52 protein-coding genes, 1 rRNA gene and 2 pseudogenes are annotated in these 56,767 nt (G+C 69.3%); 8 read left to right on the forward strand and 47 right to left on the reverse strand.

Going from position 1 to position 56,767, the window contains the following annotated elements:
- The 21 genes and pseudogenes from AC1DP3_RS08090 to infC form a co-directional block, all read right to left on the reverse strand.
- A 16S ribosomal RNA gene (locus tag AC1DP3_RS08090) occupies positions 1 to 59 on the reverse strand; the annotation flags it as partial.
- Positions 60 to 545: 486 nt separating this feature from the next.
- The gene (locus tag AC1DP3_RS08095; RefSeq protein WP_477292647.1) at positions 546 to 1,394 is read right to left on the reverse strand and encodes a hypothetical protein; all 849 of its coding nucleotides are present in this window, start codon (positions 1,392 to 1,394) and stop codon (positions 546 to 548) included.
- Positions 1,391 to 2,038: a SatD family protein gene (locus AC1DP3_RS08100; protein WP_477292648.1), complete on the reverse strand. Its 648-nt coding sequence runs from the start codon at positions 2,036 to 2,038 to the stop codon at positions 1,391 to 1,393. Before AC1DP3_RS08100 ends, AC1DP3_RS08095 begins: the two co-directional genes overlap by 4 nt.
- A 73-nt stretch (positions 2,039 to 2,111) precedes the next feature.
- Entirely contained in the window at positions 2,112 to 3,542 is a 1,431-nt protein-coding gene (gene argH / locus AC1DP3_RS08105) for an argininosuccinate lyase (RefSeq protein WP_477292649.1), read from the reverse strand.
- Entirely contained in the window at positions 3,539 to 4,711 is a 1,173-nt protein-coding gene (locus tag AC1DP3_RS08110; RefSeq protein WP_477292650.1) for a heparan-alpha-glucosaminide N-acetyltransferase domain-containing protein, read from the reverse strand. Before AC1DP3_RS08110 ends, argH begins: the two co-directional genes overlap by 4 nt.
- 13 nt (positions 4,712 to 4,724) lie before the next feature.
- A complete protein-coding gene (gene argF / locus AC1DP3_RS08115; RefSeq protein ID WP_477292651.1) occupies positions 4,725 to 5,648 on the reverse strand; it encodes an ornithine carbamoyltransferase in 924 nt (307 codons plus the stop codon).
- Positions 5,645 to 6,877 carry an acetylornithine transaminase gene (locus AC1DP3_RS08120; RefSeq protein ID WP_477292652.1) on the reverse strand — a complete coding sequence of 411 codons (1,233 nt, stop codon included), beginning with the start codon at positions 6,875 to 6,877 and terminating at the stop codon, positions 5,645 to 5,647. The genes argF and AC1DP3_RS08120 overlap by 4 nt, the downstream gene beginning before the upstream one ends.
- Positions 6,874 to 7,779 (reverse strand): acetylglutamate kinase, encoded by a 906-nt coding sequence (argB, locus tag AC1DP3_RS08125; protein WP_477292653.1) that lies wholly within the window; start codon positions 7,777 to 7,779, stop codon positions 6,874 to 6,876. The genes AC1DP3_RS08120 and argB overlap by 4 nt, the downstream gene beginning before the upstream one ends.
- Positions 7,776 to 8,933, reverse strand: coding sequence for a bifunctional glutamate N-acetyltransferase/amino-acid acetyltransferase ArgJ (gene argJ / locus AC1DP3_RS08130; RefSeq protein WP_477292654.1), 1,158 nt, complete (start codon positions 8,931 to 8,933; stop codon positions 7,776 to 7,778). The genes argB and argJ overlap by 4 nt, the downstream gene beginning before the upstream one ends.
- Positions 8,930 to 10,066: an N-acetyl-gamma-glutamyl-phosphate reductase gene (locus AC1DP3_RS08135; protein WP_477292655.1), complete on the reverse strand. Its 1,137-nt coding sequence runs from the start codon at positions 10,064 to 10,066 to the stop codon at positions 8,930 to 8,932. The genes argJ and AC1DP3_RS08135 overlap by 4 nt, the downstream gene beginning before the upstream one ends.
- Positions 10,067 to 10,321: 255 nt before the next feature.
- Positions 10,322 to 11,071: a dienelactone hydrolase family protein gene (locus tag AC1DP3_RS08140; protein ID WP_477292656.1), complete on the reverse strand. Its 750-nt coding sequence runs from the start codon at positions 11,069 to 11,071 to the stop codon at positions 10,322 to 10,324.
- A 39-nt stretch (positions 11,072 to 11,110) separates the two neighbouring features.
- On the reverse strand, positions 11,111 to 13,642 hold the full coding sequence (gene pheT, locus AC1DP3_RS08145) for a phenylalanine--tRNA ligase subunit beta (RefSeq protein WP_477292657.1): 2,532 nt from the start codon (positions 13,640 to 13,642) through the stop codon (positions 11,111 to 11,113).
- Positions 13,642 to 14,682, reverse strand: coding sequence for a phenylalanine--tRNA ligase subunit alpha (gene pheS / locus AC1DP3_RS08150; protein ID WP_477292658.1), 1,041 nt, complete (start codon positions 14,680 to 14,682; stop codon positions 13,642 to 13,644). The genes pheT and pheS overlap by 1 nt, the downstream gene beginning before the upstream one ends.
- A gap of 85 nt (positions 14,683 to 14,767) precedes the next feature.
- A complete protein-coding gene (locus tag AC1DP3_RS08155) occupies positions 14,768 to 15,697 on the reverse strand; it encodes an amino acid ABC transporter permease (protein WP_477292659.1) in 930 nt (309 codons plus the stop codon).
- On the reverse strand, positions 15,694 to 16,341 hold the full coding sequence (locus AC1DP3_RS08160; RefSeq protein ID WP_477292660.1) for an amino acid ABC transporter permease: 648 nt from the start codon (positions 16,339 to 16,341) through the stop codon (positions 15,694 to 15,696). Before AC1DP3_RS08160 ends, AC1DP3_RS08155 begins: the two co-directional genes overlap by 4 nt.
- 60 nt (positions 16,342 to 16,401) lie before the next feature.
- Positions 16,402 to 17,310: a glutamate ABC transporter substrate-binding protein gene (locus AC1DP3_RS08165; protein WP_477292661.1), complete on the reverse strand. Its 909-nt coding sequence runs from the start codon at positions 17,308 to 17,310 to the stop codon at positions 16,402 to 16,404.
- 113 nt (positions 17,311 to 17,423) lie between these two features.
- A complete protein-coding gene (locus tag AC1DP3_RS08170) occupies positions 17,424 to 18,215 on the reverse strand; it encodes an amino acid ABC transporter ATP-binding protein (RefSeq protein ID WP_477292662.1) in 792 nt (263 codons plus the stop codon).
- Between the two features lie 80 nt (positions 18,216 to 18,295).
- Positions 18,296 to 19,102 (reverse strand): TrmH family RNA methyltransferase, encoded by an 807-nt coding sequence (locus tag AC1DP3_RS08175; protein ID WP_477292663.1) that lies wholly within the window; start codon positions 19,100 to 19,102, stop codon positions 18,296 to 18,298.
- A 101-nt stretch (positions 19,103 to 19,203) separates the two neighbouring features.
- Entirely contained in the window at positions 19,204 to 19,584 is a 381-nt protein-coding gene (rplT, locus tag AC1DP3_RS08180) for a 50S ribosomal protein L20 (RefSeq protein WP_477292664.1), read from the reverse strand.
- Positions 19,585 to 19,616: 32 nt separating this feature from the next.
- Positions 19,617 to 19,811, reverse strand: coding sequence for a 50S ribosomal protein L35 (rpmI, locus tag AC1DP3_RS08185; RefSeq protein ID WP_477292665.1), 195 nt, complete (start codon positions 19,809 to 19,811; stop codon positions 19,617 to 19,619).
- Positions 19,812 to 20,240: 429 nt separating this feature from the next.
- Positions 20,241 to 20,906 (reverse strand): annotated as a pseudogene (gene infC, locus AC1DP3_RS08190) (translation initiation factor IF-3); the annotation flags it as partial.
- Positions 20,907 to 21,138: 232 nt separating this feature from the next.
- Between infC and AC1DP3_RS08195 the strand changes: the two are divergent.
- On the forward strand, positions 21,139 to 21,558 hold the full coding sequence (locus AC1DP3_RS08195) for a DUF1844 domain-containing protein (RefSeq protein ID WP_477292666.1): 420 nt from the start codon (positions 21,139 to 21,141) through the stop codon (positions 21,556 to 21,558).
- Here the strand turns inward: AC1DP3_RS08195 and AC1DP3_RS08200 are convergent.
- The 7 genes from AC1DP3_RS08200 to AC1DP3_RS08230 form a co-directional block, all read right to left on the reverse strand.
- On the reverse strand, positions 21,551 to 22,966 hold the full coding sequence (locus AC1DP3_RS08200) for a pyridoxal phosphate-dependent decarboxylase family protein (protein WP_477292667.1): 1,416 nt from the start codon (positions 22,964 to 22,966) through the stop codon (positions 21,551 to 21,553). The genes AC1DP3_RS08195 and AC1DP3_RS08200 overlap by 8 nt on opposite strands.
- A gap of 161 nt (positions 22,967 to 23,127) precedes the next feature.
- On the reverse strand, positions 23,128 to 24,033 hold the full coding sequence (locus AC1DP3_RS08205) for an SseB family protein (RefSeq protein WP_477292668.1): 906 nt from the start codon (positions 24,031 to 24,033) through the stop codon (positions 23,128 to 23,130).
- Entirely contained in the window at positions 24,017 to 24,763 is a 747-nt protein-coding gene (gene priA / locus AC1DP3_RS08210; RefSeq protein WP_477292669.1) for a bifunctional 1-(5-phosphoribosyl)-5-((5-phosphoribosylamino)methylideneamino)imidazole-4-carboxamide isomerase/phosphoribosylanthranilate isomerase PriA, read from the reverse strand. The genes AC1DP3_RS08205 and priA overlap by 17 nt, the downstream gene beginning before the upstream one ends.
- 54 nt (positions 24,764 to 24,817) lie before the next feature.
- Complete coding sequence (gene hisH / locus AC1DP3_RS08215; RefSeq protein WP_477292670.1) at positions 24,818 to 25,468, reverse strand: imidazole glycerol phosphate synthase subunit HisH; 651 nt, start codon at positions 25,466 to 25,468, stop codon at positions 24,818 to 24,820.
- On the reverse strand, positions 25,465 to 26,067 hold the full coding sequence (gene hisB, locus AC1DP3_RS08220) for an imidazoleglycerol-phosphate dehydratase HisB (RefSeq protein ID WP_477292671.1): 603 nt from the start codon (positions 26,065 to 26,067) through the stop codon (positions 25,465 to 25,467). Before hisB ends, hisH begins: the two co-directional genes overlap by 4 nt.
- The gene (locus AC1DP3_RS08225; protein ID WP_477292672.1) at positions 26,064 to 27,158 is read right to left on the reverse strand and encodes a histidinol-phosphate transaminase; all 1,095 of its coding nucleotides are present in this window, start codon (positions 27,156 to 27,158) and stop codon (positions 26,064 to 26,066) included. The genes hisB and AC1DP3_RS08225 overlap by 4 nt, the downstream gene beginning before the upstream one ends.
- A 32-nt stretch (positions 27,159 to 27,190) precedes the next feature.
- A complete protein-coding gene (locus AC1DP3_RS08230; protein WP_477292673.1) occupies positions 27,191 to 27,568 on the reverse strand; it encodes a LysM peptidoglycan-binding domain-containing protein in 378 nt (125 codons plus the stop codon).
- A 257-nt stretch (positions 27,569 to 27,825) separates the two neighbouring features.
- On the opposite strand from AC1DP3_RS08230, the gene lexA reads away from it, so the two are divergent.
- Together lexA and AC1DP3_RS08240 are read left to right on the forward strand one after the other, a co-directional pair.
- Positions 27,826 to 28,506 carry a transcriptional repressor LexA gene (gene lexA / locus AC1DP3_RS08235; RefSeq protein ID WP_477292674.1) on the forward strand — a complete coding sequence of 227 codons (681 nt, stop codon included), beginning with the start codon at positions 27,826 to 27,828 and terminating at the stop codon, positions 28,504 to 28,506.
- 112 nt (positions 28,507 to 28,618) lie between these two features.
- Positions 28,619 to 30,271, forward strand: coding sequence for a hypothetical protein (locus tag AC1DP3_RS08240; RefSeq protein ID WP_477292675.1), 1,653 nt, complete (start codon positions 28,619 to 28,621; stop codon positions 30,269 to 30,271).
- On the opposite strand, the gene metE is transcribed toward AC1DP3_RS08240, so the two are convergent.
- Together metE and AC1DP3_RS08250 are read right to left on the reverse strand one after the other, a co-directional pair.
- Positions 30,268 to 32,628 carry a 5-methyltetrahydropteroyltriglutamate--homocysteine S-methyltransferase gene (gene metE / locus AC1DP3_RS08245; RefSeq protein WP_477292676.1) on the reverse strand — a complete coding sequence of 787 codons (2,361 nt, stop codon included), beginning with the start codon at positions 32,626 to 32,628 and terminating at the stop codon, positions 30,268 to 30,270. The two genes, AC1DP3_RS08240 and metE, sit on opposite strands and share 4 nt — an antisense overlap.
- The gene (locus AC1DP3_RS08250; RefSeq protein ID WP_477292677.1) at positions 32,625 to 33,581 is read right to left on the reverse strand and encodes a methylenetetrahydrofolate reductase; all 957 of its coding nucleotides are present in this window, start codon (positions 33,579 to 33,581) and stop codon (positions 32,625 to 32,627) included. The genes metE and AC1DP3_RS08250 overlap by 4 nt, the downstream gene beginning before the upstream one ends.
- A gap of 246 nt (positions 33,582 to 33,827) precedes the next feature.
- Here AC1DP3_RS08250 and AC1DP3_RS08255 point away from each other — a divergent pair, with 246 nt between their 5' ends.
- Positions 33,828 to 35,738 (forward strand): prolyl oligopeptidase family serine peptidase, encoded by a 1,911-nt coding sequence (locus AC1DP3_RS08255; RefSeq protein WP_477292678.1) that lies wholly within the window; start codon positions 33,828 to 33,830, stop codon positions 35,736 to 35,738.
- 34 nt (positions 35,739 to 35,772) lie between these two features.
- On the opposite strand, the gene hflX is transcribed toward AC1DP3_RS08255, so the two are convergent.
- Positions 35,773 to 37,302, reverse strand: a complete 1,530-nt coding sequence (hflX, locus tag AC1DP3_RS08260; RefSeq protein WP_477292679.1) for a GTPase HflX — start codon at positions 37,300 to 37,302, stop codon at positions 35,773 to 35,775.
- Positions 37,303 to 37,517: 215 nt separating this feature from the next.
- Between hflX and AC1DP3_RS08265 the strand changes: the two genes are divergently transcribed.
- The gene (locus AC1DP3_RS08265; protein WP_477292680.1) at positions 37,518 to 38,159 is read left to right on the forward strand and encodes a class I SAM-dependent methyltransferase; all 642 of its coding nucleotides are present in this window, start codon (positions 37,518 to 37,520) and stop codon (positions 38,157 to 38,159) included.
- Between the two features lie 73 nt (positions 38,160 to 38,232).
- On the opposite strand, the gene dapF is transcribed toward AC1DP3_RS08265, so the two are convergent.
- The 14 genes from dapF to dapA all read right to left on the reverse strand — a co-directional run bounded on the left by dapF (position 38,233) and on the right by dapA (position 52,414).
- Positions 38,233 to 39,093: a diaminopimelate epimerase gene (dapF, locus tag AC1DP3_RS08270; RefSeq protein WP_477292681.1), complete on the reverse strand. Its 861-nt coding sequence runs from the start codon at positions 39,091 to 39,093 to the stop codon at positions 38,233 to 38,235.
- A gap of 56 nt (positions 39,094 to 39,149) precedes the next feature.
- Positions 39,150 to 39,593, reverse strand: a complete 444-nt coding sequence (locus AC1DP3_RS08275) for a GNAT family acetyltransferase (protein ID WP_477292682.1) — start codon at positions 39,591 to 39,593, stop codon at positions 39,150 to 39,152.
- Positions 39,590 to 40,504 (reverse strand): tRNA (adenosine(37)-N6)-dimethylallyltransferase MiaA, encoded by a 915-nt coding sequence (miaA, locus tag AC1DP3_RS08280; RefSeq protein WP_477292683.1) that lies wholly within the window; start codon positions 40,502 to 40,504, stop codon positions 39,590 to 39,592. Before miaA ends, AC1DP3_RS08275 begins: the two co-directional genes overlap by 4 nt.
- A gap of 15 nt (positions 40,505 to 40,519) precedes the next feature.
- A complete protein-coding gene (gene miaB, locus AC1DP3_RS08285; protein WP_477292684.1) occupies positions 40,520 to 42,070 on the reverse strand; it encodes a tRNA (N6-isopentenyl adenosine(37)-C2)-methylthiotransferase MiaB in 1,551 nt (516 codons plus the stop codon).
- 153 nt (positions 42,071 to 42,223) lie between these two features.
- A complete protein-coding gene (locus AC1DP3_RS08290) occupies positions 42,224 to 43,024 on the reverse strand; it encodes a regulatory protein RecX (protein WP_477292685.1) in 801 nt (266 codons plus the stop codon).
- An 81-nt stretch (positions 43,025 to 43,105) separates the two neighbouring features.
- On the reverse strand, positions 43,106 to 44,158 hold the full coding sequence (recA, locus tag AC1DP3_RS08295) for a recombinase RecA (protein WP_477292686.1): 1,053 nt from the start codon (positions 44,156 to 44,158) through the stop codon (positions 43,106 to 43,108).
- 327 nt (positions 44,159 to 44,485) lie between these two features.
- Positions 44,486 to 44,710 (reverse strand): DUF3046 domain-containing protein, encoded by a 225-nt coding sequence (locus AC1DP3_RS08300; protein ID WP_477292687.1) that lies wholly within the window; start codon positions 44,708 to 44,710, stop codon positions 44,486 to 44,488.
- Positions 44,711 to 44,749: 39 nt separating this feature from the next.
- Positions 44,750 to 45,070 carry a helix-turn-helix domain-containing protein gene (locus AC1DP3_RS08305; protein WP_477292688.1) on the reverse strand — a complete coding sequence of 107 codons (321 nt, stop codon included), beginning with the start codon at positions 45,068 to 45,070 and terminating at the stop codon, positions 44,750 to 44,752.
- A 163-nt stretch (positions 45,071 to 45,233) separates the two neighbouring features.
- Positions 45,234 to 45,779 carry a CinA family protein gene (locus AC1DP3_RS08310; RefSeq protein WP_477292689.1) on the reverse strand — a complete coding sequence of 182 codons (546 nt, stop codon included), beginning with the start codon at positions 45,777 to 45,779 and terminating at the stop codon, positions 45,234 to 45,236.
- On the reverse strand, positions 45,776 to 46,354 hold the full coding sequence (gene pgsA / locus AC1DP3_RS08315) for a CDP-diacylglycerol--glycerol-3-phosphate 3-phosphatidyltransferase (RefSeq protein WP_477292690.1): 579 nt from the start codon (positions 46,352 to 46,354) through the stop codon (positions 45,776 to 45,778). Before pgsA ends, AC1DP3_RS08310 begins: the two co-directional genes overlap by 4 nt.
- A gap of 1 nt (position 46,355) precedes the next feature.
- Positions 46,356 to 49,025 carry an FtsK/SpoIIIE family DNA translocase gene (locus tag AC1DP3_RS08320; RefSeq protein ID WP_477292691.1) on the reverse strand — a complete coding sequence of 890 codons (2,670 nt, stop codon included), beginning with the start codon at positions 49,023 to 49,025 and terminating at the stop codon, positions 46,356 to 46,358.
- A gap of 112 nt (positions 49,026 to 49,137) precedes the next feature.
- Positions 49,138 to 49,632, reverse strand: coding sequence for an N-acetyltransferase family protein (locus AC1DP3_RS08325; RefSeq protein ID WP_477292692.1), 495 nt, complete (start codon positions 49,630 to 49,632; stop codon positions 49,138 to 49,140).
- A gap of 46 nt (positions 49,633 to 49,678) precedes the next feature.
- Positions 49,679 to 51,355 carry a ribonuclease J gene (locus AC1DP3_RS08330; RefSeq protein ID WP_477292693.1) on the reverse strand — a complete coding sequence of 559 codons (1,677 nt, stop codon included), beginning with the start codon at positions 51,353 to 51,355 and terminating at the stop codon, positions 49,679 to 49,681.
- Between the two features lie 81 nt (positions 51,356 to 51,436).
- Positions 51,437 to 52,414, reverse strand: coding sequence for a 4-hydroxy-tetrahydrodipicolinate synthase (gene dapA, locus AC1DP3_RS08335; RefSeq protein WP_477292694.1), 978 nt, complete (start codon positions 52,412 to 52,414; stop codon positions 51,437 to 51,439).
- A gap of 105 nt (positions 52,415 to 52,519) precedes the next feature.
- Between dapA and AC1DP3_RS08340 the strand changes: the two genes are divergently transcribed.
- Positions 52,520 to 54,097: a Na+/H+ antiporter gene (locus AC1DP3_RS08340; protein ID WP_477292695.1), complete on the forward strand. Its 1,578-nt coding sequence runs from the start codon at positions 52,520 to 52,522 to the stop codon at positions 54,095 to 54,097.
- Between the two features lie 23 nt (positions 54,098 to 54,120).
- Here the strand turns inward: AC1DP3_RS08340 and AC1DP3_RS08345 are convergent.
- A pseudogene (locus AC1DP3_RS08345) lies at positions 54,121 to 54,887 on the reverse strand (SDR family NAD(P)-dependent oxidoreductase).
- A gap of 2 nt (positions 54,888 to 54,889) precedes the next feature.
- Positions 54,890 to 55,633, reverse strand: coding sequence for an FAD-dependent thymidylate synthase (thyX, locus tag AC1DP3_RS08350; RefSeq protein WP_477292696.1), 744 nt, complete (start codon positions 55,631 to 55,633; stop codon positions 54,890 to 54,892).
- Between the two features lie 94 nt (positions 55,634 to 55,727).
- Here thyX and AC1DP3_RS08355 point away from each other — a divergent pair, with 94 nt between their 5' ends.
- Both AC1DP3_RS08355 and AC1DP3_RS08360 read left to right on the forward strand, forming a co-directional pair.
- Positions 55,728 to 56,165 (forward strand): TlpA family protein disulfide reductase, encoded by a 438-nt coding sequence (locus tag AC1DP3_RS08355; RefSeq protein ID WP_477292697.1) that lies wholly within the window; start codon positions 55,728 to 55,730, stop codon positions 56,163 to 56,165.
- Positions 56,158 to 56,697, forward strand: a complete 540-nt coding sequence (locus tag AC1DP3_RS08360; RefSeq protein WP_477292698.1) for a DUF4395 domain-containing protein — start codon at positions 56,158 to 56,160, stop codon at positions 56,695 to 56,697. Before AC1DP3_RS08355 ends, AC1DP3_RS08360 begins: the two co-directional genes overlap by 8 nt.
- Positions 56,698 to 56,767 lie beyond the last annotated feature (70 nt).

Raw genomic sequence — 56,767 nt, forward strand, 5'->3', positions numbered from 1 at the left:
TGCATGTGTTAAGCACGCCGCCAGCGTTCATCCTGAGCCAGGATCAAACTCTCCGTAAAAGAAAAATACCCAACAATCCGGAATAGGACTGCCGAGCGAGTTTGAACTGACGATCGGATGTCATTACTGACATATATCCGTTTAATCTCAAAAGAATCTCAACGGCCAGCAAGCTGACCGCGAGGTAAATTTGGCATTTGACAAGTGCACGCTGTTGAGTTCTCAAGGATCGGATGCTCCCACGCTCAGGCCTCTCGACCTCACCCGCAGGGCAACTTCTCTATCTTATCCGATTCGTTCCGTCTGTCAAATCGGCGAGCCGGGATCGTGAGATCCGCGACTGCAGTCGATGACCGCGGTCCACGAAGTGGAATCCTCCACCGCGCAGCGCACGAGGCGACTGCGTGAAGTGGGGGGTGRTTCTCCGCTTGAGGGGGGTGAGTCTCTCGGCCCTTCCGCTTCCCTGTGGGGCGAACAGGTAATAACTTACGTCGCATCCGGGGAGGGGGCAAATCGCGCCTGCATCCCGGGCGTGTCTCGCGGAATCACGGCACCGGAGAGGCCAACGCCCACCACACGAGGAACGCCCCGGCGAGTGCGAGCACCCAGCTCACGAGGCTGCCGATCAAGAAGTACTCCGCGCTGTTGCCGGCGGCGCTGTCGCGCGAGATCTCGGGGAAGCGCACGATGCCCTTCGCCGCGAGGATCGCTGCAACCAGGGGATACATCCCGGCAAGTGTCAGCGAKAGCACGAGCAGCCGCTCGAGCGGGCCGATCAGCCGGCCGCCCTTCAGCGCGGTCCCCGGAGACAACGGCACTTCGGCGGCATCGAGGGCGGGGTGCGGTTCGGCGGGGCCACTGGCAGTGACCGGCTGCTCAGGCTCGCTCGCAGCGGGGATGGCGGCATCCGTCGACTCGTGCGTGACCGGCATCGCGTCGGACGTCGCCTTGGACACCACCACACTGCCCTGGGCGAGCGCGGTGCGCACCACCACGTTGGCCGACTCGAGCAGGAAGACGACGGTGCCGGCGACCAGCACGGCTTGATCGAACGACAGGGGTCCGGCGGGGGTCTGCAGATTCCACACCTCGCCGATCAGCCCCGCCTCGGGACGAGCCGGGAACGCGGCGACGAGGATGCCGGCCACCGCGCCGACGAGGACGACGGGCCAGAAGCCGGCTCGGGATCGCGCTCCGATCGGGGTCAGCCAGACCCACCCTGCGGCGACGACGATCGTGAGGAGCGCAGCCGGGAGTGCTGCCGAAAGCGCACCCACTGCGACAAGGACCACGGCCCCGGMCAGCAGTGCCACCCACCGACGTGCCGACGGCAGGAACTCGCGGACGAGGTCGCCCACGCCGATGGCGAAGAGGACGAAGCCGGCCGCGATCATGATGCCCCGCTCTCACGGAGGAGTGCGAAGCCTTCGATGACAGCCGACGCTCCGGCATTCGCGAGGGACTGCGAGACGGCGGGCTGCGTGACCCCTTCGGCCTTCGCAAGGTCGCGCTGTGTGACCCCGAGACAGCGCCCGATGGTGAAACGCCGGGTGCGCCCGTTCATCGCGCCGACGATCTGATCGCGCGCGAGGAGGTAGGCGTTCGCATGCCGGACCGCTGTGTGCACTCCAGCATCTTCGTCCGGGGATGCGACAACCCAGGTGCGCGCGCTCGGCGCGGCGCGCTGCTGCTTGGCGTGAACGGTCTCGATCGCCTCGCGGGCGGCCCACCATCCCGGGCCGTCCTGAAGCTCGCCGCCCGCCGAGGCGAACGTGCCCACCGGCCCTACTCCCAGGCCGAACCGGCATTCGATGCCGTCCGGGAGTGCGAGCTGGACGAGCAGCAGTGCGGCGAGTGCATCGTCCAGCGTCTCGTACACGCCCTGCTGCTCGTCACCCACTGTGGGACGCAGGGGCTCGTGCGGAACGATCAGCTGCTCGTCGATTCGCGCGATCGTCTCATCCAGCAGGCGCTGGGCCTCGGCACGGTCGGAAAGCCGGCGCGAGCCGACGATGTCCGCGATGACGGCGATGGGCATGAGATAAGCGTAACACTTATCACGTCAATGAATAAGTCAAAGGCTTATCTTCTGGATCGATAAGCGGGTTCTCTCAGAGACCGAGAGCGTGAGCCGCTGCCTGGGTGCGGGTGATGAGCTCGCCACGCTGCTCCTCAACACGCACAGGAGCCGTTCCTCCCGCGCCGGTGCGCGAGCGGACCGATCCCTCGATCGTCAGCACATCGCGCACTTCGGGCGTCAGCTGCGCCGAGACCGACGCGAGCATCTCGTCCGTCGCCTCATCCAGGCCGATGCCCTCGMGCTCGCACACCTGCACCAGCGCGCCGGAGATCTCGTGCGCGTCGCGGAAGGGCACTCCCCTGCGCACGAGCCAATCGGCGACATCCGTCGCCAGCGAGAACCCCTGGGGCGCGAGCTCGGCCATGCGGCCGGTGTCGAAGCGCAGCGTTGCCACCATGCCCGCGAAGGCGGGAAGCACGAGCTCCAGCGTGGTCACCGAGTCGAAGACCGGCTCCTTGTCTTCCTGAAGATCGCGGTTGTACGCGATCGGCAGACCCTTGAGCGTCGTGAGCAGCCCCGCGAGGTTGCCGACGAGCCGACCGGCCTTGCCGCGGGCGAGCTCGGCGATATCCGGATTCTTCTTCTGCGGCATGATGCTCGAGCCCGTCGAGTACCCGTCGTCGAGGGTCACGAATCCGAACTCGCGCGTATTCCACAGGATGACGTCCTCCGCGAACCGGGACAGATCGATCCCGATCTGGGCGGCGATGTACGCGAACTCCGCGACGACGTCACGCGCCGACGTGCCGTCCAGCGAGTTCTCGGACGGGCGGGAGAGGCCGAGCTCCCGCGCCACCAGCTCGGGATCGAGCCCGAGGCTCGAGCCGGCCAATGCTCCGCCGCCGTACGGGGACACCGCCGCGCGGGCCGACCAGTCGCGAATGCGCTCGAGGTCGCGGACGAGCGGCCAGGCGTGGGCCTGCAGGTGATGAGCGAGGAGAATCGGCTGCGCGTGCTGCAGGTGCGTGCGGCCGGGCATGATCGCCTCGGGATGCGCCTCGGCCTGGGCGACGATCGCATCGACGAGCCGCAGGATGTCGCGTGCGATGGTGCGTGAATGATCGAGCAGGTACATCCGCACGAGCGTGGCGATCTGATCGTTGCGGCTTCGTCCGGCGCGCAGCTTGCCGCCGAGCTCGGGCCCGACGGCACGCAGAAGCGCCGCCTCGAGGGCGCCGTGGACATCCTCATCGCCCTCGCTCGGACGCAGCGTGGCGTCCTGGATGCCGCGGGTCAGAGTGTCGAGGCCCTCGTGCATCGCCCGCTCTTCGTCGGCGGTCAGGTAGCCGGCCGCGGCGAGCGCCTTCGCGTGCGCGTGGGAGCCGGCGATGTCGTAGAGCGCGAGGCTCCAGTCGAAGTGGGTCGAGCGACTCAGGGCTGCGAGCTCGGGAGACGGCCCTGAGGCGAATCGCGCGCCCCACAGTGCGCCCTCGTTGGTGCCTTCGGGCTTCGCATCGCTCATCGTTCCAGCCTATCCGCGCGCCCGTCGCCGCCGAACTCTCCCGCAGGCACCATGAAGCGCGTGATCACGTCCGTGAGCCACTCGAGGGGACCGCGTCCCACGAGGAGTGCCCACACGGTGCAGGCGGCGATCGTCCCGAGGGCGAACGCAGGGAAGGGATTCAGGTCCCGGAAGGCGAACAGCGTGTCCGGCGCGCCGAGCACCGCCGTTGCCACCGCGCCCCACACGAGGATCTGGCCGGCGTAGGCGGTCAGCGGCATCGAGCCGACGGCCCGAAGGGGTAGCACGATCCAGACGGCGAAGGTGCGGCAGAGAAGAAGGCAGATGCCGAGCGTCGCGAGGGCGAAGCCCCCTGAGCCGACCACTTCGAGGATGCCGCCGGAGTGGGCTCCGCCGGTCCACACGGCATCCCACACGGTCGAGGGCTCGGCATCCGGCTTGGTTCCCGTGAGGGTGTCGAGCGCCGCCGCGGCGAGGGCGAGTGCCGCACCGCCCACCGCGAGGCCGATCTGGACGCCCGTGCGCCGCAGCCCCGCGCGTGCGACGGCCAGACCTGCCACGACGAAGGTGATCCAGGACACGAACGGGTAGCGCCAGCCGACGAGAAGGCTGAGGAGCGTGCCCCCGTCGCCGTCCCACAGGGGAAGAGTGTCGATGAGGGCCGCGAGGAACGGCGTCACGAGAGCCAGGCCGCCGGCGATGAGGAGCAATGTGCGAGCGCCGAAGCCGGTGAGGGGTATAGCCAGGAGGAACAGGATCGCGTACGCCGGCAGGATCACGACGACCGGAACTCCCGTCGCGATGAGCAGCACGCCCAGCATCCAGAGGATGAAGGCGCGCGTGACGAGCCGCAGGCGCGCCGTCGACATCCTCTCGCCCGTCCATGGAGTGCGGCCACCCGTCACGATCCCGATCGACACGCCGGCGAGGGTGGCGAAGAGGATCGATGAACGTCCCTGGACGATGCCCGGCCAGGTCTCAGGATCGGTCCACACGAGCGGGTCGATCGTGATGAGATGCGCCGCCAGCATGCCGATCACGGCGAGGCCGCGCGCAAGGTCGACGCCGGGAAGGCGGGCGGGTCCGTTGAGTCTGTCCCAGCGGGACCGGAGCCACTCCGTCGCGCCGGGACCTTCCCGCCTCTCCGCGAGCGGCTGCTCCGCGTTCACGGCGCGCCGTTCGTCAGGACTGCTGCAGCAGCCAGACCAGGAGCGCCTTCTGCGCGTGGAGCCTGTTCTCGGCCTCGTCCCAGACGACGCTCTGCGGGCCGTCGATGACCTCGGCATCCACTTCGTAGCCGCGGTCCGCCGGGAGGCAGTGGATGAAGATCGCCTCGGGCTTGGCGAGCGCCATCAGGTCTCGCGTCACCTTGTAGGCGCCGAGGTCGCGGAGGCGTGCGAGCTTCTCCTCCTCCTTGCCCATCGAGACCCACGTGTCGGTGACGATGACGTCGGCACCCGCAGCCGCCTCGTTCGCGTCGGTGTACAGCGTCACCGAGCCGCCCGTCTCGCTTGCCCTGCGGTCGGCATCGGCCACGACGTCGTCGCGCGGAGCGTAGTCCTCCGGCGATGCGACGCGCACATGCATCCCGGCCGTCACGCCCGCCAGGATGTACGAGTGCGCCATGTTGGATCGGCCGTCGCCGAAGAAGGCGAGGGTGAGGCCCTCGAGGTGGCCGAGGTGCTCCCGGATCGTCAGCAGATCCGCGAGGAGCTGACACGGATGGAAGTCGTCGCTCAGCGCATTGACGACCGGCACCCGCGTTCCCGCCGCCATCTCTTCGAGCCCTGCCTGCGCGTAGGTGCGCCACACGATGGCGGCCACCTGTCGCTCGAGCACCCGCGCCGTGTCGGCCGGCGTCTCTTTGCCGCCCAGCTGGCTGTTCGCCGTCGAGATGATGAGCGGCACGCCGCCGAGGTCGGCGATGCCCACCGCGAACGACACCCGGGTGCGCGTCGAGGACTTGTCGAAGATGACCGCCACGGTCTGCGGGCCCTCGAGGGTCTTCAGCTTCCAGCGGTCCTTCTTGAGGTCGAGCGCGAGCTCGAGGATCTCGGACTGCTCGGCGCGAGTCAGGTCATCGTCGCGGAGCAGATGACGGGTCACGCGCCCACCTCCGCGCTCTCGGATGAGGCATCGTCGAGCACGAGCGCATGCGCGACCGTCTCGAGGGACGCGGAGAAGAGCTGCACGAACTCGTCGATCTCGACGTCTCCGATCGTGAGTGCCGGGACGAGCCGGATCGTCTCGTCGTTGGGCGCGTTGATGATCAGCCCGTGCTCCTGCGCTGCCGCCACGACCGCCTTGGCGACGGGATGCGTCAGCCCGACGCCGATCAGCAGCCCCTTGCCGCGGCATCCGCTCACCAAGGGCGAGCCGATGGCCTCGATCGCCGCGCGAAGCTGATCGCCGCGCTCGGCGGCATTGGCGACCAGGTCGGCGCGCTCGATCTCGGCGAGGACCGCTCCCGCGACCGCGGTGCCGAGGGCGTTGCCCCCGAAGGTCGAGCCGTGCGTGCCCGGGTAGAAGAGCTCGCTGGCGCCGCCGTATGTGATCAGTGCGCCGATCGGGAATCCGCCCCCGATGCCCTTGGCGACCGTGATCGCGTCAGGCGTGATGCCCTCGTGCTGGAAGGCGAACCACTCCCCCGTGCGCCCGGCGCCGGTCTGGATCTCGTCGATGATCAGGAGGGCGCCGTGCCGCTCGGTGACCTCGCGCGCGGCGCGCAGGAAGCCCTCGGGAAGCGGGAGCACACCGGCCTCACCCTTGACGGGCTCGACGAACAGCGCGGCGACCCGGTCGTCGATGGCCGCCTCGAGCGCCTCGACCGTCGAGTCGATGAACTCGACGCCGCTGACCATTGGAAGGAACGGCTCCTGCATCCAGGGCTTGCCGGTCAGGGCGAGGGTTCCCATGGTGCGACCGTGGAACGCATCGCGAAGCGACAGGATGCGCGGCCGGTCGGCGCCGCCGTGCAGGCGAGCGAGCTTGAATGCCGCCTCATTGGCCTCAGCGCCCGAGTTGCCGAAGTACACGCGCCCGGACGGGCCGGTGCCGGCCAGTCGCTTGAGCGTGGATGCGAGCGCGAGCTGCGGCTCGGTGGCGAAGTAGTTGGACACGTGCGCGAGCGTCGCCGCCTGCGACGAGATCGCCTCGACGAACGCCGGGTGGGCATGGCCGAGCGAGTTCACCGCGATCCCCGCGAGGAAATCGAGATAGCGGCGGCCCTTGTCATCCCACAGATAGGCCCCTTCGCCGCGCGTGAACAGCGCCATCCRCTCGCCGAAGCTGCGCACGAGGTCACGCCCCGCGTCATCCCTCCATTGCGTCGTCATCCGACCACCACCTCCGTTCCTATCCCTTTGCTTGTGAATACTTCGACCAGCACCGAATGCGGCACGCGTCCGTCGATGATCGCCGCCGTCTCGACTCCGCCCTCGACGGCGTCGAGGCAGGCCTGCATCTTGGGGATCATGCCCGACTCGAGCGAGGGGAGCATGGCCCGCAGCTCGGTCGAGGTCAAGTGCGAGACCAGCGAGTCGCGGTTCGGCCAGTCGGCGTAGAGACCCGGGACATCGGTCAGCACCACGAGCTTCGCGGCCTTCAGTGCAACCGCGAGCGCGCCGGCCGCGGCATCCGCGTTGACATTCAGCGAATGGCCCGGATGATCCAGGTCGGGGGCGATGCTCGAGACGACCGGAATGCGGCCGGCCGCGATCTGGTCGAGGACCGGCTGCGGGTCGACCGTCACGACGTCGCCGACGCGACCGAGATCGTGCTCGACGCCGTTCACGGTGACCCCGCGACGACGACCGCCGAAGAGGCCCGCGTCCTCGCCCGAGAGTCCGCTCGCGAGCGGGCCGTGCGCGTTGATCTTGCCGACCAGCTGGGGATTGATCTGCCCGGTCAGCACCATCCGCACCACTGAGATCGCCTCGGTAGAGGTCACGCGATAGCCGCCCTTGAACTCGCTCGGGATGTCGAGGCGATCGAGCATCGAAGAGATCTGCGGCCCCCCGCCGTGCACCACGACAGGCTTGACCCCCACGTAGCGCAGGTAGGCGATGTCGGCGGCGAAGGCGTCCTGGAGCTCCTCGCTCACCATCGCGTTGCCGCCGTACTTGATGACGATGATCTGGTCGCGGAACCGCCGCAGCCAGGGCAGGGACTCGATGAGGGTGGCGGCCTTCTCGCTCGCCTCGTCGGGGTCGGTGTCTTGCAGATCGATCTCGGTCATGACGCGTACGCGCTGTTCTCGTGGACGTAATCGTGCGTGAGGTCGTTCGTGAGGATCGTCGCCTCGGCCTCGCCGACCTTCAGGTCGATGACGAGCGATACCGCACGCCCGGTGAGGTCGACCTCCTCGCGTGGCCGGTCGGGACCGCCGTCGCTGCACACCCGCACGCCGTTCATCACGACGTCGACGCGGTACGGGTCGAACTCGGCCTCGGTGGTGCCGATGGCGGCGAGCACCCGACCCCAGTTGGGGTCGTTGCCGAAGATCGCGGCTTTGAAGAGGTTGTTGCGCGCGACCGAGCGCCCGACTTCGACCGCATCTTCTTCGGATGCCGCGTGCACGACCCGGATGGAGATGTCGTGGCTCGCGCCTTCGGCGTCGCCCTGCAGCTGTCGCGCCAGGTCCGAGCAGATCTCGGCGAGGGCAGCGGCGAAGGCGTCGGGCTCGGGCGTCACCCCGGACGCACCGCTCACGAGCAGCGACACCTGGTCATTCGTCGACATGCAGCCGTCCGAGTCCAGCCGGTCGAAGCTCACCCAGGTGGCGGAGCGCAGGTGCGCGTCGGCCTGCTCGGACGTGAGGACGGCATCGGTCGTGAGCACGACGAGCATCGTCGCGAGGCCGGGGGCCAGCATCCCGGCTCCCTTGGCGATGCCCCCGATCGTCCACCCATCCCGGCTCACGACAGCGGTCTTCGGGACGGAGTCCGTCGTCATGATGGCCTCAGCGGCCGCTTGTCCGCCGTCCGCGGAGAGGCTCGCGATGCCCGAGGCTGTGCCGTCGAGGACCTTCGCGCGGAAGACTTCGTCGCCGGTGCCGATGAGCCCCGTCGAGCAGACGAGGATGTCGCCTGCGCCCACATCGAGCAGCTCGGCCGCCTTCTCGGCGGTCTGATGAGTGGTCTGGAAGCCGAACGAGCCGGTGAAGCAGTTGGCCCCGCCGGAGTTGAGGACGATCGCCTCGACCACGCCGTCCTGGATGACCTGCTGCGACCAGAGGATCGGGTTCGCCTTCGCGCGGTTGCTCGTGAACACCGCCGCGCCGACCTTGAGCGGGCCGCGATTGACGACGACGGCGACATCGGGCTTGCCGGTCGACTTGAGGCCGACGGCGACGCCGGCCGCCTCGAATCCCTCGGGGGCGGTGACGGTCACGGGGCGACTCCGTTCACGGTGAGGCCCCGACCCTCGGGGAGGCCGAGGGCGAGGTTCATGGATTGGACGGCGGCGCCGGCCGTCCCCTTGACGAGGTTGTCGACGGCGGCGACGACCGTCACGCGGTTCGCCTCGCGGTCGATCGCCAGGCCGAGCAGCGCCGTGTTGGCGCCGACGACATCGGCCGTGCGGGGGAACTGCCCAGCCGGAAGCAGCTGGACGAACGTCTCGTCGCCGTACGCGGCCTCCCACGCACCGCGGATCTCGTCGTCGCTGACGCCGGGCGCGATCGGGGCCGACGAGGTGGCGAGGATTCCCCGGGCCATGGGGACGAGGACGGGAGTGAAGGAGATCCGGATGCTGGGTGCCCCGGCATCCGCCCCATGTTCGGAGGAATTCACCGAATTCGGATCCGATGCGGGATTCGATCCGAATCCGGTCGAAGAGTCCGCGTTCGGGCGAAGTGCGGCGGCGATGGCCTGCCGGATCTCGGGGATGTGCCGGTGGGTGCCGCCGACCGCGTAGGGGTTGGCGGAGCCGAGGATCTCGCTCGCGAGGAGATTCGTCTTCAGGCTCTTGCCGGCGCCCGACGGGCCGACGGCGAGGACCGTCACGATGTCGGACGGATCGATCACGCCTGCGGCGACTCCCGGCACGAGGCTCAGGCTGACGGTCGACGCGTTGCAGCCAGGGGCCGCGATGCGCCTGGCGCCGATCAGGTTCTGACGCTGTTTGCCGCCGGGCACGAGGAGCTCGGGGACGCCATACGCCCACGGATCGTGGAACGCGCCGCCGTAGAAGCGATCCCAGTCACCCTGCGACGTGAGCCGATGATCGGCGCCCGCGTCGATGACGAGTGCGGCATCGGCGAGCGCGTCCGTGTACTGGCCGGACTGGCCGTGCGGGAGCGCCAGGAAGACGATGTCGTGCCCGGCGAGCACGTCGGGGGTCGTCGGCGAGAGCTCGAGATGAGCGAGCGACCGCAGGTGCGGCTGGTGCTCGATCAGCGGCTGCCCGGCGTTCGCATGCGCGGTGACCGTGCGGATGTCGATGTCGGGGTGGGCCGCGAGGATCCGGAGGATCTCGCCGCCCGCATAGCCGGATGCGCCGGAGACGGCGACCGAATATGTCATGGATTCCACCTTAGAGAGTCTGAACAGGGGCCGAGGACGGCGACGCCTGCGGGATCCATGACGGACCCGCGCGCAGGGTCGCCTACAGTCGGCGGCCGCGGTCCAGGCGGAGGTGGCGTCGGCGCGCGGGAACGGCGCTCACGAGGAGCGTCGCGAAACCCGAAGTCGCCGAAGGCATGGGCCGACGATAGCCGTGGGGCCGCGGCATCCGCAAATCGGACGTCACATCGCGTGGTCGCCCGGATGCCGCGCGAGTCAGTGGCGGGCGACGTTGTCGTCGAGGAATGCGAGGGTGCGAGCCCACGCCTCCATCGCATGGGCCGGGCTGTAGCGGCGACCGGTGTCGTTGAAGAAGGCGTGCTCGGCACCCGGATAGATCACGGCCTCGAAGTCGACGCCGGCATCGGCCATGGCCTGACGGACACCCGGGAGCGCGTCGACGAGCCCGGTGTCGAGCTCGCCGTACAGGGCGAGCACGGGCGCGGTGATCTGCGCGATCGTCGCGGGCTCGGGAGCGGTGCCGTAGAAGGGCACGGCCGCACGGATGCGGTCATCGGACGCCGCGAGCGCGAACGCATAGGAGCCGCCGAAGCAGAATCCGGTGACCCCGATCCGGCCCTCGACTCCCGGCTGCTCGGCGAGCCAGTCGACGACCGTGCGCAGTGCGCCGAGCGCCCATTGCGCATACCCCGGCGCGCGCATGCCGGCAAGAGCTTCGCGAAGTCGGGGCTGCGCGGCGGTGCGCACCGCCTCGTCCGGGCTGTTGAGCAGCGCGAAGAGCTCGGCGCCGAGATGCTCCTCTACGCCCGCGACGCTCAGGATGTCGGGCGCGGCGACAAGCCACCCCTCGTCAGCGAAGCGCTCTGCGACATCGCGGATGTGGTCCACGAGTCCCCAGACCTCATGGATGAGGATGAGCCCGCCGACCGGCTCGCCGGCCGGGCGGGCGACATACACCTCGAACCGCGTCCCATCGGGGGCCGTGAGGTCGATCGATTCAGCCAACGCAGCTCCTGGGGTCGGGAGTCTCAGGCTACCCGCGCATCACTCCCGAAGGGTCGCTCCGAAGCGGGTCTTCACCAGCGCGACACCTGCGAGCTTTGCCTCGGTCGCCTCGGCGGCCGTGAGCGTGCGGTCGGAAGCGCGGAATCGCAGAGCGAAGGTGAGGCTCTTCGACCCGTCCGGCAGTCCCTGGCCGCGATAGTCGTCGACGAGCCGCGCGGACTCGAGGAGCGCGCCGGCCCCCTCGACCAGTGCGGCCCGCACGGCTGCAGCCGGCACGCCGGCATCGAGCACGAGCGATACGTCCTGCGTGGCGGCGGGGAAGCTCGAGAGCGACTCGGCGACGACCTTCTCGCCCGCGAGGGAGAGGACCAGATCGAGATCCAGCTCGGCGACATACACACGACCGGGGAGATCGGATGCCTGAGCCACCGCGGGCAGCAGCTCTCCGACGTAGCCGACCTCGACGCGGTCCACCGACAGCACGCCGGTGCGGCCGGGGTGGAGCGCCGCACGCTCGGACTGGGTCACATCGATCGTCACCCCTGCCGCGGCCGCGATGACCCGGACGGCGTCGACGGCGTCGGCGAGTGCCGCCGCGACGGGAGCCTGACCGGGCTGCTTGGGGACGACGCTTCCGGCGACCAGCACCGCGACGTGGCGGTGCTGCGGCGGGATCGAGGCATCGAGCTCGGCCAGGGTGGCCGCATCCGGTCGCACGGCCAGCGGCGGCACGAAGGATGTTCCGTACTGCACGCCCGCCTCGGGCAGGAAGACGACGCCGGTCTCGAAGAGCGAGAGGTCGGTGAAGCCCCGGGAGACATTGCGGTGCGCGACCTGCAGGAGGCCGGGCACGAGCGAGCGCCGCAGGAACGGGGCCTGGCCGTCGAGGGGATTCGCCAGCTTGATCGAGGGGATGCTGTCACCCGACGCGGAGCCGTGCAGCTCGTTGAGCTCTTCGGTGGTGAAGCCGAACGAGGGGGTCTCGACGTAGCCGGCTGCGGCGAGTGCGTTCGCCACACGCCGACGGCCCTGCTGAGCGACAGTCAGACCGCGGCCCGAGGGCGGAGTGGGCAGGATCGACGGGATGCGGTCATACCCTTCGATGCGGGCGACCTCCTCGGCGAGCGTCCATTTGTCGGTGAGGTCGGGGCGCCAGGAGGGCGGATGCACCGACCAGTGGTCGTCGGCGTCGTACAGCTCGCACCCGATCATCTCGAGCGCGCCGACGATCTCGTCGACCGTGTAGTCGACGCCGATGATCCCCTCCACGAAGCCGCGGGGCAGGTCGATGCCGGCGATCTCGACGGTCGCGAAGAGCGCCCCGCCGATCTCGGTGTCGAGCGTTCCGCCGGCGAACTCCACCATCAGGTCGGCCACGCGCCGTGCCGCGACGAAGGGGATCAGGGGGTCCACACCGCGCTCGAAGCGCCGTGAAGCCTCGGACGGCAGCTTGTGACGGCGGGCCGTCCGCGCGATCGACACGGTGTCGAAGACGGCCGCCTCGATGAGCACGTTGCGGGTGGCGTCGCTCATCTCGGTCGCGCCTCCGCCCATCACGCCGGCGAGGCCGATCGGGCCGGACTCGTCGGTGATGAGGAGGTCCTCGGGATCGAGAGCGCGGACCTTGCCGTCGAGCGTCTCGAGCTTCTCCCCCGGGTGCGCCCGGCGCACCGTGATGCCGCCCTGCAGCCGGTCGAGGTCGTAGCCGTGGATCGGCTGCCCGAGCTCGACCATCACGTAGTTGGTGATGTCGATGAGGATGCCGAGCGATCGGACTCCCGCAAGCGTGAGTCGCGCGACCATCCACGCCGGGGTCGGCTTCGTGGGGTCGACGTCGCGGACGATGCGCACAGCGAACTCCGACGCTCCGATGCGGCCGCGGATCGGGTTCGCGTCCTCGACGGCGACGGCGAAGCCGGCAACGGGATGCTGCAGCTCCCCCCACTCCCGATCGCCGGGGTCGCGGAACGCGGCGCCGGTCGAGTGCGAGTACTCGCGGGCGACGCCTCGCACCGAGAGCGCGTACCCGCGGTCGGGTGTGACGTTGATGTCGATCGCGACGTCGTCGAGGCCCAGCAGAGCGATCGCGTCCGTGCCGACCGGTGCGTCGATGCCGAGTTCGACGAGCCGGAGGATGCCGGAGTGCTCGTCGCCGAGGCCGAGCTCCTTCGCCGACGCGATCATGCCGTCGGACACATGGCCGTAGGTCTTGCGCGCGGCGATGGGGAACGGCCCGGGAAGGACGGCGCCGGGCAGCGTCACGACGACCTTGTCGCCGGCGAAGAAGTTGCCGGCGCCGCAGACGACGCCATGGACCGCGGGACCGCCGTCGGCGGCCGTCTCACCGTCGGGTGCGACACGCACCTGGCACCAGCGGATCGTCTTCCCGTTGGACTGCGGCTCCTCGACGAACTCGAGCACCTCACCCACGACGATCGGGCCTTGGAGGTCGAAGCGGTGCACGTCCTCTTCTTCGAAGCCGACGCGCACGAGCGCTTCGAGGACGTCCTCGGGTGCGGCATCCACCGGCACGTCGACATACTCGCGAAGCCAAGAGAGCGGGACGCGCATCAGACCACCATTCCGAACTGCTCGCTGAAGCGGATGTCGCCCTCGGCCATGTCGCGCATGTCCTGAACGTCCGAGCGGAACATGAGCGTCCGCTCGATGCCCATGCCGAACGCGAAGCCCGAGTACTCCTCGGGGTCGATCCCGGCCGCCCTGAGGACATTCGGGTTCAYCATGCCGCAGCCGCCCCATTCGATCCAGCGCGCGCCGCCCTTGAAGGTCGGGTGCCAGAGGTCGAGCTCGGCCGAGGGCTCCGTGAAGGGGAAGTAGTTGGCGCGGAACCGCGTCTTGGCCTCGGGGCCGAAGAGCACCTTGGCGGCGTGGTCGAGCGTGCCCTTGAGGTGCGCCATCGTGATGCCCTTGTCGATGACCAGACCCTCGAACTGGGTGAAGACGGGAAGGTGGGTCGCATCGAACTCGTCGGTGCGGTACACACGCCCGGGGCAGAGGACGTAGATCGGAAGCTCGCGCTCGAGCATCGAGCGCACCTGGACGGGACTGGTGTGGGTGCGCATGACGAGGTGGCGTGCCACCGGGTCGACGAAGAAGGTGTCCTGCATCTGGCGCGCGGGGTGATCCTCGTCGAAGTTCAGCGCGTCGAAGTTGAACCACTCGTGCTCGAGCTCGGGACCTTCGGCGATCTCCCATCCCATCCCGACGAAGATGTCGGCGACCTGCTCCTGCAGGAGCGAGATGGGATGCCGCGCGCCGACGCGCGCGCGCTGCGGAAGCGCCGTGATGTCGACGCGTTCGGCCTCGAGTCGCGCGGCCGTCTCGGCGGCGGCGAGATCGGCCTCACGGGCGGTCAGCGCCTGGTTGACCCGGCCTCGAGCCTGGCCGATGAGCTTGCCGAACTCGGCCTTCTTCTCGGGGGCCACCTCGCGGAGGCGCGCATTGAGCTTGGCGAGCGGCGACCCTTCGGCGGTGTGCGCGCTGCGCGCCGCCTTCAGGTCGGCCGTGGTGGCGGCATCCGCGATGGCAGCGAGAGCCGCCGCGACCGCATCATCCACCGCCCCAGGGGTGATCTCGAGAACGTCAGACACGAGGGTCGAGTCTACCGGCGAGCGACCGCCGCGCCGTCAGCCGGTGACCGCTCCCCCGCCGACGCCGCCGACGCGGGCAGAAGCCCTAGGAGTCGTCCTTGCCGAATCCCCGGCGAGCCGCGATGTCTTCGGCATCGGCCTGCGAGGCGATCACCTGGGTGTCGGTGATGTCGTGCGCCACGACGGTCGCGGTCGTCACGGCGGTGGCGCCCGGCGAGCGCCGCAGCCTCTTCTCCGTGAGGTAGGCCGCGTACGACAGCAGGAGGCACATCGAGATGTAGATCGCTCCCGCCACCATCGCTGCCGGAATCAGCGGTGACCCGTACAGAGCGTTGGATCCCAGAGTCTTGGCGTAGTAGAGCAGCTCCGGGTAGGTGATGATGAAGCCGAGCGCCGTGTCCTTGAGCGTCACGACCAGCTGCGCGATGATCACCGGCATCATGGCCCGGACCGCCTGCGGCAGCAGGACGAGACGCATGACGCCCGCTTTGCGGAGCCCGATCGCGTAGCCCGCTTCGCCCTGTCCGCGCGGGAGCGACTCGACCCCGGCGCGCAGGACCTCGGCGAGCACCGAGCCGTTGTACGCGATGAGCGCTATCACGACCGCCCAGTAGCTCGGCATCTTGACGCCGATCACGGGAAGGCCGTAATAGAGCAGGATCATGAAGATCAGCACGGGAACCGCACGCAGCACCTCGATGATCCACGTCGCCGGCACCCGCACCCACGCATGGTCGGACAGGCGGGCGATGGCGAGGACGAAGCCGAGGATGATCGCGCCGACGGCAGCCACGCCGAACGCGGCGAGGGTGCGGGCGGTAGCCAGTGCGAAGCCCTGCCAGATCGCGCCGTAGGTGAAGACGTTCCACTTCGCGGCGGAGAACTGGCCGGTGACGATGAGCCGCCACACGACGAAGCCGAGGACTGCGAGCACCACCAGGATCGTGATGACTCCGAGGATGCGGTTGCGGACGATCGCCTTGGGGCCGGGGACGTCGTACAGGACTGAACTCATCGCGCCACCCTCCACTTCTTCTCGAGCACGCGCTGCAGCCATCCCAGGAGGAGCACCAGCACGACGAAGACGACCATCACCCACAGGATCGTGACCATCTGGTTCTCGCCGTTCTCGCTCATCTCGGCGCGCACGTTGCCGAGGTTGAACACGGAGAAGCCCGATGCGACCGTGGTGTTCTTCAGCAGTGCGATCAGGACGCTCATCATCGGCGGGATGACGGACCGCGTCGCCTGCGGGAGCACGACGAGCGACATGACCTGGCCGAAGGTGAGTCCGAGCGCCCGCGCAGCCTCGGCCTGACCGACGGGCACGGTGTTGACACCGGCCCGGATCGCCTCGGCGACATACGTCGCGGTGTAGATCCCGAGCGCGATGATCGCGAGCACCGTGAAGTTGACGCGGAAGTCGACGAGCAGCGGGATGCCGAAGGCGAAGAAGAAGAAGATCAGCGTGAGCGGGGTGTTGCGGACGGTGTTGACATAGACGGCTCCCACGGACCGGGCGATCGGCACGGGCGACACGCGCATGGCCGCGACGATGACCCCGAGGATGATCGCGATCACGCCGCCCGCGAAGAACAGGAGCAGCGTGCCCCACAGCGCCCCGACCCACAGGTCCGGGTAGTCGAAGATCTGGTTCACCGCACTCCTCGCATCAGGTGCCGGTGGCGGCGCCCTCGCAGGCGCCGCCACCGGGTCGTGTCACTGGGCCGCGTCGACCTCGGGCTGCTCGCCCGAGACCCCGGACGCACCGAGGTTCTTGTCGAAGATGGCCTGCCAGATGTCGCCGCCATCGGTGAACATCGTGTTGATGTGCTCCTGGAGCGCGGTGTCGCCCTTGGCGATCCCGACCCCGTAGCGCTCCTCGCTGAACGGCTCGCCGACGACCTTCAGGTTGTCGGGATCCTGAGCCGCATATCCGATGAGGATCGCCTCGTCGGTGGTGACCGCATCCACCTGTCCGCTCTTGAGCTGCTCGACGCACTGCGAGTAGGTGTCGAACTCGGTCGTCGTCGCCTCGGGGTGCTCGTCCTTGATCCGCTGGATCGAGGTCGATCCGGTCGCGGAGCAGACGTTCTTGCCCTCGAGGTCGTCGACGCTCTCGATGTCGCTGTCAGCGGCTACGAGCAGGCCCTGGCCGGTGATGAAGTACGGCCCGGCGAACGAGATCTGCTCTTTGCGCTTGTCGGTGATCGAGTACGTGCCGACGTAGTAGTCGATGTCGCCGTTGATGATCGCCTGCTCGCGGTTGGCGGACGGGATCGACTGGAACTCGATCTTGTCCTCGTCGTAGCCGAGCGAAGCGGCGATCCAGCGCGCCACGTCGACGTCGAAGCCCGAGCGCTCGTTGGTCGTGGGATCGAGATATCCCAGGCCCGGCTGGTCCTCCTTGACGCCGACCTTGACGCTGCCGCGCTCGGTGATCGCATCGAACGTCGGGCTGCCTTCGAGCTGTACGTCTTCGGCGACGGTGAACCAGGTGCTGTCTTCCTCGCCGCCGCTGCTGTCACCTGTAGGTGAGCCGGCCGGCGAGCCGCTGTTGCACGCCGTGAGGGCGAGGAGAGCCGCGGCCGTGATGCCGAGCCCTGCGATGATCCGTGACTTTCGCATGTTGTACTCCTTGCTTCGCATGTGATTGCTTGTTCCGAGTCCGACATCTGGACCCGTCCGGATGCGCTGTGGTGCGGGCTCGGCGTCCTTTCTCGAGCGAGATGGGCGAGGGGTCAGTGAGTCAGGAGCTTCGAGAGKAAGTCCTTGGCGCGCGCGCTCTGCGGATTCGTGAAGAACTGCTCGGGGATGGCCTCTTCCACGATCTGGCCGTCGGCCATGAAGACCACACGGTCGGCCGCCTTGCGGGCGAAGCCCATCTCGTGGGTGACGACGATCATCGTCATCCCGTCCTGCGCCAGGCTCACCATGACGTCGAGGACTTCGTTGATCATCTCGGGGTCCAGCGCACTGGTCGGCTCGTCGAACAGCATGACCTTCGGATTCATGGCGAGAGCGCGCGCGATGGCGACGCGCTGCTGCTGACCGCCGGAGAGCTGCGCCGGGAGCTTGGAAGCCTGCTGGCCGACCCCGACGCGGTCGAGGAGCACCTTGGCCTCGCGCTCGGCATCCGCCTTCTTGAGCTTTCGCACCTTCATCGGCCCGAGCGTCACGTTGTCGAGGATGGTCAGGTGCGCGAACAGGTTGAAGGACTGGAAGACCATGCCCACGTCCGCCCGCAGCTCAGCGAGCGATCGGCCCTCTTTCGGCAGTTCCTTGCCGTCGATGGCGATGGTGCCGCTCGTGATAGTCTCGAGTCGGTTGATCGTGCGGCACAGCGTGGACTTGCCCGATCCGGACGGACCGATCACCACCACGACCTCGCCTCGGTTGACCGTCAGATCGATGTCCTTGAGGGCCTGGAAGTCGCCGTAGTGCTTCTGCACGTTCGACACGACGACGAGTGGATCACCGCGTCGCACGTTGATGTTCGACGTTTTGGGAGCCGGATCATCGAGTGTGGCCATAACGGCACCCTAGGAGGGCGGCGGGATGCTCTGCCAGGTCTTGCGAGGACCTTTACCTACCTGTAACAGTGGCCGGCTGGTCAGACGACGGGCTCTGCGCGCTGCGCGAACGCGCTTTCGTAGAGGCAGACGCTGGCCGCCGTGGCCAGATTGAGCGACTCGGCGGACCCGTAGATCGGCAGCCGGAGCGAGAGATCCGCGAAGGCGAGTGACTCGGCGTCGAGGCCCCGTGCCTCGTTTCCGAAGAGCCAGGCCGTGGGCTCGGCGAGGATCGCGCGCTGCCCGAGGAAGTCCTCGCCCCCGACGTCCGCCGCGACGACGCGGAGGCCGGCCCCATGGGCACGCTCGACCGTGGCCGCGAGGTCGGCGCCCACGGCGACGGGCAGGTGGAAGAGGGATCCGGTGGTGGCCCGGACGACCTTCGGGTTGTAGAGGTCCACTGTCCGGCCCGTCAGAATGACGGCGTCGGCGCCGGCCGCATCCGCCGCCCGGATGATCGTGCCGAGGTTGCCCGGGTCGCGCACCTCCTCGCAGATCGCGATGAGCGTCGGCGACGACGCGAAGACCTCTCGGATCGAGGTGGGCGACTGCCGGGCCACGCCCACGATGCCCTGCGGCGTGACCGTGTCGGCCATCGCGTCCAGCACCGCCTCGGTCGTGAATTCGATCTCGAGGCCGGCCTCAGCGGCGGCCTGGCGGATGTCGGGATGCCGCTCCATGGCCGTCGGCGTGGCGAACAGCTCGATCAGCGTGTCGGGCCGGTAGCGCAGCGCCTCGCGAGCCGCCTGAGGGCCCTCGAGAAGGAAGAGACCGGTCTCTTCTCGCGCACTGCGCTTGACCAGCTTCGCGACGGCGCGGACACGCGGCGAGCGCGGATTCTCAAGCACGGATTCAGCATAGAGGCGCAGCATCCGGTTCTCGACGCTGACCAGGCATGCGAAAGGGCGCTCCCCTCGCGGAGAGCGCCCTTTCGGAGCAGATGCCGAGACTACGCCTTGGGGGCGTTCACGTTCTCGGGGAGCGCCTTCTTGGCCGTGGCGACGAGCGAGGCGAAGACGGCCGGCTCGTTGACCGCGAGCTCGGCGAGCATGCGACGGTCGACCTGGACACCCGCGAGGCCGAGGCCCTGGATGAAGCGGTTGTACGTGATGCCGTTCTGGCGGCTCGCGGCGTTGATGCGCTGGATCCAGAGGCGGCGGAAGTCGCCCTTGCGCTTGCGACGGTCACGGTACGCGTAGACGAGCGAGTGGGTGACCTGCTCCTTCGCCTTGCGGTAGAGGCGCGAACGCTGCCCGCGGTAACCGGAGGCGCGCTCGAGGATGACGCGACGCTTCTTGTGGGCGTTTACTGCCCGCTTGACTCTAGCCATTTCGTTTGATTCCTATCTTGCGTCGGCGCGGGTCAGCGGCCGAGGAGCTTCTTGGCCTGGGCGGTGTCAGCCTTGGACAGAACCTGGTCCTGGTTCAGGCGACGCGTACGCTTGCTGGCCTTGCCCTCAAGGTTGTGGCGCATGCCGGCCTGCTGCTTCATCAGCTTTCCGCTGCCGGTGATCTTGAACCGCTTCTTGGCACCCGAGTGGGTCTTCTGCTTCGGCATCTTTCTTCCTTCGTTGTGTGTCCCGCCCAGGCGGGAGTCGTATCCCGCTGGGCGGGGGTCTGTGGGGCGTTACTCGGCCGGGGCCGACACGCTCTTCTTGACGGCTGCCGGGGTGGGAGCCGGTCCGGGCTTCCTGACCGCCGCCGGGGTGGGAGCGGGAGTCGCTGCGCTCTTCTTGGCAGCCGCCGGGGTGGGGGCCGGTGCGGCCGGAGCCGGTGCGGGCGTGGTCTTCTTTGCAGCCGGTGCGGCCGGAGCCTTGGCGGCCGGGGCCTTGGCGACCGGAGCCTCCGGAGCCTCGGCGACAGGAGCCTCGGGAGCCTCAGCAACAGGAGCCTCGGGAGTCTCGGTGGCCGGAGCCTCGGCGACCGGAGCCGGAGCAGCCGGAGCCTCAGCAACAGGAGCGGGAGCAGCCGGAGCTTCCGCAACAGGAGCCGGAGCCGCTGTGGTCAGGTCGTCGTCGTCGTCAGTCGGTGCCAGGCCGCCACGGGCTGCGCGAGCCGCCTCCTTGTTGGCCGCGCGCTGAGCATTCTGCTCGGTCTTCACGTCCGACTTGTTCTTGTGCGGCGCCACGACCATGACCATGTTGCGGCCATCGATCGTGGGGTTGGATTCGACCGTGCCGAAATCCGCGACGTCCTCGGCGAACTTGCGGAGGAGGCGCACACCCTGCTCGGGACGCGACTGCTCGCGACCGCGGAAGAGGATCATGGCCTTGACCTTGTCGCCGGCCTGCAGGAAGCCCTCGGCGCGCTTGAGCTTGGTTATGTAGTCGTGAGCTTCGATCTTCAGTCGGAACCGGACCTCTTTGAGGACGGTGTTCGCCTGATTGCGACGCGCTTCCTTGGCCTTCTGCGCAGCCTCGTACTTGAACTTGCCGTAGTCCATGATCTTGACGACGGGCGGTTTCGAGTTGGGGGCCACCTCGACGAGATCAAGGTCGGCTTCCTGAGCCAGGCGCAGCGCCACCTCGATGCGGACGACGCCGACCTGCTCACCCGCGGGTCCGACGAGGCGGACCTCGGGGACGCGGATGCGGTCATTGGTGCGGGGATCGCTGATGCGGAACTCCTCTTCGTGCGGTTGGCAACCCCACAGCACGTGTGTGCCGTGAGCGAAGAGAACTCATCCAACCCGCACGACGCTCGAGCGCCGGCTCTGCACCCTGACCCGTTCGACGCTCTGCATCGCGGGCTGCCCCTTCCGCAAGCGGTCGGGGTGGAGTGCGTGACCCGGTAGCCTTGAGCGGCAAGCGCGGGTGGGATGTAATCCTCTTTCGGTCCGAAGCAGAACGCTCCGGAGCCCGCACAAGTCTAGCAGAGAGAGCGGCGTGGACACGATTCGAGGCACCCAGGGCGATTCGACGGCTACCGATGGGAGCACGGATGCCGAGCGCCTCGCCCGCTGGGAGGAGCAGGAGCAGGCAGCGGCATCCGCCACCCGGGACATCGCCGACGTGCCGGCGGTCGAGGTCATCACGACAGCGGCGGTGCACCTGATGAGCGCAGCCGCCGTCAAGGTGGGGCTCGCCGACGACCCCGGCAATCAGACCGACCTGGACGAGGCTCGCAAGCTCATCAACGCCCTCGCCGGCCTCATCACCGCCGGTGCTCCGGAGATCAGCGACATGCACGCGCGCTCGCTCCGCGACGGACTGCGGTCACTGCAGCTCGCCTTCCGCGAGGCATCCGTGATTCCCGATCCGATCGGCAAGGGCCCGGGCGAGAAGTGGACGGGTCCCGTCAACTGAGGCGCGCCCCGCTGTCCCCGATCCCCAGTTCCGCTGCTCCCCGCGCGACGGCGTCGACCGTGCGCCGGACCGCCTCGCCATCCGTGCCTCGATTGCTCACGGCGAAGCGAACGACCGTGCGCCCGCGCCAGGTCGACGACGAGGCCCACACGGTTCCCTCGGCACGCAGCCACTCCCCCAGCGCCGCCGTCTGACGGTCCTCCGCCGCGGCGAGGCACACCTGGGTGAAGACGACCTCGTTGAGCACCGACAGCCCGGGAATGGCGCGGAAGCCGTCGGCGAGGGATGCTGCGGCATCCGTCAGTCCGTCGACCAGCGCCGCCACACCCTCGCGCCCCAGTGTGCGCAACACAGCCCAGACCGGCACTCCGCGAGCCCGGCGGGAGAGCTCGGGAACGCGGTCATAGGGGTCGGAAACCGACTCCACGCTGGGCAGATACTCCGCGTGGGCGCCTAACGCACCGGTCATCGCCGGTTCGTCGCGCACGATCGCCAGGCCGCAGTCGTAGGGGACGTTCAGGGTCTTGTGAGCGTCGGTCGCCCAGGAGTCGGCGTCGGCGAGCCCTCGGGTCAGATGTGCCAGCCGGGGTGTGGCGGCCGCCCACAGGCCGAAGGCGCCATCGACGTGCACCCAGGCACCTGCCTCGCGAGCGACGGCGATCGCGCCGGCGAAGTCGTCGAAGGCACCCGAGTGGACATCGCCGGCCTGCAGCGCGACGATGGCGGGCCCTTCGCCCTCGCCGAGCGCGCGGGCGAGCCCTTCCACGTCGATGCGGCCCTCGGCGTCCGCTCCCACCGTCACCGGCGCCCCGAGGCCTGCCATGCGCCCCGCCAGCACCGCCGAGGTGTGGACGGCATCGCCCGCGAGGAAGCGGATGTGCGGAGCGGCCTGGAGGCCTTCGACAGGATCATGACCGCTGCGGCGGATGACGGCATCCCGCCCCGCGATCAGGCACGCGAGATTGGCAGAGGTGGCGCCCGTCGCGAAGCCGACACCGCTCTCGGCGGGGAGGTGAAGCAGCTCGAGCAGCCACCGCGCCGCCGTCTCTTCGACGGCCGCGGTCGCCGGAGTCGGCTGGCGTGATCCGGTGTTCTGGTCCCACGCCGACACGAGCCAGTCGGCGGCGATCGCGGCCGGGTAGGCACCGCCGATCACGAAGCCGTAGAACCGGGGCGAGCCCATCGCCATGAGTCCGGGGGCTGCGGCATCTGCCAGCTCTTCGATGACGGATGCCGGGTCCATGCCGGAATCGGGAAGCTCCTGAGTGAGGCGGGCGAGGATGCTGTCGACGTCGAGGTCGGGCCGCACCGGCCGCTCGGGCAGCGAGTGAAGCCAGGACCGCGCGTGCCGGTAGGCGCCCTCGAGCGCCGGTCCGTATTCGTCGTCGCCGCTGGTGTGGTCGATCATGCCGTCCTCGCTTCGCGGGTCGCTCCGGGTCGGGCGCCGGTGCCCAGCCGAATCCTCCGCCCGCGGACCGACGCCCGCAAGAGGCGGGCGTGCGGCGAGGATGACCGAGATGCCGCAGGATCCGGCGGCCCGGCGGCGGCGCGCACGCGCCACCGCCGTTCTCAGCCCCGGACGAGCTTGACGGTCAGGGAGTCCACGAGCACGGCGATGCGATCGTCTGCGGCCCAGCGCTTGGCCAGGCGACCGAGCACCGTGTCGAGTTCGGCTCTGTCGAGGCCGGGCATGAGTTCGAGCCGGACGATGAGCTCAGGACCACGCAGCCGCCCGGAGGGGTCGCCCGGTGCGACGGCGAGGTCGAGCACGGCGAGCTCGGCGCGGGTGGTCTCCTGCAGGCCGGCGAACACCTCGGGGGACGTGAAGCTCGGTTCCCAGGGGATGCCTTGTGCGATCGCCCAGACCGCCGGGCGGCGCAGGACGAACTCCGTCTCGGAGCCGGGGTCGATGACGATGAGATCGGTGTCGTCGTCTGCGGCTGCGACAGCGGTGCGGGCGCCATCGGCGGGCACGGGTCGTGCGGCGGCATCCCACTGTGCAAGCGCAGTCACCGAGGTGAACACGGGAAGCACCCGCCGGCCGTCGGGTGCCGCCACGGTGACGATCGAGAGCTCCTGCGTCTTGTCGACGGCGAGGCCGTGTGCGCCGATCCCCTCATCGCCCTTGGCGGCGACGAGCGGGATCAGCAGACGTGCGGAACGGTACGCCTCGACGATCTCGATCTGACCGCCCGTGCCCTCGCGGAACGCCCTCAGCGCTGCGAGCAGGCCTGGATCGGCAGATCCGTCATCGCTCGCATGGCGGTTGGGCTCGAAGCTGCGGCCCGCCCAGGGGACGCCCGCGGAGTCGGCGCGATGGTCGCCGTGCGGATCACCCTCCGGGTGCGGGTGCGCGTCGCCGTCAGCGTGCGGATCACCCTCCGCGTGCGCGTGCGCATCACCCTCAGCGTGCGCATCACCCTCAGCGTGCGCATCGTCGTCCCGATGCGCGTGCGGGTCAGTCGCCGGCGACATCCAGGGCCTCGGCGAGCGTGAACGCGCCCGCGTACAGCGCCTTGCCGACGATCGCGCCTTCGACGCCGAGGTGGACGAGCTCGCGAAGCGCCGCGATGTCGTCGAGGCTGGAGACGCCACCGGACGCCACGATCGGCTTGGGGGTGCGCGAGGCCATCTCGCGTAGGAGCTCGATGTTGGGGCCGCGGAGAGTGCCGTCCTTCGTGACATCGGTCACGACGTAGCGGCTGCAGCCGGCCTCTTCGAGGCGGTCGAGCACGGTCCACAGGTCTCCGCCGTCGCGCGTCCAGCCCCGGGCGGCCAGCGTGGTGCCCCGCACGTCGAGACCCACCGCGATGACATCGCCGTAGCGACCGATCACGTCGGCGGCCCACTCCGGATTCTCGAGCGCGGCGGTGCCGAGGTTGATGCGCGCAGCGCCCGACTCGAGCGCCGCCTCGAGCGTCGCATCGTCGCGGATGCCGCCGGAGAGCTCCACCTGCACGCCCTTGACCTGCTTGATGACCTTGCGCAGGATGCCGGCATTGCTGCCGCGGCCGAAGGCGGCGTCGAGGTCGACGAGGTGAATCCACTGCGCGCCCTGGCGCGCCCACTCGAGGGCGGCGTCGACGGGATCGCCGTAGTTGGTCTCGGTGCCGGCCTCGCCCTGGGTGAGCCGGACGGCCTTCCCATCGGCGACGTCGACGGCGGGCAGCAGAATCAATTCGGGCCGGGAGGCGAAGTCAGTCATGAATCCTCGGTGCGTATTCGTGGCCGCGGGACGATTCCCGCGAGAGGCACGATCTCAGAGGTTATCCCTGCCGAGGCCGTCGATCCAATTGGCGAGGAGACGGATGCCCGCCTGACCCGACTTCTCGGGGTGGAACTGAGTGGCCGAAAGCGGTCCGTTCTCGACCGCCGCGAGAAATGGACCGGCACCGTAGGAGCACCAGGTGAGCGTCGGCTCGGGGAAGGGCGGCTGCACCTCCAGGTGCCACTTCTGCGCGGCGAAGGAGTGGACGAAGTAGAAGCGCTCGTTCTCGATCCCCTGGAAGAGTCGAGTGCGTTCGCCGGTCTCCACGGTGTTCCAGCCCATGTGCGGGAGCACGGGGGCGTCGAGCTCGGTCACCGTTCCCGGCCATTCGCCGAGGCCCTCGGTGTCGACGCCGCGCTCCACACCGCGCTCGAAGAGGACCTGCATCCCGACGCAGATGCCCAGGACCGGGCGGCCGCCGGCCAGCCGGCGGTCGATGAGCTCATCGCCGCGACTGGCGCGCAGCGACTGCATGACAGCGTGGTACGCGCCGACGCCGGGCACGACGAGACCGTCGGCATCGAGGATGAGGGACCGATCCGACGTCAGCCGGGCGTCGGCTCCCGCGGCGTCGAGAGCTTTGACGGCGGAGTGCACATTGCCCGACCCGTAGTCGAGCACGGCGACGAGCGGTCTCGTCACAGCGCGCCCTTCGTGCTCGGGATGCCTTCCACGAGCGGATCGAGCGCCTTGGCCTCGCGGAAGGCGCGGGCGAAGGCCTTGTATTCGGCCTCTGCGATGTGGTGGGGGTCGCGCCCCGAGAGCACGCGGACGTGGACGGTGAGGGCGGCGTTGAAGGAGATCGCCTCGAAGGTGTGGCGCACGAGAGAACCGGTGAAGTGCCCGCCGATCAGGTGGTGCTCGAAGCCCGTCGGCTCGCCCGTGTGGACGAGGTAGGGCCGGCCCGAGATGTCGACGACCGCCTGCGCCAGTGCCTCATCGAGCGGCACCAGCGCATCTCCGTAGCGGGAGATGCCCGACTTGTCGCCGAGCGCCTGGCGGATGGCCTGCCCGAGCACGATCGAGATGTCTTCGACGGTGTGATGGGCGTCGATCTCGGTGTCGCCGGACGCGCGAACGGTGAGATCTGTCAGTGAATGCTTGGCGAACGCGGTCAGCAGGTGATCGAAGAACGGAACGGTCGTGTCGATCTGGCTGCGGCCCGTCCCGTCGAGGTCGAGGTCGAGCTCGACGGTGGACTCGCTCGTCGCGCGGCGGAGCGACGCGGTGCGTGCGGTCATGGCGCCGAGTCTATCGACGCGAGGGCGTCGAGGAACGCCGTCGTCTCGTCCTCGGTGCCCGCCGAGACGCGCAGGTGGTGAGGGATTCCGACGTCGCGGATGAGCACGCCGCGGTCGTAGAGCGCCTGCCACGTCGAGGGCGGATCGTCGACGCCCCCGAAGAGGACGAAGTTCGACCAGGATTCGTGCGGCTGGTAGCCCAGCGCGTCGAGCGTCGCGGTGATGCGGTCGCGCTGCTCGACGATGTCGTCGACCATCCGCAACATGATCGGGGCGTGGCGCAGTGCGGCGATCGCGGCCGCCTGCGTGAGCGAGCTGAGGTGGTAGGGAAGGCGCACGAGGCGCAGCGCGTCGATGAAAGCGGGATCGGCGGCGAGGTACCCGACTCGAGCCCCGGCGAACGCGAACGCCTTGCTCATCGTGCGCGAGACGACGAGGCGCTCGCGTCCTGCCAGAAGCGTGAGTGCCGAGCGCTCCTCGTGCGGGGCGAACTCCTGGTACGCCTCGTCGACGATCACCACGCCGTCCGTCGCGTCGTAGACGGCCGCGATGACATCGAGTCCGAGCGGAGTGCCCGTCGGATTGTTCGGTGTGCAGAGGAAGACGACATCCGGTGCGGCGTCGGCGACTTGAGCGGCAGCGTCCTCGGCGGTGAGGGTGTAATCGTGAGCCCGCGTGCCGGCGATCCACGTCGCCCCGGTCGCGGCGGTCAGGATGGGATACATCGAGTACGTCGGCCCGAAGCCGAACGCGGTGCGCCCCGGCCCGGCGAAGGYCTGCAGGATGTGCTGGAGCACCTCGTTCGAGCCGTTGGCAGCCCAGATCTGATCGGACGTCAGCCCGTGGCCGAGATAGTCCGCGAAACCCTCGCGCAGGGTGGTGAACTCCCGGTCGGGATAGCGGTTGACGTCTCGGAGCGCTCGCGCGATCGAGTCGAGGATGTCATCGGCCACCTCCTGAGGCACCGGGTGGGTGTTCTCATTGACGTTGAGCGTCACGGGAAGCGCTGCTTGCGGTGCGCCGTAGGGGATCTTGCCCCTGAGGTCGTCGCGAAGGGGAAGCTGATCGAGGCGAACGGTCACCCCTCCCATGGTAGAGCGCCCAGGGATCAGAGGTTTCGGGTTCAGCGGACCGGCGCGTACTCCGCCGGGATGGCGAGCTGGGCGCCCGCGGAGACCGTGACGCCGTCGAGCGCGTTGAGGCGGACGATCGCGTCGACCACGTCTCGTGGGTCTGCGGACGGCGCGACCTCTTGGGCGATGGACCACAGCGACTCGCCGGCAGTGACGGTCACCGTCGTGAACGAAGATGAGCCGGCGCCGGCCTCACGCGACGCGAGGGCAGCGGAGGACCCGCCGATGATGGCGGCGCTCAGCGCCACGATCGCCGGGATGGCCGCCACGATGGCGATCACGCGACGACCGCGTGTCGTGAGTCGAAGACGCGTGCTGGACCGTGCCGAGGCCGAGAAGCCGGGGGTCGTGATGGCGATCGCAGTCATGGGGTCCTCCTGATGAGAAGAGATTCGCATCCGCCCCTCGGCCGGGAGCGGCGAATGCGAATCTTCATTCCGAAGTTATCTTCGATAGAATGGGATGTCAAGGCCTGATTCGGAGGCCGGAACGTCGAACGCGACACGCGCAGAGAATGCCGCGCGACCCCTCGACGACCGGATACCGTTTCGATGGAGCCACCCCACCACGGGCCTCCGACATTCGAAGGGACTGCCCTTCGAAACCGCGAGAACAGGAGCCGCACATGAGCGACGCGATAGGACGCGACCGGCCTCAGACCCGCCGCCGCAAGAGCCTGAGCGACAAGCAGCTCGCGATCCTCGAGGTGATCCAGCGCTCCATCGCGCGTCACGGCTATCCGCCGAGCATGCGGGAGATCGGCGACGCCGTCGGACTCAAGTCGCTGTCCAGCGTGACGCACCAGCTCAACCAGCTCGAGCTGAGCGGCTACCTCCGCCGTGATGCGGGGAAGACGCGGGCGATGGAGGTGCTCATCGATCTGCCGGGCACCGCGACCGAGAATCCCGCCGACACGGCGCCGTCCGTCGGCGACGCGGCGCTCGTGCCCCTGGTCGGGCGCATCGCCGCCGGCGTCCCGATCACGGCCGATCAGCAGGTCGAGGAGGTGTTCCCCCTCCCCCGGCAGCTCGTGGGCAAGGGCGATCTGTTCATGCTGAAGGTCGCGGGCGAGTCGATGATCGACGCCGCCATCTGCGACGGCGACTGGGTCGTCATCCGCTCGCAGGCGACCGCCGACAACGGCGACATCGTCGCTGCGATGCTCGACGGCGAGGCGACCGTGAAGACCTTCCGGCAGCGAGACGGCCACACGTGGCTGCTGCCCCGCAACTCGGCATTCGAGCCCATCCTCGGCGACGACGCCACGGTGCTCGGAAAGGTCGTCGCGGTCCTCCGCGCGGTCTAGCGCGGCATCGCCCACGGCGGGCGACGACTTCGCGCGCCCAATGGCCAATCGCGTGGTCGGCTGGGCAGAATAGCCCCAAGGCGCGGGTGGCGCGCCTCTGGAGAGGTGTGACATGACCACGTCCGAGATCGACGACCTGCGCGCCGAAGTAGATCGGCTGCGCACCGAGAACGACACCCTGCGCACGGTGCCGGCCGACGCCGCAGTCCCACCCGCGCAGCGCCGATCTCCGGGAAGGTGGAGGGCGTTCGTCTCCGCGCTGGTGATCGTGATCGCGACGCTTCTCGTCCCGCTCTCGATCGTCTCCGCCTGGGCGCGCGTGCAGCTGGTCGACGAAGACGCCTTCGTGGCGACGCTGGCGCCGCTCGCGGAGGACCCCGCAGTGCAGCAGCTCATCATCGACGAGTCGATGGACGCCATCAACGCGAAGGTGGACTTCAAGGAACTCACCTCGAACGTGTTCGACGGCATCGCCCAGCTCGATCTGCCGCCCCGCGCGCAGGACGCTCTCGCGCTGCTCGCGGCGCCGGCGGCGGCCGGGCTGGAGAACCTCGTGACGACCACGGTGACCCGGGTCGTCGAATCGGATGCCTTCGCGGACGTCTGGGCGACGGCCACCCGCGGCGCGCACCGCGGTCTGACGGCGGCGGCCACGTCGGACGGCGGCGGGGTCGTGGTCCTCTCCGAGGACGGGGTCGGCATCCAGCTGGGGACGATCGTCGAGAAGGTCAAGCAGAACCTCATCGATCGAGGAGTGGGCGCCGCACAGGTGATCCCGGCCGTCGACAAGGTGATCATCATCGGCACGGGCACGGCGCTCGTGACGATCCGCACCGTCTACGCGATCGCCTCGACCCTGGGCTGGTGGCTCCCGGTCATCACGCTCGCGCTGTTCGGACTCGGCATCCTGATCGCCCGCAGGCGGTCCGTGGGGGTGCTCGGCTCGGGCATCGGACTCGCCATCGGCGGTGGCGCGCTGGCGCTCGGCTTCAGGATCGGCGATCCGATCGTCGGGCAGGCCGCGACGCAGCTGGACCTCTCGGTGGCAGGCCTCGACGCCATCTACAGCACCATGGTGGCATCCATGCTGCAGACCGCGCAGATCGTCGCGCTCCTCGGTGTCTTCATCGCGGTGCTCGGATGGTTCATGGGCCGTTCCGCCGCTGCGGAGCGCTCCCGGGGCTTCGTCCGGGGCATCAACGCCTCGGCGCGCCGGGGATTCGCCCTGCGCGGGTTGAACACCGGTGCCTTCGGACTCGCTCTGGCCCGGTACCGGGTGGCCATCCGCGTCGTCATCGCGATCCTCGCCGTGCTCTGGCTGTACTCCCTGCGCCCCCTCTCGTTCGGCGACCTCGTCCTGGTGATCGTCGTCGCGTTCGCCTTCGCGTGGCTGCTCGAGCTGCTGCAGAAGCGTCCCGACGAGCTCGACGGGTTCGCGGCGGAGGGTGAGGCGGCCGACCTCGCCACGGCGGCCGAGGACGCCGCCGAGGACGCTGAGCTCGCCGCACAGGACGCCGAACGGGCGGCAGCCGACGCAGAAGAGGCTGCCGCTGTGCTGGTCGGCGCCAGCGCTCCGCAGGCACAGGGTGCCGCGCTGACCCCGCCCGCCCCGCCCGCACCGCCGGCACCCCCCGCTGCATCGTCCGCACCGCCGGCCGCACCGGCGGCAGTCCGGGCCGAGCCTGTGGACGACGCGTCGGCCGCGGCCCCGGAGGACGCGGCCGACGCAGCCGCCAAGAAGAAGCCCCGGGCTCCGCGCAGCTAGACGGTCGCGCCGATCCCCGCGCGGACGGTGAGCGTCGCCTCGACGAGGTTCTCGAGCGACGCCACCGTCTCGGGGTACGCGCGCGTCTTGAGTCCGCAGTCGGGGTTGACCCACACCTGGCGCAGGGGCAGTTCGTCGACGGCGCGGCGGAGCAGGTCGGCAACCTCGGCAACCGAGGGCACACGCGGCGAGTGGATGTCGTAGACGCCGGGTCCGATGCCGTGCGAGAACCCGGATGCCGCGATGTCGGAGATGACCTCGCCGCGACTGCGAGCCGCCTCGATCGAAGTGACATCGGCATCGAGCGCCGCGATCGCATCGATCACGACGTCGAACTCCGAGTAGCAGAGATGAGTGTGCACCTGGGTTGCGAGCTGCGCGCCAGCGGTTGAGAGCCGGAACGAGTCGACGGACCAGGCGAGGTACGGGGGCTGATCGGCCTTCTTGAGCGGCAGCAGTTCTCGCAGCGCCGGCTCATCCACCTGCACGATGCCGATGCCCGCGTTCTCGAGATCGGAGATCTCGTCGCGCAGCGCGAGCGCGACCTGCTGTGCCGTCTGGGCGAGCGGCTGGTCGTCGCGCACGAACGACCACGCGAGGATCGTGACCGGACCCGTCAGCATGCCCTTCACGGGGCGCTCGGTGAGCGACTGCGCGTACTGCGACCATGCCACGGTGATCGGCGCAGGACGCGACACATCGCCCCACAGGATGGAAGGCCGGGTGGCTCGCGAGCCGTAGGACTGCACCCACCCGTTGCGTGTCACGGCGAATCCCGCCAGGTGCTCGGCGAAGTACTGGACCATGTCGTTGCGCTCCGGCTCGCCGTGCACGAGGACGTCGAGTCCGAGCTGCTCCTGCAGCCTGATCACCGCGGCGATCTCGCTCCGCAGGGCCTGCTCGTATTCGGCAGTGGAGAGCTCTCCGCGGTCATGCTGCGCGCGCAGCCGCCGGATGTCAGCCGTCTGGGGGAAGGAGCCGATCGTCGTGGTGGGAAGCACCGGCAGGTCGAGGGCGGCGTCCTGCGCCGCCACCCTGGTCGCATACTCGCCGCGCTGGATGTCGGCCGTCGTGAGCGTCGCGACACGCTGGCGCACTGCGCTGTCGCGGACGCCGGGTGCGCTCTGCCGGTCGGCGAGGGCTGCGGATGCTGCCGCGAGATCGTTCGCGATCCCCGCTCCACCCTGCTGCAGACCGCGCGCGAGCACGGCAACCTGGCCGACCTTCTGGTCGGCGAACGCGAGCCATGACCTCAGGCGGGACCCCAGGTCCGGCTCGTCCGCAATGTCGTGCGGGACGTGCTGGAGCGACGTGGAGGTGCTCACTGCGACCCCGCCCGCCCCGAGGTGCTGAAGCGCCTCGATCCGCTGCCATGCGCCTTCGAGGTCGCCGCGCCAGACATTGCGCCCGTCGATGACGCCGCCGACGACGATCTTCGTTGACAGTCCGGCCGCCGGCGCGGGGATCGCCCCGCGGCCGAGGTCGATGGCGATCGCCTCGATGGGGGCTGCGGCCAGGGCGCTCCACGCCGCCCCCGACAGCTGCGCGTACGGCGCAGCGACAAGGATCGCCGGGCGCCGGGCAGCGGCTCCGAGCACCGCGTACGCGCGCTCGGCCGCGGCGGCGAGCTCGTCCGCCGGCACGGGCAGGCTCTCACTCACGAGCGCCGGCTCGTCCAGCTGGACCCACTCGGCCCCGGCGGCACGGAGAGCCGCGAGAAGCTCGGCATACACCGGAAGCACGTCGTCGAGGCGGTCGAGCGGGCGGAAGGCGGTGGACCCCTCAGTGCCGGCGACGCCGGCCGAGGCATCCGTCGCCTTCGAGAGTGCGAGCAGCGTCACGGGGCCGACGATCACGGGCCGGGTGACGAAGCCTTGGGCACGCGCCTCAGTGATCTGACGCACGAAGCGATCCGTGGAGAGCGAGAAGACGGTCTCGGGCCCGATCTCCGGAACCAGGTAGTGATAGTTCGTGTCGAACCACTTGGTCATCTCGAGCGGTGCGAGGACTCCGGCCCCGCGCGCCGCGATGAAGTAGGCGTCGAGTCCGATCGAGCCGTCCTCGTCGCGCAGATGGGCGAAGCGCGCAGGCAGGGCGCCCACCGCGAGCGCGGCATCCAGAACCTGGTCGTAGTACGAGAACGACTCGGGGATCGACGAATCGCCGCGACCGAGTCCCAGCTCGACGAGGCGCTCGCGGGTCCCCCGGCGCAGCTCGGCGGCAGTGGTCTCGAGCTCGGCCTCGGTGAGGGCACCCGCCCAGCGCGCCTCGACGGCGCGCTTGAGCTCGCGACGGCGCCCGATACGCGGGTAGCCGAGGATCGTCCCGGTCGGGAAGTCGGGTCGTTGGTCGGTCATCGTGCGGCCTCCAGGTGGCTCGGCTGGGTGAGGACACCGGCGTCGCGCAGGACCGCGAGCACGGTGTCGTGATGGTTGAACGCGTAGAGGTGCACGCCGGGCGCGCCGCCGAGGACGACCTGCTGGACGAGCGCGGCGGCATGGGAGATGCCGCACGCTTGCTGCCCTTCGGGCGTCTGCTCGGCATCGAGAGCTGCAGCGAAGTCGGCCGGCAGCTTCTCCCCGGTGAGCTCGATGACGCGCCGCAGGCGCACGGGCGAGACGATCGGCATGATCCCGGGAAGGATCGGGATGCTGACGCCGGCGCTCCGTGCGCGCTCGACGAAGCCCAGATAGTCGTCGGCGTGGAAGAACAGCTGCGTGATCGCGAAGGTCGCCCCTGCGGCCTGCTTCGCGAGGAGGGCGTCGATGTCCTGGTGCGCGTGCTCCGAGCGGGGGTGCCCGTTCGGGAATGCGGCGACGGCGATCGCGACCTGCTGCCGGCGGTCGACCCGAGCCGCACCCGGCACTCCGGGGATGGACGACTCCGTGTACGGTGCGCGCTCGATCTGGGCGCGCTCGATGAGCTGGACGAGCTCGGCGGCGCTCTCGAGGTCGCCGAGGAAGTGGTCGTCCTCGGATGCGCCGGCGGGCGGATCTCCGCGGAGGGCGAGGAAGCTCGTGATGCCGGCATCCAGGAACTCGCGGATGAGGCGAGCAGCGCCCTCGTAGGTGGTGCCGACGCACGTGAGGTGGGCCAGCGGCTCGACATCCGTGGTCTCGCGGATGTGCCGGACGAGCTCGAGCGAGCGCCCACCGGTGGATCCGCCAGCCCCATAGGTCACGGAGATGAACCGGGGACCGGCCGCGGCCAGGTGACGGATCGTCTCGTGGAGGGCCGCCGTTCCGGCATCGGTGCGGGGCGGATAGATCTCGAACGAGAACGGAACGGCGTCGAGGCTGCTCGTGGGCATGGCGCGCATTTCGGTAGAGGGACGGGAAGGCCGGTCGGCCGCGGCTCGCGCTCCGCTCACGGGGAGGGGCACGTGTCATCGCGGGCGGGTGCCGGGCTCGGCTGTCGCTCCACACCCGGCATGGCCGGGCGTTTCCACCACGGTAGAGCACCGACGCCGTGCATGCGATGCGTGTGACGGACTGTTGCAGCGGTCGAGACCGGGTCGCGCCTTCAGTGGGATGCCCGGCAGGCGTAGCGTGGGGCCATGGACCGCAGCACCCCATACGGTTCCTGGCCGTCACCCGTCACCGCCTCCGCCGTCTCCGCAGCGTCGCCGCGCCTCGAAGGCGCGCGCTTCGTCGGAGACGAACTGTGGTGGGGAGAGGGCGTGCCCGAGGAGGGCGGACGGACCACGGTCAGACGTCGTCGGCCCGACGGCGTGCAGGAGGACCTTCTGCCGCCCCCATGGAACGCCCGGTCGCGCGTGCACGAGTACGGCGGCGGCTCATGGACGGCGAGCGAGGACGGCACGCTGTACTTCGTCGAGAAGACCGATCAGCGCATCTGGTCGCTGACCCCCGGTGATGTTCCGAAGCCCCGGACGGCGGCAGACGACGGCGCCCGGTACGGCGGACTGTCGTGGCAGGAGGGGCGCCTGCTGGCGATCCGCGAGGTCCACGGCGCGACGCCGGTGCCGCGACGCGACGTCGTGACGGTCGCCGTGGACGGTCACTGGAGCGTCGTCGACATGACTGTCGACACGGACTTCGTCGCGCAGCCCGCCCTCTCCCCTGGCGGAACCCACCTGGCCTGGATCGCCTGGAACCACCCCGACATGCCCTGGGATCGCGCCGAGCTGCGCGTCGGCAGGCTCGAGGGCGGAACGGTGTCGGAGTGGACGACCGTCACGAGCGGTGAGACCGCCGCGCTGCAGCCGGTATGGGTCGACGAGGACGATCTGCTGTACGCCGATGACCCCACCGGGCGGTGGAACATCTGGCGGATGCACTTGGACGCGAGCCTCGATCACGAGGACGTCGCCCCCGCGGACGCCGACACGGGCGGGCCGCTGTGGGTGCTCGGGGCACGCTGGTTCGCTCCCCTCGCCGATGGGCGGATCGTCGCCGTCCGGACGAACGGCTCGGACGATGTCGTCCTCATCGACCCGAAGACGGGCGACGTGAGATCGCTCGGTCTCGAAGCCACCGCGAACGCGGTGATCGAGGATGTGTCCGGCATGCGCGTCCTGGTCTCGGCGGCAGGCCCAGCATCCTCTCCGGGAATCTGGCTCGTCGACKTGCAGACCGGGGGTGCCGATCGGATCGTCGGCAGCGAGACGCCCTGGGGACCGGATTGGATGCCGCAGCCCCGGGCTGTGACGTTCGACGGCGACCACGGACCTGTCCACGCATTCGACTACCCGCCGACCAACCCTGAGGCGAATCCGCCGATCGGCGAGCTGCCGCCCTACCTCGTCCTCGTGCACGGAGGACCGACGGCCCACGTCGCCGGCGCGGCATCCGGCAAGATCACCTATTTCACGAGCCGTGGCATCGGGGTGCTCGACGTCAACTACGGGGGCTCGACCGGCTACGGTCGCGCGTACCGCGAGCGCCTGCGCGGGCAATGGGGGATCGTGGACGTCGATGACGTCGCTGCAGCTTCGCGTGGCCTCGTGGCCGAGGGGCGAGCGGATGCCGCGCGACTGGCCATCGAGGGAGGCTCGGCCGGTGGATGGACAGTGCTGGCCGCGCTCGTCGGCACGGACGTCTACAGCGCCGGCATTTCGCGCTATGGCGTCGGCGATGCCCGGGCGCTGGCTGCGCAGACGCACGACTTCGAGGCCCACTACCTCGACGGGCTGATCGGACCGCTCCCTCAGGACGAGAGCGTCTACGTCGAACGCTCGCCCCTCAGCAAGGCCGACCGGTTCCGCGTGCCCCTCCTGCTGCTCCAGGGCGACGAAGACGAGGTGGTGCCGCCCGCGCAGTCCGAGGCGATCCGCGATGCCCTCGCCGCGCGCGGGGTTCCGCACGCGTATGTGCTCTACGAGGGCGAGGGGCACGGCTTCCGGCGTGGCGAGACCGTCGTCGACGCGCTCGAGAAGGAACTCGCGTTCCTCGGCGAGGTGTTCGGGTTCGAGACACCGGACGTGCCGCCCATGACGCTGGACTGAACCGGGGTCCTGCACGGCCCCCACGCGGTTCGCCTCAGCGCGCGGGTGACACCAGGAACGGTGCGAGCTCGGCTGCCAGCCGCTCCGACACGAACGCGTGGAGCGCCGTGCCGTCGACCTCGTGCGACTGCGAGACGATGTGCCCGCTGTCGTGCGCGGCCGAGATGAGGTCGCCGCGGTCGTAGGGGACGACGGCGCGGACTTCGACGGCGGGAAGCGGCAGCGCCTCCTCGATGGCCGCGCGGAGCTCTTCGAACCCGAGTCCGGTGCGGGACGATACGAAGAGCGCCTTGGGCTCGAGTCCGCGCAGCAGCAGCTGGGCGTCGTCGTCGATGAGGTCGGCCTTGTTGAAGACGACGATCTCGCGGGTGTCTCGCGCTCCCACATCGCCGATCACGTCGCGCACGGTCTTGAGCTGCGCAGCCGGATCGGGGTGGGAGGCATCGACGACGTGAAGGATGACGTCGGCGTCGCCGACCTCCTCCAGCGTCGACCGGAAGGCCTCGACGAGCTGGTGCGGCAGGTTGCGCACGAAGCCGACCGTGTCCGTCAGCGTGTACACCCGGCCGTCTGAGGTCTCTGAGCGCCGCACGGTCGCGTCGAGGGTCGCGAACAGGGCGTTCTCGACCAGGACCCCCGCGCTCGTGAGCCGGTTGAGGAGGCTGGACTTGCCGGCGTTCGTGTAGCCGGCGATCGCGACGGACGGGATCGTGTTGCGCTTGCGCTCGGCCCGCTTCGCGTCCCGGGCAGGGGCGTAGTCGCGGATCTGCCGGCGCAGCAGCGCCATCTTGGTGCGGATGCGCCTGCGGTCGAGCTCGATCTTCGTCTCACCGGGACCGCGCGAGCCCATGCCCGCACCGCCCGCGCCGACCTGACCACCGGCCTGCCGGCTCATCGAGTCACCCCATCCGCGCAGTCGCGGGAGGAGGTATTCGAGCTGCGCCAGTTCGACCTGGGCCTTGCCCTCGCGGCTCTTGGCGTGCTGGCTGAAGATGTCGAGGATCACCGTGGTGCGATCGATCACCTTGACCTTCACGACGTCTTCGAGCGCGCGGCGCTGACTGGGCGCGAGCTCGGCGTCGGCGATGACGGTGTCGGCGCCGACAGAGGCGACGATGTCGCGAAGCTCCTGCGCCTTGCCCCGCCCGACGTAGGTCGCGGGGTCCGGGTGCGGGCGACGCTGCAGCACGCCGTCGAGCACGACGGCACCCGCCGTCTCGGCGAGCGCGGACAGCTCTCGCAGCGAGTTCTCCGCATCCTCCTGCTCGCCCTGGGGGTGGACGCCGACCAGCACGACGTTCTCGAGGCGCAGCTGCCGGTACTCGACCTCGGTGACGTCTTCGAGCTCGGTGGAAAGACCTGCGACGCGGCGCAGTGCCGCGCGCTCCTCGCGATCCCACTGCTCGCCGTCGGTGTCGGAGCGCGACGTGGTCGACTCGTCCTGCAGCGCCTGAGCAGCGCCGAAGACCCGTACACCCGAGTGCGCTTCAGCGCGCGCCAGCACGCGATCGACCGGGTCCACCGGCGTCTCGTCGGTGCTCTGGGGTGTCGTGGTGTCTGTCATGTGTTCCTTTCAGCAAAAATGCCTCGTCGGGCCGGATTCGGTCGACAGGGTTGCCCGGCCCCTGAGGCGTCCGTAAACTCTATGCGCTTTTGATCGCGCACCCTTTGATTCTGTCGCGGGGAGATCCCCGCGAGGACTCGCTTCGCTCGTCGGCGGCTTCGCCGCACCCCCTTACCCTCCCGCGCGGGAGGCCTCCTCCGCTAGGCTCGTCAGCCATGGATGGGGACCACTACTTCACTGCGTCTCCCGTCAGCCCCGAGAACATGCGGCAGGTCCGCGTGCGTCTGGCGGGCCGGGATGTCGAAGTCTCGACGGCCGGCGGGATCTTCAGTCCCGACCACGTCGATGCCGGCACGAGCGTCCTCCTTGCGAGCACTCCTCCACCTCCCCCCGGCGGCAACCTGCTGGATCTCGGCTGCGGCTGGGGACCCATCGCGCTGAGCCTCGCGATGGAGGCGCCGCACGCCACGGTCTGGGCCGTGGATGTCAACGAGCGCGCCCTCGACCTGACGCGCCGCAATGCCGTGGCGCTCGGTCTCCCCAACATCAACGCCGTGCTGCCCGACGATGTTCCCGACGACATCTCGTTCCGGACCATTCGATCGAACCCGCCGATCCGCGTCGGCAAGAACGAGCTGCACGGCCTGCTCGAACGGTGGATCCCGCGCCTCGACGAACGGTCCGACGCGTGGCTCGTCGTGCAGCGCAACCTCGGCTCGGACTCCTTGCAGCGGTGGCTCGCGGCGACGTTCGATCACGGGTACAGCGTTCACCGGGCGTCGACGGGCCGGGGCTTCCGCGTCATCAAGGTGCGGCGTCACGGCACGCCGATGACCGGCGCGATCACTCTCCCGTAGCACCGGGCGCCGACCCACGATCGAGACGTCGGATGCGGCGCGGGAGGTGCCCAGGGTGGGCGAAGTCGGCTCGTCAGGCGAGCGCGACGTCCCCCGAGAACACCAGCGTCGCAGGCCCGGACAGGAAGACGTGGCCCTCGCGCATCCGTACGCCGAGTCGCCCGCCGGGGACGTCGACGGTCCAGTCGTCCGGAGCGCCACGTCCGGCCCAGTGCCGCACGGCCAGCGCCGCCGCCGCGACCCCCGTACCGCAGCTGAGCGTCTCGCCGACGCCGCGCTCGAAGACGCGCATGCGGATCGAACCCACCCCGTCGCGCACGAGCGGGTCGCTCGGCACGACGAACTCGACGTTGGCTCCGTTCCGAGGCACAGGGTCGAGGATGGGCTGCGCCGTCAGGTCGAGGCCCTCGAGCTCTGCCGGCGTGTAGAGGGCGACGACGACGTGGGGGTTGCCGAGGTCCACGCCGACTCCGGGACGCGCGATGTCGAGACCGCGCGCGCGCACGAGCGTGTCGGTCTCATCGATCGTGAAGGCTCCGAGATCCACTTCGAGTCCCAGCTCGCTGCGCGTGAGCGTCTTGACGCCCGCACGCGTGCCGACGGCCAGCGGCCCCGCGTCGAGTGTCGCCAGGCCTGTCGCGTCGAGGTAGCGCGCGAAGACCCGGATGCCGTTGCCGCACATCTCGGCTTTCGACCCGTCCGCGTTGCGGTAGTCCATGAACCATTCGGCACCGGATGCCGCAGCATCCGCTCCCTCGTCGATCGCGGCGGACCGCACGACCCGGAGAGTGCCGTCCGCGCCGATGCCGAACCGCCGGTCGCACAGCGCCGCGACCTGGTCGTCGGAAAGATCGAGCGCGCCGTCGGCATCGGGAAGGATCACGAAGTCGTTGCCCGTGCCGTGGCCTTTCGTGAAGGCGAGGGTGTTCGGCATCCCTCGATTCTAGGGATGCGGGCGAGGGTCAGGGTGCGACGGGGACAGGCGCCGGTTCAGGATGCCGTGACCGCCGGACCGTCGGCGATGAGCCGCTTGCCGGTGGCCCAGGTGTCGAACGGCTCGTAGCCGAGCGCGGCGTAGAGGCCGCGCGCCGCTTCGTTCTCCGGCCGGACCATGAGCTGGACCTTGGGACACCCCATCGCGAGCAGTCGCGACTCCGCCTCGGCCACGAGCTCCCGCGCGATGCCCTCGCCGCGCCGGTCGGGCAAGGAGGCGAGGTAGTAGAGCCAGCCGCGATGCCCGTCGTAGCCGGCCATGACCGTGCCGATGAGCACGTCGCCGTCGGTGGCCACGAGAAACAGCTCGGGCTGCACCTGGAGCTTGCGCTCGATGTCGCGATGCGGATCGTTCCACGGGCGTGTCAGGCCGCTGGCGTGCCAGAGCGCCACTGCCGCCTCGGTGTCGGTCACCGCGAACGTGCGGATGTCGATCGTCATGGCTTCTCCTCGATCAGGCGAGATGCGGGATGGCCCGGCTCGACCCACTGCACTCCGTTGTAGCGGCGGAACCAGGACACCTGCCGACGCGCGTACCGCCTGGTCAGCTGCTGGGTGTGCTCGATCGCCTCGGCCTCGGTCAGCTCGCCGCTCAACTGCGCGAGCGCCTGCGCGTAGCCGATCGCCCGGCGGGCGGTCACCCCGTGCTCGAGTCCCTGTGCGCGGAGGGCCTCGACCTCGGCCAGAAGACCGTTCCGCCACATCCCCTCGACGCGTGCATCGAGACGGACGATGAGCTCGTCGCGCGGGACCTCCACACCGACGAGCCGCGTGTCCGGATGCCAGAGGACGGGCGCCTCCGGAAGGGCGGCGCCGTGGGTCGCGGACCCCTGTTCGAGCACTTCGAGCGCGCGCACGATGCGGCGTCCGTTCCGGGGGTCCATGCGCGCAGCCGTCGCAGGGTCGGCCTGCTTCAGCCTGTCGAACAGCGCGCCCGGACCGTGGCGATCGAGCTCTCCCTCCAGTCGCGCGCGGACCTCCGGGTCACGGGGTGGAAAGCGGAAGTCGAAGATCACGCCCGAGACATACAGCCCGGACCCGCCGACCAGGATCGCGTCGGCCTCGCGGGCATGGATCTCGCGGATCACCGCCCGCGCAGCATCCTGGTACCAGGCGACCGCCGCATCCTCAGCGACGTCGAGGGCGTCGAAGAGGTGGTGCGGGATGCCCCGCCGCTCGTTCTCGGGGAGCTTGGCGGTGCCGATGTCCATGCCGCGATACAGCTGCATCGCATCGGCATTGACGATCTCGGCCCGGCGCCCTCTCGATGCCAGCGCTTCGGCGAGGTCGAGCGACAGCGCCGTCTTACCCGTGCCGGTCGCGCCGACAACGGCCCAGAGCTGCTGCGTCATGCCCGGTCGTCGGGCCTAGACGCCGATGCGCAGAGTGGGGAGGCCGAGCGAGACAGCGCGGGTGCCGCCGGCGTCGGAGGCCGGCTCGGGGATGGCGCAGGACTCCGCGAGCGAGCGGTCATAGGCATCGCCCGCGCGGGTGCGACGCACACGCAGCGGCGCCCCATCCGGAGAGTCCGCGAGGAGATGGAACGGCGCAGCGTGGGTGACGGTGACCGTCACGACGTCACCGGGGCGCGGAACCTCTGAGCCGGCGGGCAGTTCGAAGTGGACGAGTCGATTGTCCTCGGCGCGTCCGGTCAGTCGGTGCGTCTCGGCGTCCTTCTTGCCCTCGCCCATCGAGACGAGCACCTGGAGCTCGCGCCCCACCTGCTTCTGGTTCTCTTCGAGCGAGATCCGATCCTGAAGGGCTGCGAGTCGCTCGAACCGCTCCTGCACGACGGCCTTCGGCACCTGGTCGGGCATGGTGGCGGCGGGCGTGCCCTCGCGGATCGAGTACTGGAAGGTGAAGGCGCTCGAGAAGCGGGATGCCTCGACCACCCGCAGGGTCTCTTCGAAGTCCTCGTCCGTCTCGCCCGGGAAGCCGACGATGATGTCGGTGGTGATGGCGGCGTTCGGCATCCGCTCGCGGACGCGGTCGAGGATGCCGAGGAACCGCTCGCTGCGGTAAGAGCGGCGCATGGCCTTGAGGATGCGATCGCTGCCGGACTGCAGCGGCATGTGCAGCTGCGGCATCACTGCCGGGGTCTCGGCCATCGCGTCGATGACGTCATCCGTGAAAGCGGCAGGATGCGGGCTCGTGAAGCGGATGCGCTCGAGCCCCTCGATCTCGCCGGCGGCCCGCAGCAGCTTTCCGAACGCCTCACGGTCGCCGAACTCGACGCCGTAGGAGTTGACGTTCTGTCCGAGGAGGGTGACCTCGATTGCCCCGTCGTCGACGAGCAGGCGGATCTCGTTCAGGATGTCGCCGGGCCGGCGATCCTTCTCCTTGCCGCGCAGGCTCGGCACGATGCAGAAGGTGCAGGTGTTGTTGCATCCCACCGAGATCGACACCCAGCCGCTGTAAACGGAGTCGCGCTTGGTCGGAAGCGTCGAGGGGAACACCTCGAGGGACTCGAGGATCTCGAGTTCGGCCTCGTCGTTGTGGCGCGCCCGCTCGAGAAGGCTCGGCAGGGATCCCATGTTGTGCGTCCCGAAGACGACGTCGACCCATGGCGCCTTGTCGAGTACCGTCTGCTTGTCCATCTGGGCGAGGCAGCCACCGACGGCGATCTGCATGCCGTCACGGTGGTCCTTGCGCGACTTCAAGTGCCCGAGCGTGCCGTAGAGCCTGCCGGCAGCGTTGTCGCGCACCGCGCACGTGTTGATGACGACGACGTCTGCCTCTTCGCCCGCCTCTGCGCGGAGGTAGCCTGCGCTCTCGAGCGACCCGGAGAGCCGCTCGGAGTCGTGGACGTTCATCTGACAGCCGAAGGTGCGGACCTCGTACGTGCGCGCGGTGCCGTCGGGCCGGCTCGCGGCCGACGAGGGCGCGATGAGAGTCGGGGTCGATGAAGGGGAAGACATGATGGGAACAGTCTACGAGCCGCCACATGAGCGGGATCTGTACCTCGCCCTGCTCGCCGGCCTCCGGGGCAGGGGCCGCCGACCGGGTGACGGCCCTGCCCAGCGGCCTTCCTCGGACCGAGTGACCCGCGCTGGGCAGGGCCGGCACAGCGGTCAGTCTTCTTCGAACCGGACTCCGCTGCGCTCCCGCGCCGTCTCGTCGAGTGCCTGCCCGGCCACGCCGAGCGCGAGCGACCCGCCATAGCCACGACGAGCGAGTTGCCCGACAAGCCGGCGGAGCGCCGCCTCGCGATCGACGGAAGCGAGCGAGCGCACCTTCGACCGGGCGAACTCGAGCGCGCGCTCCCGATCGTCGTCGGGGAGCGCCAGAAGCGCCGCGTCGGCGACGGCCCGTGGCACTCCTCGCTTCGCAAGCGTCTGCGCGATGACGTGCCGCCCCTGACCCTTGCGATCGAGACCGATGTGCACGATCTGCTCAGCCAGCGCTGCGTCGTCGAGGTACCCTCGCTCCTCGCAGCGACGGATGACGTCGGCCGCCGCCGAGGCGTCGAGTCCTCCGGTGATGAGGACGCCACGCGCCTCGGAGACCGAGAGCGACCGTACCCGCAGCTTCTTCAGCAAGCCCTTCTCGGCGAGTTCGGTCGACCGCTGGTGGTCGGCGTCGTCATCCCCGTCTGATGGTGGCGACGCGACCGCGGAATCCGCGCCGGAGTCGGCGCGATCATGCCACGTGGAGCGCCACACGGCTGGCTCTGGCCGGAGATCAGCCGCCTGCCGAGGTGCGACCTCAGGGGAGCTATCCGCCTGGGTCTCCGACGGAGAGTCGGCGAGCTCCTCTGCCGGCAGAGGAGCCGAGCGGGCGGTGTGGCGTCCGAAGAGCGGGATGACGGGGGCGAGCCCATCGCCGGGTCCGAAGACCTCGACTGCGGGCTCACCCTCGTCACGCTCAGGCATACCTCACCGCGGTTGTTGAGCGACGTCGAAACACGGTTGTTGAGCGACGTCGAAACACGGTTGCCAAGCGACGTCGGGACATCAGGCCGGACGACGCTTGGCGAGCTCGTCCTCACCCGGCTGTGCCGCGACCTGAGGCACGCCGATGCCGAGCTTCGTCTTGATCTGCGACTCGATGTCGGCCGCGACGTCGGGATTMTTGAGCAGGAAGTTGCGCGCGTTCTCTTTGCCCTGACCGAGCTGCTCGCCATCGTAGGTGTACCAGGCGCCGGACTTCTTGACGATGGCGTGCTCGACGCCGAAGTCGATGAGGCTGCCCTCGCGGGAGATGCCGACGCCGTAGAGGATGTCGAACTCGGCCTGCTTGAACGGCGGAGCCATCTTGTTCTTGACGACCTTGACACGCGTGCGGTTTCCGACGGCGTCGGCGCCGTCCTTGAGCGTCTCGATACGGCGGATGTCGAGTCGGACAGACGCATAGAACTTGAGCGCCTTGCCGCCCGCCGTCGTCTCGGGCGAGCCGAAGAACACGCCGATCTTCTCGCGCAGCTGGTTGATGAAGATCATGGTCGTGTTGGTCTGGTTGAGACCACCCGTGAGCTTGCGGAGCGCCTGCGACATGAGTCGCGCCTGCAGGCCGACGTGAGTGTCACCCATCTCACCCTCGATCTCGGCCTTCGGCACGAGCGCGGCGACGGAGTCGATCACGACCAGGTCGATGGCCCCCGAGCGCACCAGCATGTCGGCGATCTCGAGCGCCTGCTCACCGGTGTCGGGCTGCGACACGAGAAGCTGATCGATGTCGACCCCGAGCTTCTGGGCATAGTCGGGATCGAGCGCATGCTCTGCGTCGATGAACGCCGCGATGCCGCCCTGCTTCTGCACATTGGCGATCGCGTGAAGCGTCAGCGTCGTCTTACCCGAGGACTCGGGGCCGTAGATCTCGATGATGCGGCCGCGGGGCAGTCCGCCGATGCCCAGAGCAACGTCGAGTGCGATGGAGCCGGTGGGGATGACCTCGACGGGCGCGCGGTCATCGCTGCCCAGTCGCATGACCGAGCCCTTTCCGAACTGCCGGTCGATCTGAGCGAGGGCCGATTCGAGGGCCTTCTCGCGGTCAGCGGGTGATGGCATGGCGTGCTCCTTCTGCACTCTGTCCGACGACGGGGAGCCCGTCACCGGATGTTCTGTCGCCTGTAGGCTGTCGCGCTCCACCCCGGGCGGGAGGGATGCTGCGACAAGGCGTTGGGTGCCTTGCGACGTGGTCCACGCTAGAGAGAGGGTCCGACATTCGTCTCGCTCCTCCCGCAGCCGTGGACAGACACGTCCTCGACACCTGCTGTGCAGGAGCCTATGTCTTTCTAGAACACACTTTCGACTGACACGCCGCGAAGCGCCGCGTATCGAAGGGCGAGAAGACACGCCGCCAAGCAGCAGCGTCACACCCGGCTGCGACGGACCTCAGCTGCGGCGCGGCTCCAGCCGGCCGGCGCCGTAGCGACGCTCGGCGGGCACGTCCATCTCGTCGCACAGGGCGAGCCAGACTTCTCGCGGCGGCACTCCGGCGGCGATCGCCTGAGCCGCGGTGCGGTCATCGATCGTGGGCAGGACGAGATCCACCAGCAGGGCACCGGCTCGCGGACCGAACTCAGCCGCGACGGCGCGCTCGAATTCACTGCGACGCACGGGACACCTCTGTGCTGCGACGAATCGTGTCTCGGATGCTCAGCGGAGCGAGAGTTCGTTCTCGATGAAGCCCGAATCCAGTCCCGCGATGTCGTCGGGGACGACATCGGCGAACGTCGGGAGTCCTTCGAGGACCGCAATACGGTCGCCCACCTCGCGCATGACGGTGGAGATCGGAACATCAAGCGCTTCGGCCACTGAGGCCAGGATTTCGCTGGATGCTTCCTTCTGTCCGCGCTCGACCTCGCTGAGATAGCCGAGGGCGACGCTCGCGCGACTCGCGACCTGACGCAGGGTGCGACCCTTCTGGAGACGGAAGTCGCGGAGCACTTCACCGATCTCGTGACGAACCAGGATCATGAGCGCCCCCTCTTCTCTCAGCCGCCATCCGGGTGGATAACAGTACAACACCGACTACGGTCAATCTAATCCCCAGCGCTGGATATCGGGTGAGAATCACGGAATGTAACCGACTCGAAACGGACTTCATTCCCGCCGGAAACAGGCAATTCCCCTCGCGCGGTCACAGTGCGTCGAGCGCGGTTCGCACCGCGCGACGTACCGCCTCGGTGCGGATCTCGTCCCGGGTGCCTCGCAGTTCCAGCGACTCCACGCGCGTGCCGAGCGGCGTCGCCACGCCGATGTGCACCGTCCCGATGGGCTGTCCGTCGGGGGACTCCGGGCCGGCGATCCCCGTTGTGGAGATGCCGACATCGCACGGAGCGTCCGAACGGCCGAGGCGCACCCGTACCCCCTCGGCCATCTGACGGGCGACGCGCGGATGGACGGCTCCGTGCGCCTCGAGCAGGGTCGAGTCGACTCCGAGGAGGGAGTGTTTGAGCTCGGTCGCGTAAGCGACGATCCCGCCGCGGACGACAGCCGAGGCTCCGGGCACGGCGACGAGAGAGGAGACGACCATGCCTCCGGTGATCGACTCCGCCACCCCCACGGTCCACCCGAGGTCCGCGAGCCGCTCGAGCAGACGCTCGGGATCGCTGCGCCGGTCGCTCTGAAGCGTGTGCTCGAGCTCGTCCGGCAGCCCCTCGTCGTGAGACCTGAACGGGGTCATGCCGAGGCCCGTCCCTCCGGCGCCCGGCTGGCGCGCACCTCGCTCACGATGTAGTCGATGCCGCTCGCGATGGTGAGGATGACCGCAACGGCCATGGTGATGCCGTTCACCCACCAGATCCACTCGCCCACGAGGGTCCACAGAGGCAGCAGCGCCAGCGAAAGGGCGAGCGCCTGCGCCATCGTCTTGAGCTTCCCCATCCACGCGGCGGCCAGCACGTGATCGCTGACGACCATGAACCGGTAGACCGTGATGCCGATCTCACGGATCAGGACGACGACCGTCACCCACCACGGCAGCTCGCCGAGGATCGACAGCCCGATGAAGGCGAAGCCCGTGAGCACCTTGTCGGCGATGGGGTCGAGGAGCTTGCCGAGATCCGTGACGATCTCGTGCTTGCGTGCGAGGTAGCCGTCGATGCCGTCGGTCGCGATCGCGACGATGAACAGGACGGCGGCCCACCATCGGAGCGCCCCGTCTGCGCCGCCGTCGGCGAGGAGCATCCACAAGAACACGGGCGCACAGAGGATCCGCACGATGGTGATGGCGTTCGGCAGCTGGCGTGGAATCGCCATGTCAGTCCCGTCCTGTCAGGCCCCAGGCATCCTCATCGCCGTCGCTGTCGCTCTCGACCACCGGATAACCCTCGTATTGCGACTCTACGGCGTCAGGCCCGTACTCGTGAGAAGCGGGGGCGACGGAGGAAGAGGCATCCGGCACATCCTCGCCGCGCAGTCGCGCGAGCACCTCGGGAAGCTGCTCAGCCGTCAGCAGCACGTCGCGTGCCTTCGATCCCTCCGAGGGGCCGACGATCTCGCGCGACTCGAGCAGATCCATGAGCCGGCCCGCCTTGGCGAACCCGACTCGGAGCTTGCGCTGCAGCATCGAAGTGGAGCCGAACTGGGTTCCCACGACGAGCTCGGCGGCGGCGAGCAGAAGCTCGAGGTCGTCGCCGATGTCTGCGTCGACCTCCTTCTTCTCCGCCACGGCCGCGACGTCGTCGCGGTACTCCGGGCGCGCCTGCTGGGTGACGTGCTTGACGACCTTCTCGATCTCGGCCTCGCTGACCCAGGCGCCCTGGACGCGGAGCGCCTTGGAGGTGCCCATCGGCAGGAAGAGGCCGTCGCCCTGGCCGATCAGCTTGTCGGCACCGGGCTGGTCGAGGATGACGCGTGAGTCGGTGACGCTCGTCACCGCGAACGCCAGGCGCGACGGCACGTTCGCCTTGATGAGGCCCGTGACGACGTCCACCGAGGGGCGCTGGGTGGCAAGGACGAGGTGGATGCCGCTTGCGCGGGCGAGCTGGGTGATGCGGACGATCGAGTCCTCGACATCCCGCGGCGCGACCATCATGAGGTCGGCGAGCTCGTCGACGACGACGAGCAGGTAGGGGTAGGGCTTGAGGACGCGCTGGCTGCCGGGAGGCACCACGACCTCGCCGGCGACGACCGCGCGGTTGAAGTCGTCGATGTGCCGGAAGCCGAACGATGCGAGGTCGTCGTACCGCATGTCCATCTCCTTCACGACCCACTGCAGCGCTTCGGCCGCCTTCTTCGGGTTCGTGATGATGGGCGTGATGAGGTGCGGGACGCCCGCGTAGGAGGTCAGCTCGACGCGCTTGGGGTCGATGAGCACCATGCGCACGTCGGCGGGCTTGGCGCGCATGAGAAGGCTGGTGATCATCGAGTTCACGAAGCTCGACTTGCCCGATCCCGTCGAACCCGCCACCAGGAGGTGGGGCATCTTCGCGAGGTTGGCGACGACGTATCCGCCGCCGACGTCCTTGCCGACGCCGATCGTCATGGGGTGCGTGGAGGCCTGCGCCACCGGGGAGCGGAGGATGTCTCCGAGCGTCACGATCTCGCGGTCGGCATTCGGGATCTCGACGCCGATCGCACTCTTGCCGGGAATGGGCGCCAGGATGCGCACTTCGTTGGAGGCCACCGCGTACGCGATGTTGTTCGCGAGCGACATGATGCGCTCGACCTTCACACCGTGTCCGACCTCGATCTCGTACTGGGTCACTGTCGGACCGCGCGAGAAGCCGGTCACCCGCGCGTCGACCTGGAACTGGTCGAGCACGCTGGTGAGAGCCCGCACCACTTCGTCGTTGGCGGCGGAACGGGCCTTGTGAGGGCTTCCCGCCGCAAGCGCGTTCACGGAGGGAAGGCGGTAGGGGCGGGCGCTCGAATCCTCGACCGCGTCGAAGCCGATGCCGGACAGCCCGGGGAGTTCGCCGTCCGCTCCCCCGTCGTCGTCGCGCAGCGATGTGTCGCCCTGCGCAGCACGTGGCTTCGCCGCGGCCGGGACGATGATCTCCGTCACCGCGTCGGGTTGCGGGACGAGCTGCGCCGGCGTGGTGATCGCCTGCTCGAAACCGCCCTGCGTCGAGCCGGGCGGCAGCAGCTCGGTGAGGTCCTGCGAGCCGATCCCGGTGCCCGGATCCTCCTCGCGACCGGTCTTGTTGCGCCGCCACCAGGGCACCGACGGGTCGACCGCGTCTTCGGCCGGCTGCGCGGCCGCCCGCTCGAGGGGCTCCGAGCGCTCCTCGCCGAACATCCAGGCGTACAGGTCGCCGAGCCGGCGTCCGATGCGGTTGGGCGGCGTCTTGGTGAGGATCAGGATGCTGAGCAGGCTCAGGATGCCGAGCACGATGCAGGCGCCGACCTCGGTGATGACGAGAGCCAGCGGCTCCCCCAGCATCCACCCGAGGACTCCACCTGCCTCGCTCAGGGCAGGAAGGCCCGCGTTCGGCTGGGGACGGCCGCCGAGGACGTGGCAGAAGCCCGCGAGGGTGAGGACGAAAAGCCCGAACCCGATGCCGATGCGGCCGTTGTCGTGCACCGAGGACGGATGCCGGAACAGCCAGCCGGCGAGGAGGATCAGCAGGACCGGCAGGACGAAGGACGCTCGACCGACGAGGGCGCCGGCCGAATAGGCGCTGATCGTCTTGGCGACGTCAGAGCCGATGAAGAACCACTCGACAACCGCGCCGGCGATCGCAAGCAGCACGAGCAGGAACGGGAAGCCGTCGCGTCGCTGCTCCTTCTCGAGCGTCTCGGGACCGAACGCGCGGAAGAGCCCGCCTGTCGCGTGCGCGAGGCCGAGCCAGGCGCGGACCGCGAGCGGGGGCTTGTCGGACTCGCCGACGTACCGCTTCGGCGCGGGCTCCGGCTTGCGGGCGCGCGAAGCAGTCCCTTTTGCGGGCGCGCGACCGGGCGTGGTCGGATTGGAGCTCCTGGCCATGCCCCCACGCTACGTCGAACAGCCGGACTTTGCGCGGATCGACGCGACCTTCAGCCCCCGGTATCGAGCGGCGACATGCCGATTCGGGCGGCGCGGATGCCGGCATCCGTCCTCAGCGCAGGCGTTTGACCATCGTGTCGCGGCCGATCCCGCCCTGCGTGACGGCGAAGCCCTCACTGCGGTAGAGGGTCGCGGCGTAGTTGTCGCGCTCGACGCTGAGACTCAGCCGTGCGTAGCCCTGAGCGCGGGCGTGGTCGCACAGCCGCTGGAGAAGCGCCCGCCCGACGCCGTGCGCGCGCCAGATGGGCCGCACGCCGATGATGAGCTCGGGCACTCCTGTGCCGACGTACCCGAAGCCCGGGTCGCTGCGAGGCAGGGTGCGGTACCAGGCGGCGCCGATCGGCTGGCCCTGGGGGTCCACGGCAATGAAGCCGGCGTCGCCCGGGCGCATCCAGCCCGAGACATAGCGGCTGTGCTCGCCGTTCGTCATCACCTCGTGGCGGGCACGCGCGCCGCCGCGGCGCCAGTTCGCGGCCTCGACCACCATGTCGCCCAGAAACAGCCCGTCCGCCTGCGCGGCGGCACGGATCTGGAATGTGGAGGGCATGCTCGGATCCTATCCGGCCTGCCGCCCGGCTCCCGTGTCGACCGAGTTACGCCTCGATGACGAGGGGGATGATCATCGGCCGACGGCGCAGCGACTGGTTGACCCAGCGGCCGATCGTCCGCCTCACGACCTGCGAGAGCGCGTGCGGATCGCGGACTCCCGACTTCGCGGCCTCGGCGAGGGCGGCAGCGATCTTCGGCTTGACCGCATCGAACACGGCGTCGTCCTCGGCGAACCCTCGAGCGTGGATCTCGGGCCCGGAGACGATCTTACCGGTCGCGGCATCCACCACGACGATGACCGAGATGAAGCCCTCCTCGCCGAGGATCCGGCGGTCCTTGAGATCGGCATCCGTGATCTCGCCCACCGTCGAGCCGTCGACGTAGACGAAGCCGATGTCGAGCTGCCCGACGACTCGGGCGATGCCGCCGCGAAGGTCGACCACCGTGCCGTTCTCGCCGATGATGGTCCGCTGTTCCGGGATGCCGGTGTCCTGCGCGAGGCGTGCGTTCGCGATGAGGTGCCGGTACTCGCCGTGGACGGGCAGGACGTTCTTCGGCTTCAGGATGTTGTAGCAGTAGAGGAGCTCCCCCGCGGCGGCGTGCCCCGAGACGTGGACCTTCGCGTTGCCCTTGTGCACGACGTTCGCACCGAGCTTCGTCAGCCCGTCGATGACGCGGTACACCGCGTTCTCGTTGCCCGGGATCAGGCTCGATGCGAGGATCACCGTGTCGCCGGGACCCGGCTCGATCTCATGGTCGTTGTTCGCCATGCGGCTGAGCACCGCCATGGGCTCGCCCTGCGATCCGGTCGACATGTAGACGACCTGGTCCTCCGGGAGATCTCGCGCCTTCTTGTAGTCGACGAACACGCCGTCGGGGACGTGCAGGTAGCCGAGGTCCTCGGCGATGGTCATGTTGCGCACCATGCTGCGGCCGAGGAGCGCGACGCGACGCCCGTGCGCGGCTGCGGCATCGAGCACCTGCTGCACGCGATGCACGTGACTGGAGAAGCTGGCCACGATGACCCGGCGAGGGGCCTTGCCGATCACCTGGTCCAGCACCGGGCCGATCGACCGCTCGAGCGGCGTGAAGCCGGGGACGTCAGCATTCGTCGAGTCCACGAGGAAGAGGTCGACTCCCTCTTCGCCGAGCCGCGCGAAGGCACGGAGGTCGGTCAGCCGCCCGTCGAGGGGCAGCTGGTCCATCTTGAAGTCCCCGGTCGCCAGCACGAGACCGGCGGGAGTGCGGATGGCGACGGCGAGTGCATCGGGGATGGAGTGGTTGACGGCGATGAACTCGAGGTCGAACGGGGCGAGCCGCTCCCGCTGGCCCTCCTTCACCGTCAGGGTGAAGGCCTTGATGCGGTGCTCCTTGAGCTTCGCCTCGACGAGGGCGAGCGTGAGCCCCGATCCGACGAGCGGGATGTCGGGCTTGAGGCGGAGGAGGTAGGGAACCGCCCCGATGTGGTCTTCGTGGCCGTGGGTGAGGACCACGCCGACGATGTCGTCCAGGCGATGCTTGATCGGCTCGAAGTCCGGGAGGATCAGGTCGACGCCGGGCTGATGCTCCTCGGGGAACAGGACGCCGCAGTCGACGACGAGCAGCTTGCCCTCGTATTCGAAGACGGTCATGTTGCGACCGACCTCGCCGAGCCCGCCGAGGGGCGTCACCCGCAGAGTGCCCGATTCGAGCTGGGGCGGGTCGTAGACGGTGCTGGGCATGTCAGCCTTCCTCCGGATGCCGGAGCCTGTGCCCCGCGGATGTCGTGGCGACGCGAGCCGATCGCTGCGCGCCGATGCAGGTCATCTGGTCGTGCCAGAGACCTTGGGGAGTGCGCCGCCGGCGGCCGCATTGCGGTCGGGGCGGAAGTTGGAGAAATCGGCGCCCGGGACGTCGCGGACGAGTGCGAGCTCGTCCTCGATCATGGCGGCCTCCCACTCCTCCGGTCCGACGAGGGGCAGGCGGACCCGGGGGCTCCCGATGCGGCCGAGGCCGTGGAGGATGTACTTCGCAGACACGGTGCCGGGGACGTGGGTCATGACGGCGCGCACGAGCGGCTCGAGCTGCATGTGCGCTTCGGTCGCCGCCTTCAGATCGCCGCGGTTCACGGCGTCCACGATGACGCGGTAGGGCTGGGCCGCGATGTTCGCCGTCACGCCGATGAGGCCCGCGGCTCCGATCGACAGGTGCGGCAGCACGTTCGCGTCGTCGCCCGAGAAGTACAGGAGGTCGGTTTGATTGAGCACGCGGCTGACCTCGCTGAAGTCGCCCTTGGCGTCCTTGATCGCGAGCACGTTCGGGTGCTTCGCGATCCGCAGGATCGTCTCGTACTTGATGGGAACCCCGGTGCGCCCCGGGATGTCGTAGAGGATCACGGGCAGGTCGGTCGCATCGGCGACGAGCCGGAAGTGCGTCAGGATGCCCGCCTGGGTGGGCTTGTTGTAGTAGGGCGTGACGATCATGATCCCGTCGGCGCCGGCCTTCTCGCTCGCCTTGTAGAGCTCGATCGCGTGCGCGGTCTCGTTGGAGCCGCCGCCCGTGATGATCTTCGCCCGCCCCGCCGCGACATCCTTGCCCACCTCGACGAGCCGGATCTTCTCGGCATCCGTGAGGGTGGAGGTCTCGCCCGTTGTGCCGGTCACGACGATGCCGTCCGCACCGGCCGTGATGACGTCGTCCATGTGCTTCTCTACAGCGGGCCAATCGACTTCGCCGTCGGCTGCCATCGGTGTGATCAGCGCGACGAGCACCTGTCCGAACGGATTGCCCGAGTGCGTCATGCCTTCAGGTTATCGGCTGACAGCGTCCATCCCCTCCCCCGATCGCCCTGGCCCTCCAGAGGATCGGTACGCTGACCCGCACACCCCTGCTCGAGGAGGTCATGCGTGCTCGCACTCGAAACGATCGTCGCCATCGGCGCGGCCCTCGTCCTCGCCGCGGTGCTCGCTCCGCGCCTGCGGGTCCCCCTCGCACTCGTGCAGCTCGTGGTGGGGGTGCTGCTCGGGTTCATCCCCGCCCTCCGCGACGTGCAGCTGCCGTCCGAGGCGGTCCTGCTGCTGTTCCTTCCCGCGATCCTGTTCTGGGAGAGCATCACAACCTCGCTTCGCGAGAGCCGACGCTACATCAGGGTCATCCTGATCAACGGCACACTGCTCGTGGTCGCGACCGCCTTCGCCGTTGCAGGGGTCGGCAGCTGGTTCGGGATGCCGTGGGCCGTGGCACTCGTGATGGGTGCGGCCCTCGCACCGACGGACGCGACGGCGGTCGGCAACCTCGCCGGCGCGCTCCCCCTGCGCCAGCGCACGGTGCTGCGGGCGGAGAGCCTGATCAACGACGGCACCGCGCTGGTGATCTACGGCATCGCCGTGAGCGTCGCCGTCGGAGAGGCGGAGCTGACACCGCTCACCGTCACGTGGGAGCTCATCGTCTCGTACGTCGGCGGGGTAGCCATCGGTCTTCTGGTGGGCCTTCTCGGCACGGTGCTGCGCCGCATCCCGAACACCCTGGCGAGCAACGTCGGCATGATCGTGACGCCCTTCCTGGCGTTCCTCGCCGCCGAGCTCGTCCATGCCTCGGGAGTCCTCGCGGTCGTCGTGTGCGGCCTCCTGATGGGCTGGCGAGGTCCCCGCGTCGCCCGCGCCGAGGCTCGCGACCAGGTGCGGTCGTTCTGGACGCTGACGACCTACATGCTGAACGGCGCTCTGTTCGTGCTCATCGGCCTGGAGGTTCAGGTGGTCGTGCGCGATCTGCCGGCTCGCGACCTCGGCTTCGGCATCCTGCTCGGGGTCATCGTGTGGCTCGCGATCCTGGCGGTTCGCCTGATCTTCACCTTCGTGATCACCGGCATCCTGCGCACCGTCGACCGGCGGCCGTACCAGCGGACGCTGCGCGCCTCCACTCGGGCGCTCGTGATGAACTCCTTCGCCGGATTCCGCGGTGCGGTCTCGCTCGCGGCGGCCCTCGCCGTTCCCCTCACCGTCGTGGGCGGGGACGACTTCCCGCTGCGCAGCCTCATCGTCTTCGTGACCGCCGTCGTCATCGTGCTGACGATCGCGGTGCAGGGTCCGCTCCTCCCCGCCATGATCCGGTGGGCGCATCTTCCCGCGGGAACCGAGGACGACGAGCGCCGGCTCGCCCAGGTCGAGTCGACGCGCGCAGCGCTCGATGCCCTGCCGCGACTCGCTGATGAGCTGAGCATCGATGACGAGGTTCGCGACAAGGTGATCCGCGAGGTCGAGCAGCTCCTCGCCGTGGTCGAAGCCGACGGCGACTCGGAGGACGGCGTCGAGACGGCCCGCGCGAAGGAGCAGTACGCGAGCCTGCGCCTGGCCGCCATGCAGATCAAGCGAGAGACCGTGCTGCGGCTGCGGGACGAGCGTCGGATCGATGACACGGTCGTCCGCAGCCTCCAGGCTCAGCTCGACATCGAGGAGATCCGGCTCACGGGCCGCGAGATCGAATAGCCGCAGAGAATCAGGTCGCGAGGTCAGCGGCCACGACGGCCGAGGCGCGATGCCCAACGGTCGGGAAGCACGCGCACCGCGCGCGTCAGCACCTTGTACCGCGCGCCGAGGGGATGGACACGGCTCTGCCGTGCGCGGCATCTCGGAGCGATTCGCGCACCACATCGTCCGCCTGCAGCCAGAGGAAGTCGGAGATGCCCTCGCGCCCGGGGGCCAGCCCCATCCGCCGGTGAAAGCCGGTGTGGGTGAAGCCCGGGCAGACGGCGGTGACCGAGACGCCCCGCGGTGAGTACTCCGCGTTCGCCCATCGGCTGAAATCCAGGAGCCATCGCTTGCACGCGCCGTACGTCGAGCGGGGCATGAAGGCCGCCACCGAGGCGACGTTGAGGATCCGGCCCCGTCCCCGCGCGAGCATGGGGGTCAGCGCCGCGTGCATCAGCCGCATGGGCACCTCGACGTGGAGCGCGAGGTGGCGGGCCTCGTCCTCGATGTCGTTGGTCTCGAACGCGAGCGGGAGACCGAACCCGGCGTTGTTGACCAGGATGTCGATGGGACGCTCGGGATCGGTGAGGCGGGCCTCGACCGCGGCGCGCTTCCCGGGCTCCACGAGATCGGCGGCGAGCACCTCGACGTCGACCCCGAACCGGCCACGCAGCTCGGCGGCCCGCTCCGCGAGCGCCTCCTGGTCACGTGCCACCAGCACGAGACCGAAGCCCCGGGCGGCGAGCTGCGTGGCGTACTCCGCGCCCAGCCCCGAGCTCGCCCCCGTGATGAGAGCCGTCCTGCCCATGGTCAGGGCGCGACGCGGCCGTTCGCGTTGAATGCAGCGTGGGTGAGCGGCATCCGCTCGCGCCAGACCGCCTCCATCTTCTCGGCGCACATCTCGATCTCGCGCTGCGGGAAGGACGGGAAGTGCGTCCCCTCCACCTTGGTGCGCAGCGACAGGAAGTTCATGAGCGCGCGGGCATTCATCGTGACGTACATCGACGAGTAGATGTTCAGCGGAAGGACGATGCGCGCCACTTCACGGGCGACGCCGGCTGCCAGCATCCGCTGATACGCCTCGAAGGCATGGGCGGATGCCTCGCGGGTGGCGGTGTCGACCAGCTCGAACTGCTCGTCGCTCCCAGGGAGGAACTCGTAGGCACCGGGCTTCCCGACCTGGAGCAGGTTGCGCTCACGGGCCGGGACGTAGAAGACGGGGCGAAGCTCACGGTAGCGGCCCGACTCCTCGTTGTACGAGGCGATCCGGTGCCGCATGAACTCACGGAAGACGAAGATCGGCGCCTGGACGTAGAACGTCATGGAGTTGTGCTCGAACGGCGAACCGTGGCGGTCTCGCATGAGGTAGTTGATCAGGCCGCGGTCCTTCGCACCCGCCTCGGTGCCGGCGGCCGCGGCATCGAGCGTCTGCTCACCCTGCGTGGACACGCGGGCGGCGAACAGCACGTCCGAGTCGGAGGCGCTCGCGCGCACCAGCTCGACGGTCACATCGCTGCGGAACTCGATCACGGGGGTCTCTGCGGGGACGCTCACATCTCCAACCTACCGACTGGCGATTGTTACGACGCGCGCGTCACACAAGCTCGCTCGGGATCCATTCAGCCGATTGCAGATACGCTGATCAGTTGTGAACCTCGTGGGGGCGCTGGTCGTGCTCGCCGTCCTGCTGGCGGCGACCGTCCTTCTGGGCGCCTTCCTGCAGTGGCGGCAGAACCGTCCGCAGCGCCACATCTCCCACGAGGTGGTGCAGCCCGAGCGCCTGGGCGCCGACGGGCTCGGCGAATTCGCCACCCTCCTGCAGTTCAGCACCGAGCTGTGCGCGCGCTGCCCCGGGGTCCATCGCACACTCGCGAGCGTGGCCGACGAGCACGCCGGAGTGCTGCATCTCAACGTCGATCTGACCCACAGGCCTGACATCGCCAAGCACTTCCACGTCCTGCAGACACCGACGACGCTGATCCTCGACAAGGACGGCGCCGTCCAGACCCGATTCGGGGGCGCGCCCAGTCGCGAGGTCCTCGAACTCGAACTCGCCCGACTGACCGGAGAGAACGCCGATGTCTGACATCTTCACCACCGGCGAGGGCATCGACGCCCGCGGCCCGCGCTTCGCGGCCGGCATCACCGCGGTGCTCCTGCTGATCGACGTCTTCCTCGCCCTGACCGGCCTCGCGACCGCCCAGACCCCGGACGGCACGTGGGCGGTCGCGGAGTCGTCGATCGCCGAGCGGGTCGCGGACCCCGCGTTCCTGCTCCTGCTGCTGACGGCGCTGCTGTTCCTGTGGGGCGTGCTCTCACCGCGGACGGCGCCGTGGGGAGTCCTCTACCGCCGTCTGGTGCAGCCGCGCCTGTCGCCTGCCACCGAGCTCGAAGACCCTCGTCCGCCCCGGTTCGCCCAGGGAGTGGGACTCTTCGTGGTCGGCGTCGGGCTCGTCCTGCATCTGGCGGGGGTGCCTCTGGCGCTTCCGATCTCGGCGGGCCTCGCCTTCATCGCCGCCTTCCTCAATGCGGTGTTCGGCCTGTGCCTCGGCTGCGAGCTGTACCTCGTGCTGCAGCGCATCGGGCTGGTCGGCCGCGAGCGCACGGCCACCGCCTGAGCATCGCCCGATCGTCGGGGATCCATCGTTCCGTCGTGTCGGACCGGCGGTTAGGCTGACCCGCGAGGGC

The sequence above is a fragment of the Microbacterium sp. P5_B6 genome (assembly GCF_056400345.1).

Excerpts from the sequence above, each read along its gene's own strand:
- pgsA (WP_477292690.1), bottom strand. The coding sequence starts at position 46,354 with ATGGCGATTCCACGCCAGCTGCCGAACGCCATCACCATCGTGCGGATC.
- priA (WP_477292669.1), bottom strand. The coding sequence starts at position 24,763 with ATGACTGACTTCGCCTCCCGGCCCGAATTGATTCTGCTGCCCGCCGTC.
- AC1DP3_RS08230 (WP_477292673.1), bottom strand. The coding sequence starts at position 27,568 with ATGACTGCGATCGCCATCACGACCCCCGGCTTCTCGGCCTCGGCACGG.
- hisB (WP_477292671.1), bottom strand. The coding sequence starts at position 26,067 with ATGACCGCACGCACCGCGTCGCTCCGCCGCGCGACGAGCGAGTCCACC.
- dapA (WP_477292694.1), bottom strand. The coding sequence starts at position 52,414 with ATGACGCACTCGGGCAATCCGTTCGGACAGGTGCTCGTCGCGCTGATC.
- AC1DP3_RS08360 (WP_477292698.1), top strand. The coding sequence starts at position 56,158 with ATGTCTGACATCTTCACCACCGGCGAGGGCATCGACGCCCGCGGCCCG.
- AC1DP3_RS08135 (WP_477292655.1), bottom strand. The coding sequence starts at position 10,066 with ATGACATATTCGGTCGCCGTCTCCGGCGCATCCGGCTATGCGGGCGGC.
- rpmI (WP_477292665.1), bottom strand. The coding sequence starts at position 19,811 with ATGCCGAAGCAGAAGACCCACTCGGGTGCCAAGAAGCGGTTCAAGATC.
- AC1DP3_RS08320 (WP_477292691.1), bottom strand. The coding sequence starts at position 49,025 with ATGGCCAGGAGCTCCAATCCGACCACGCCCGGTCGCGCGCCCGCAAAA.
- dapF (WP_477292681.1), bottom strand. The coding sequence starts at position 39,093 with ATGCCGAACACCCTCGCCTTCACGAAAGGCCACGGCACGGGCAACGAC.
- miaB (WP_477292684.1), bottom strand. The coding sequence starts at position 42,070 with ATGTCTTCCCCTTCATCGACCCCGACTCTCATCGCGCCCTCGTCGGCC.
- AC1DP3_RS08275 (WP_477292682.1), bottom strand. The coding sequence starts at position 39,593 with ATGACGATCGACATCCGCACGTTCGCGGTGACCGACACCGAGGCGGCA.
- rplT (WP_477292664.1), bottom strand. The coding sequence starts at position 19,584 with ATGGCTAGAGTCAAGCGGGCAGTAAACGCCCACAAGAAGCGTCGCGTC.
- miaA (WP_477292683.1), bottom strand. The coding sequence starts at position 40,504 with ATGACGCAGCAGCTCTGGGCCGTTGTCGGCGCGACCGGCACGGGTAAG.
- AC1DP3_RS08200 (WP_477292667.1), bottom strand. The coding sequence starts at position 22,966 with ATGATCGACCACACCAGCGGCGACGACGAATACGGACCGGCGCTCGAG.
- argB (WP_477292653.1), bottom strand. The coding sequence starts at position 7,779 with ATGACCGAGATCGATCTGCAAGACACCGACCCCGACGAGGCGAGCGAG.
- metE (WP_477292676.1), bottom strand. The coding sequence starts at position 32,628 with ATGACCGACCAACGACCCGACTTCCCGACCGGGACGATCCTCGGCTAC.
- AC1DP3_RS08325 (WP_477292692.1), bottom strand. The coding sequence starts at position 49,632 with ATGCCCTCCACATTCCAGATCCGTGCCGCCGCGCAGGCGGACGGGCTG.
- AC1DP3_RS08205 (WP_477292668.1), bottom strand. The coding sequence starts at position 24,033 with ATGTCGCCGGCGACTGACCCGCACGCGCATCGGGACGACGATGCGCAC.
- AC1DP3_RS08100 (WP_477292648.1), bottom strand. The coding sequence starts at position 2,038 with ATGCCCATCGCCGTCATCGCGGACATCGTCGGCTCGCGCCGGCTTTCC.
- AC1DP3_RS08290 (WP_477292685.1), bottom strand. The coding sequence starts at position 43,024 with ATGCCTGAGCGTGACGAGGGTGAGCCCGCAGTCGAGGTCTTCGGACCC.
- AC1DP3_RS08265 (WP_477292680.1), top strand. The coding sequence starts at position 37,518 with ATGGATGGGGACCACTACTTCACTGCGTCTCCCGTCAGCCCCGAGAAC.
- pheT (WP_477292657.1), bottom strand. The coding sequence starts at position 13,642 with ATGCGCGTCCCGCTCTCTTGGCTTCGCGAGTATGTCGACGTGCCGGTG.
- AC1DP3_RS08155 (WP_477292659.1), bottom strand. The coding sequence starts at position 15,697 with ATGAGTTCAGTCCTGTACGACGTCCCCGGCCCCAAGGCGATCGTCCGC.
- lexA (WP_477292674.1), top strand. The coding sequence starts at position 27,826 with ATGAGCGACGCGATAGGACGCGACCGGCCTCAGACCCGCCGCCGCAAG.
- AC1DP3_RS08305 (WP_477292688.1), bottom strand. The coding sequence starts at position 45,070 with ATGATCCTGGTTCGTCACGAGATCGGTGAAGTGCTCCGCGACTTCCGT.
- AC1DP3_RS08330 (WP_477292693.1), bottom strand. The coding sequence starts at position 51,355 with ATGCCCAGCACCGTCTACGACCCGCCCCAGCTCGAATCGGGCACTCTG.
- hflX (WP_477292679.1), bottom strand. The coding sequence starts at position 37,302 with ATGACAGACACCACGACACCCCAGAGCACCGACGAGACGCCGGTGGAC.
- AC1DP3_RS08240 (WP_477292675.1), top strand. The coding sequence starts at position 28,619 with ATGACCACGTCCGAGATCGACGACCTGCGCGCCGAAGTAGATCGGCTG.
- AC1DP3_RS08165 (WP_477292661.1), bottom strand. The coding sequence starts at position 17,310 with ATGCGAAAGTCACGGATCATCGCAGGGCTCGGCATCACGGCCGCGGCT.
- AC1DP3_RS08310 (WP_477292689.1), bottom strand. The coding sequence starts at position 45,779 with ATGACCCCGTTCAGGTCTCACGACGAGGGGCTGCCGGACGAGCTCGAG.
- AC1DP3_RS08250 (WP_477292677.1), bottom strand. The coding sequence starts at position 33,581 with ATGCCCACGAGCAGCCTCGACGCCGTTCCGTTCTCGTTCGAGATCTAT.